Below are 41,262 nucleotides of genomic sequence, written 5' to 3'. Positions count from 1 at the left end.
CCAAACACTTCGCTTTGAATGGCAGGAAAAGGCGTTATACATTGAGATTGAAGGCAAAGCAGAACATGTCCTTGGAGATGCGAATCTTCTTTATCAAGTATGGACGAATCTGGTGACGAACGCCATCAAATTCAGTGATAATGGTGGTGACATCGTGATCACCATCCAAAGAGAAGGCCATTTAATCAACGTTGGTGTTGAAGGTAGTGGCATTGGCATGGAATCCTCAGAGGTTGAGAGAATTTTTGACCGTTTCTATAAGGGAGATCAGGCACGCACCCCTGGAAAAGGGAGTACAGGACTGGGACTCGCGATCGTGAAAAAGATTATCAACCTCCACGATGGAAAGGTCGAAGCTGAAAGCAAACCGGGAGTCGGAACAAAAGTGAACATACGCTTAAAATCCGCAAATTAAGCAATGGTCTTCTACCCGTTCAGCTTCGTTTTCTTTATTTTGAAAGAAAAATTATTCAGCGAAGGGCGCTTTAATGGAATAAGCACTTTACTATAAAGGTCGTTATTAGAAACAGCTGCATTTTTCAATGGAGGAATGCAGCTACGATTTGCATGTAAAAATACTTGATTTTCACTCAATACCCTATAACTGCTTGATGAATGGACCCTGAAATACACGGGGTGATGAGCCGATATCCCAGATTTCGAGGGGGCGACATCCAAAGCATTCATTTTGGTAGATATGGATATGCCGTTCAAAACTGAATCCCTATGAATGATAGGCTTAAGACAAATGTTGAGCCATTCTCTTATCATTCGACATCAAGCGGATAAAGGAATGCCCGATTCATCATTACTGGCTATTGATTTCCACAACTTTTGAGCTTATCGGTGTCGTATAAACGCTCCGATCCATTCCTAACAAACCGAGGATTCGGTCCAACTGTGGCTCTTGGTTGTCCGGAAACAACCGTCGGAGTTGACCGCCGATCTCCATGTGAACAATATCGACGGTATCCAGCAGTTCCAAGTCCGATAAAAATTCATGTTGTCTGCCAGTTTTAATTCCTTTTAATCTCGTTGACCGACCTAAAGAAGAAACGTCTTGAACTTTTAGCCATGGCCGATATTCAGCCCCACTCCCAGTTCCACGACCTTCTTTAATCCACTTATCGACTTCAGATGTTCTTTTTCTTTTCGACATAAAAAACACCCCTTTAGATAATCATATCTAAAGGAGCAAAACGGTGTAACTTTTTTATAAACGGTACGACTTTATTTTAAATCCACACCGATCTTTTCCCTCTTATATCCCCTACTCCACCGTCACGCTCTTCGCGAGGTTCCTCGGCTTATCAACGTCGCACCCGTGGTGCAGGGCAGCATAGTAGGAAATCAACTGCAGCGGCACCACAGATACGAGCGGTGTCAAGTACGGGTGTACACTCGGAATGACGACTTGATCGTCTTCGCGGTGGCAGCCTTCCATACTCACCACGCACGGATGGGCGCCGCGGGCGACAACTTCCTGTAAGTTCCCGCGGGTGTTCAATTCTACATTTTCCTGGGTGACCACCGCGATCACGGGCGTTCCGTCTTCGATCAGCGCGATCGTTCCGTGTTTCAGCTCTCCCCCTGCGAAGCCTTCTGCCTGGATATAGGAGATTTCCTTTAATTTCAGCGCGCCTTCCTGAACGACGTGATAGTCGAAGGAGCGACCGATGAAAAAGGCGTTGCGGGTTTCAAATAAATAATCACGGGCGATTTGTTCCATATCATCTTTTGCATCACAGAGCACTTCCATAGCGTTCGCGGCGATGCTGAGCTCATAAATCGCATCGAACTCCGTATCTCCGAAAGCGGCACGGGCACTGTCCATGGCCAGCACTGCCAACACCGCCATTTGGGCCGTATAGGCTTTCGTGGAGGCCACCGCAATTTCCGGCCCGGCATACGTGTGCAGCGTATAATCCGCTTCGCGGGAAAGCGTGGATCCCGGCACGTTTGTAATCGTAAGAGACGGGTGTCCGGCTTCCTTAACATTTACGAGCACACCACGGCAATCGGCGGTTTCGCCGCTTTGGGAGATAAAAATAAAGAGCGGGTTTCGGGACAGTAAAGGTTGGTTGTAAAGAAATTCACTGGCGATATGCACTTCCGTCGGTTTGCCGGCGGCTTTTTCCATCATTTCTTTTCCGACGAGACCGGCATGATAACTCGTTCCGGCTGCGATGATATACAGTCGGTCAGCACCGTTTAACGCTGCCCGAATATCATCGGAAAGCTTAATCTCATTGTCATCATCCTGATATTTTTGAATGATGTTGCGGATGACGAACGGCTGCTCATCGATTTCCTTGAGCATGTAATGGGCATACGTCCCTTTTTCCATATCACTTTCATCGAGTTCAGCGGTGAAGGTTTCCCGTTCAATGACATGACCTTCAAGGTCTTGAATCCAAATCCCGTTACGTGTAACGGTGACAACCTCTTCATCCATAAGTTCGACGAATGTCTTCGTAATGTGCAGCATCGCCATAGAATCAGACGCGATGACGTTGGCATCTTCTGCCATACCGACAAGGAGCGGGCTTTTATTTTTCCCGACATAAATACGGTCATCAGCTTCCCCGTCAAGTAACGCGATGGCATAGGAACCCTTTAAGAGCGATAAAACCCGCCGAAAGGCAATATCGACCTCTTCCCCCTCATCGACAAAACGCTCAATCATCTGGATAACGACTTCCGTATCTGTATCACTCTCGAGTTCGACATCGGAAAGATAATCCGCTTTGAGGCTTTCAAAATTCTCAATAACCCCATTATGAACAAGGGTGAAACGCCGATTGGTACTCTGATGGGGGTGCGCGTTTCGGGCGCTCGGGGCCCCATGCGTCGCCCAACGTGTATGGCCGATTCCGGAGGTTCCCACTGGTTTGACCTCCTCGGCTTCCGCGCGCAGTGTCGCAATCCGTCCTTTTTCCTTAACGACCTGCACATCATCGCTTTCATCCACGATGGCGAGACCCGCCGAGTCATATCCGCGATATTCCAGCTTCTCAAGACCTTTTAGCAAAATATCCTTTACGTTCTCTGTCCCAATATATCCTACAATTCCACACATAACCTGATTCCTCCGTTTTAGCGGAGCAAGGCATGCTGCGAGCCGGGGCAGGCAACGTTCCTTGCCCCGCTCTTCATGGTGATAGCGATCAATGCCGAAGCGTTTGTGCGAAAAGTCGCCTCTTCGTTTTGGGCTCCGGCTTTCGGTTGTGATCTTATTCAACCGGGAGGTATCCGCCGATACAATCGATACACCTCCACCTCGTCAACTGTTTTCTTTTTCGTCCAAAACAGTCCGGGCGCTTGCTGGATGGGCGTGCCAATCCTCCTTTCTTTTTCTAAAATAAAGATCTTCTCGAAAGCGTTCATTCGTTCATGCCAAATTGCCGCTTAATGACCGCCCCGATCTCTTCAACATAGTCCTGGCAAAGGGTTTCTGTCTCCGCCTCCACCATGACACGTACGAGAGGCTCAGTGCCTGATGGACGCACGAGCACGCGTCCATTGCCCGCCATTTCGTTTTCCACTTTGGCAATGACCGCCTGAACGGCTTCATCTTCCTCTACAGCATTTTTGTCTACGACGCGAAAGTTCTCGAGACGTTGCGGGTATTTCTCAACATTAGCCGCAAGTTCCGATAAACTTTTTCCTTTCACTTTCATAATATTCACGAGTTGCAATGCTGTTAACAGACCATCGCCCGTCGTTACATATTCATAAAAAATAATGTGGCCCGATTGTTCTCCGCCTAAACTGTATTTACCTCGGACCATTTCTTCCATAACATATTTATCGCCCACGTCGGTCTTTTTTGCCACAATATCAACATCTTTAAGAGCCTTATATAATCCGAGGTTACTCATCACCGTGGTCACGACTGTGTTATGGACCAACAATCCCTCATCTTTCAGAAACCGGGCGCAAATGTAGAGAATTTTATCACCGTCAACGATTTTGCCCTTTTCATCAACCGCGATGAGTCTGTCAGCGTCTCCATCAAAGGCCAAGCCAATATCAGCTTGTTTTTCCTTTACAAGATTCACAAGTTGATCCGGTTTGGTGGACCCAACATTCACATTGATGTTCGTACCATCAGGGCTGCTGCCGATCGTTGAAATGTCAGCTTCCAGATCGGCAAATAACCTCGGGGCAACAGAAGACGCCGATCCATGGGCACAATCAAGCGCGACATGCAAACCTGTAAAATCCTCATCCACCGTTTGTTTCAGAAATTGAATGTACTTCTGGACGCCCTCATAATAACTACCGACACGTCCAATCTCAACCCCTGTTGGACGAGGCATTTCCGTTTCCATTTCAATCAGACGTTCGATTTCTGTCTCTTGCTCACTGGACCATTTAAAACCGTCAGCGCCGAAGAATTTTATACCGTTATCCTCTACAGGGTTATGAGAAGCCGAGATCATAATACCTGCATCGGCACTGACTGCTTTTGTAAGGTAGGCGACACCGGGGGTCGTGATAATTCCCAGGCGCATGACCTCTACACCAATCGAAAGGAGTCCTGCCACAAGGGAACCTTCCAACATTTCCCCGGAAACCCGTGTATCACGGCCTATCATCACTTTCGGCGTCTTATCGTCCTGTGTCAGTACATGTCCACCTGCACGCCCGAGCTTAAAGGCAAGCTCGGGTGTAAGTTCGGTATTTGCTACACCCCTTACGCCATCTGTGCCAAAGTACTTACCCATATTGTATCTCTCCTTCTGGCTACCCCTGTCATAGAGGTTGTTCAAAAATTCCCGTCAACAATGATCACGGACGAAAACCGAGGGATGACCATAAATCCTGAATGAGGCTATTCATCCGTTTCAGGATTCGTTATTTCCACTTCCAGAGATTCATTCTCCGGTTGATACATAAATCCATCCGGCCCTTCCACATGCACGGGCAATTCATATGGAGCATCCTCTGCGTCATCAACGTTTTCTATTTCATCCGGCTCTTCGTCGGCTAGCTCTTCATCCAATTCTTCATAATCGATATACAGACGCACATCTTCTTCGTTAAAGTCATCCATTTCTTCTTCGTTTCCTTGAACGGTGACATCGAACTCTTCGTCATCAGTCACGTCCGGAACACTTACCTCAACGTCATCCGGAACATTGTCAACTTCCAGGGGCACTTCCAACGTCTGGGTCGCTTCCTCCCCATCTTCCTCATCTTCTACCTCTGCATTGACGTTAATCGTCTCAGGCTGCACCTGATCCACACCCTCGGGCATTGTAACATCCAAATCGAAAGATTCACTTTCGGTAAGCGCACTCAAATCAATAGGCTCCGTTTCAACAGCTTCGATGTTCTCAATGTTTGCCAAATCACCATAGATCGTAACATTCTCCGGATTGGAGGACAGACTAACGATTTCCAGGTCCTCATCAACTGTCCCTTCCGTAAGTACTTCCACAGGCACTTCTGCAGAGGGGGGGGTGATGGGAATAATGACATCTACGGTACCCGGTTCGGCAGCAAGATCCAACACTTCTCCATAAGGACCATATACCGACACCTCTACACTCTCTTCGATCGTTGCCTCTGCTTCGCCGACGTCAATGTAGGCTTGTAAGGCATCAATATCTTCCAATTGTGACGGGGGCCCTTGTACGTCAACCTCCGAAGGGGTGACTTCCGGTTCCCCGATCGTGTAACCCTCATCCATGGCGCCTTCGTTCATAAACTCAACTTCCACGGGCAACGATACCGTTTCCCGCTCCTCCAGGGTCACCTGCACCGACTCCGGTTCAGGTGTTATATTAATGCCGGCAGGAAAGTCGCTATATTCAACATTGACATTGTGCACACCCGGCCCCAGACCTTCAAGATCAACATACACTTCATAATTGGGGTCGGTAACCTGAAAAAGATTCAATGCGCTTTGCGTCCCGGAAAGTTGCAAATCCACCGTATCTTCCATCTCCACAATCGCGTACTGATCATCATCATAATAAACTTCAAGCTGCTCATCTTCAACCGTGAGCTGCTCTGAGTTCGCCGCCGGAAAAACCCCCGGTTGATTCCCCATATCATCCATATTGACCATCAAAAAAAGCATCGTCGCAATAACGAGAGAAACAAAACGTAAAAACCATCGGTTATTGAAGAGCTTATCCATTTTTACGCCCTCCCCACTGCCAACGCTGACTTGTTTTCACATTTTTTAACAGTTGATTTTCCAGCATTTTCCGAACGCGTTCATCTTCAATATCTCGATGAATCTCACCATTTTTCGTTACCGAAATCTCCCCTGTTTCCTCAGATACCACGATCGTCAGTGCATCGGTTACTTCACTCACACCGATGGCTGCGCGGTGGCGGGTTCCCAACTCCTTGGAGATAAATGGATTTTCGGAAAGAGGCAAGTAACAGGCCGCGGCACTCAATATATTATTATTGATAATAACAGCACCGTCATGGAGGGGTGCATTCGGAATGAAAATGTTGATGAGCAGCTCGGAAGAAATGTGTGCTCGAATCGGAATCCCCGTTTCGATGTAATCATCCATGCCTGTTTCATCCTCGATGGATATTAAGGCGCCTATTCTTCTTTTGGCCATATATCTTAGTGACGTCATCAACGCATCGATCGTATTGACAGATTTCTTTTCTTCAGGTGTAGGCCCTCTGCCAAACAGACGGCCGCGCCCCAATTGCTCAAGCGCGCGCCTCATTTCCGGTTGAAAAATGATGATAATGGCAAGGACACCGTATGTAACAACGAGGTTCATGAGAAACTGCATCGTTTGCAAGCCAAAGAAACTGCTGAGAAACCAGGCAGCCAGGATGACCGTTATTCCCTTGACCAATTGTACGGCTCTCGTCCCGCGAATAATGGTAATAACTTTATATACGACAAACGCTACCAATAAAATATCAACGATTCTCGTTAGCCACGTTATGAACTCCTCACCAAACATTTTGTTTCCTCCCAATAGGAATTGAAACCGAGAAACCTCGAGAGGTCAGCGTTCCTATTATAACACAATCAAGGGTATTAAGGACATTATACCCTTGCCCTCCGCTTCAATATCCCCTTCACATAAATTTCCACCGGGATTAACACCCTCACTATATATATCGATATCAAACGAGATTTGTTACAAGAACTTCATTTAAAAAAACCGCATAAAGTGTGAAAATATGTGAGCATAAAAAAAGCAAAACCTGCTGTTTTGCCATGTCAGTCTTGAATATGGAGCGGGTGATGGGAATCGAACCCACGTTATCAGCTTGGAAGGCTGAAGTTTTACCATTAAACTACACCCGCGAAATATGTAAATGATTGGAGCGGGAGACGGGATTCGAACCCGCGACCCCCACCTTGGCAAGGTGGTGTTCTACCACTGAACTACTCCCGCGTATATCAAGGATGGTGGAGGAGGACGGATTCGAACCGCCGAACTCAGAGAGAGCGGATTTACAGTCCGCCGCGTTTGGCCAACTTCGCTACTCCTCCCGCTTGGATGTTAGAGGTTAGAGTTCGATGAGTTTTAGTCCAACTTCCAACCTCTCACTTCTAATTTCCAGAAAGAATGGTGACCCGTGCGGGATTCGAACCCGCGTTACCGCCGTGAAAGGGCGGTGTCTTAACCCCTTGACCAACGGGCCACAAGTGCTTACCGCTGTAAGCTGACAAGTTATATTATATGAGTCTGAAAGCAAAAATGCAAGTAGATGAGCGTAACTTTTTTAGCAAAGGTCATCGGGAGGATCGACACCGTCGACGAAATAAAAAACTGTGATGCTCTCCTCATACTTTCGGAAATTGGCGATAATGAAAGGCCACATAACGTACCACGTCATTGTCATCCCTTATAAAACGCACATACTCATTTTCGCCTCTGACGTTGATCAGAAAACCATCTTCACCCGTGGGGGTAGCTTCATACGTGTCATCCTGATATTGGATCAGCAATGTCTCGCCCTCTAACCACGCTGCTAAATTCATCCCTTCAAGTGACCGATAAGTTCCTTCATAGTCTTTCAACATTTCAACCTTGACAGATAAAGCTGGAGGATGAGAAACATGCGTTTCTTCAGGATGACGGCCCTCGTGAACATTCAACCCGCCGTGCAAAATTTTGCCGGCAGGTACGCCTGCCAAATTGGTCAATACCACTCCCGCGAGTTTTCTTTCGGGAACCATCGCCATAAGGGATGAGATTGCTTTCAGGCTGCCCCCATGTTCCACTAGTTTTTGTCCGTAGTAATCGGGAGTGATCATCAACCCATAGCCATAATATTTTCCCGGTTCCATTTTCACGTGCGGTGTCATCATAGCTTTTACACTTTCAGCTGTTAAAAGACGTTTCCCCGCGCTTTCTCCGCCATTCAGATAAACTTCCGTATAGCGAAGCATATCATCGAGTGATGATTTCAACCCGCCTGTGCCCCGCATGGCCGGTGCGTCCCACCATATTGGCGCAGGATAAACCTCAGTGCGTTTTGCATACAGCATCGTCAATTCGAAAGACGGCTCCGGGAAAAAAGAAGTATGGATCATGCCCAGAGGTTGTAAAATATGTTCATCCACATAAGATTCATAGGATTGACCGCTCGCCTTTTCAATAATCGCTCCGAGCAAACTGTAACAATCATTGGAATAACTGAATACTTCTCCAGGTTTTCCTAACAATTCAGCATCTAGGGACGCGATATAATCGAGCAATTGCGCGTATGTATCAATCGGCTCCCGGTCTACATGTTCCAGTTTCACGCCGGGATAATCCTGAAAGGAGGGATCCTGATCAAAGCTTCGTTTATTCGCAGCCATGATTGAGTCGAGCGGCGGGAGGCCGGATGTGTGCGTCATGAAGTGGTGGATCGTCGCTTCTTTAATTTTAAACGCAGGTAAATATTGTTGTACCGGATCATGGATATGGAGTTTTCCTTGTTCATGCAGTTGCATGATCGCCATACACGTAAATGATTTCGTAATCGAAGCAAGGCCAAAGACGGTCGACGAAGTGACTGGGAGGTCTTCTTCCTTGTCCCGATAACCAAAACCCTTTTCATAGGCACGTCGGCCTTTATGATTAATACCAACCGCTACCCCCGGAATTTGATAGTCTGAAATGATATCTTCGGCAAATGATGCAAATAATCGCTGATCCACGAAGATCTCCCCTTTTTATTCACTTATCATACTTTCGTGAAAAATTCGAATGGATTCTTTTTATGTTACCATTTTTCAGACCACTTGCCTATAGCTCTTATGTGAGCGCCCACAAAAGAAATCATCACGGGAGACATTTCTTGCAAATATAAATAAGCTGCAAACAACCCCGGTCACGTTCCAACAGGCGCGGTTGGAGTACTTTTTCGATACGATCAACGCTTTTCACATTCCAACGCATCTTTCGTTTCAATTTTGCCGAATAACGTTTGAGAAATAGAGATGCAGGAAATAGCTAAGCAAATCTCCCGGAAAGGAACGGTGTAGATCATGATCCGAACGATCCTAATGATTATCGGTTTGATTGTAGTAATTAGTATTGTTTTAAGTTTCTTGTAAGCCGTACAAAAAACTGCCCTACCTACGCGGAGGGCAGTACTTCTTTTATCTTTTGTTCCCTTGTTTGCCGCCTTTGCTACCCCCTTGCAACGAAAAAAGGTTGGTGTCGACGGAGAATGTTAACTGTTCGCGGTTTCGTTCCCGCTTGAGGGCAAGCTGGATCATTTCATGTACGAGCGTAGTGAAATCCTTGCCGGCCGGCTCCCATAAGTAAAATGAAAGGGATCCGGGGATCGTGTTGATCTCGTTGATGTAAACCTTATCTTCATTTTGGTCGATCATTAAATCGACGCGGGCCACACCGCTGCAGCCGAGCACGCGGAAGGTGTCCTTGGCGAGGCTCCGGATTTCCGCTGCCATTGCCTCCGAGACGGGGGCCGGGATAACGCGGTCGGTATTTTCCATACCGCCGCCTCCTTTGGCCCCTGCGCTTTCACCCTTGCCGCCGGAACCTCCCTGGTATTTATCGGCGTAACTCAGGATGTCTTCCGTTTTTAATACTTCTTCCAGCTCGGACGCCTCGGCCTCTTCGGCATCCCCGAGTACCGAACAATTAACTTCGGTTAAATCCGATATCAGCGGTTCCACGACAAGTTTGGAAGCAAATGCAAAAGCTTCTTCCACGACCTCCGCAAGCGAATCCCGGTTTCGCGCGATGTCAATACCCACGCTTGAGCCGAGATTCGCCGGTTTCACGATCACCGGATAGCCGAGCTTTTCATCGATGTGATTTTGCCATTCTTCTTGCTGCCCAGCCCATTGGTGTTGATAAAACCAGACATCGTCAAGGACCGGTACGGCCTGGTCCCTGAGCATCTGTTTCATGGTGATTTTATCCATGCCCGCTGCCGAAGCGGCGACATCACAGCCGGCGTAAGGGATATTCAATACTTCAAAAAAACCCTGGAGTACGCCATCTTCACCAAACGTTCCGTGCAAGACGGGGAAGGCGACGTCAATGTGCGCGACTTCTCTTTTCCCGAACCTCGGAACTGGTTTTTTTTGTAAGTCCACGCCGCCATTTTCTGCAGCAACGGGAGTGACCGGTTGGGCTTCCTGTAACAAACGATCGAGATCCTTGTAGGCTTCTATATCCAACAATGACTCTCCCGTGTACCATGTGCGATCTTTCGCCATATAGACGGGGACCGGTTCGTAGCGCTCTTCATCCATGGCCTCTATCGCCTGTAAGCCAGAAATGACAGACACCTCATGCTCAACGGAAATTCCCCCGAAAAAAACACCTACTTTTGTTTTTATCATGCGTATCCCCCTACTATTCATTAAACGTCTATTCATTGAATGTGTCTGGCAAGTCGTTTTCCAAGAGAACGACGGAAGGTTCGGCTGCTGTGATTTCACGCATTTTCTGCAAAGCATCCTGTAAATCTGCGGCTACATAATAGCTTGACGCGGGGTACTGGGCTTCCGTTAAGCCATCCTGCAGTGGGCGGGTCTGTTTTTTGCCGACCAAAATAATAAAGTCACAGACTTCGGCGGCTTGCTGGGCGAAGGTTTTATTGCGTTCATATTCCTGTTCGCCAAGCTCGATCATGCCCGGTGTTACAAGCACTTTCTTTTCCGGCATGTCCCCGAGTACTTCAACGGCCATCTTTGCTCCGGTCGGGTTGGAGTTGAAACTGTCATCTACGATCGTCAGTTGTTCACTCGACTTTTTCAGTTCCAGGCGATGCGGGATCGGTTTTACCCCTTTGATCGCCCGGGCGATTTTCTCAAGCGGAATATGCTTTTCGGAGCCAATCGCAATGGCCGCGAGGATATTATAGATGTTATGCCGCCCCAGTAGTTTCGTCTCGATCGTGACGCTCGTTCCGTCATATTTCAAGACTGTAAACGTCGTCCCCCTGGAAGAGTACGCGATATTCGTCGCCCGATAATGAAGCTCGTCGGCGTCGATCCCGTAGTACATCGTGCGGCAATTGTTCGCTTGCGGATAAGCGCGGATGTTTTCATCATCCTTGTTGAGAAATGCTGTGCCGTCATTGGGCAATGTTTCCACGAGTTCAAACTTCGTTTTCTTGATGGTGTCCAGAGTTTTGAACGTTTCCAGGTGCTGCTCACCGATCGCGGTAATAATCCCGTACTTTTGATTCACAAGTTCGCAAATGGCCTCTATATCATGTTCCTGCTTCGCGCCCATCTCGGCAACCAACAATTCGTGATATGGTTTCAGTTGCTCACGGATCGTTCTCGTCACGCCCATTTTTGTATTGTAACTTTCCGGTGTCATCAAAACGTTATATTCGCTCGCCAGGACGTCTTTTAAAATATGCTTGGTGCTCGTTTTTCCGTAACTGCCGGTAACCCCGATCACTTCCAGATCCGGCATTGAACGTACCTTTTTCTCGGCATCATGAAAATAATGCTGATTGATCTGTGATTCAATCGGGAAATTGATGACGTTCGCCGCCATCACGATAAAATAGGAGAAAAGTGTCGCCAGAATCAGCAGCAACAACATCCAGGCAAACGCATCCACCCCGATCCACAAGGCAGCGGCCAGGACGATGGCGTAGAGCACTGCCGTCGTCGTAAATATCCGCTTCACCCTTGGCGTGATGACGAGTTTCTTTTTCTCCGCGGTCTTCGGACGAGTCAGGATGAGTAAAACATAGACAGCCGCCGCCCCCGCCGCGGCCACCCAAAACCACCCGTCCAGTAACAATAAGATAAAAGGCAGGACCGCCCATAGGTCGCGAAGATAAAACGCTCGCCCGGGCTGTTCTTTCATCCAGCGAAAATAACGTTCCGTACGATAAGCATTGAGCTGTAACATATGCACATGTTTTCTAACGCGAAAAACGTTATATACAGCCCAAGCGGCCATTATGACAAGAATGACTAGACTACTCATGAGATGCGCGGGCCTCCTTGTCTTTATCAAGAAAATGATTAACGATAATCAAAAATTCCTGAAGGTTGTCAAGGTAAGCATAGTGCCCTGCTCCTTTAAGGACGACCAGACCGGCGTCGGCAATCATCTCTTCCATCAGTCGGCCGTCAGATACCGGGGTTGCCTCGTCGTGCTCACCCCACACAAGTAATGTAGGCACGGTTATGTTCGGTAAATAATGCCGTAGATCTTCATTCACAACTTTTACAAGGGTTTGCTGCATGACGCCTGATACATTCTGGTAATCGGTGGATCCCAATTTCTTTTTCACTTTCGTGAGGATATCATCCTTGCGTGACTTCAAACCCGGTAAATTCAATGCCGCTTTGCTCGTTTTATATGTGTACACCTTAACTTGATTCTTTAATTTCCGCTTCGGTTTAATCCCGGCACTGTCCACTAGAATAACTTTATGAACGTCCCGGTCTGAGGCATAGCGAATCGACACCCGGCCTCCGAATGAATGTCCAATCAGGATCGGGCGTTCAATCCCATTTTCTTTTATAAATTGTTCCAACATATTTGTATAATCGTCCACATTCCATGAATCGTCCGGTTCAGGGCTTTTCCCAAACCCAGGGAAATCAAGGGACCATACCCGGAAGTGCTGTTCAAGATGACGGTGAACCGGCGCGAAGGTATCGATGTTTGCCCCCCAGCCATGCAGGAGGATGACATCTTTCCCCTCACCCGAACAATGGTAGTGAACCTGCCCCCCATTAATTTCTGCAAACACGTTATACGCCCCATTCTTATCTTATAAAACAATCATGTCATATCATATCATAAATCGTGGCGCGTGCAGACACAAATTTTGCAGTATATTTTCATGGATATGAACGAATACCCTGGCATATGTGATGAACAGAGGGGGATTCGTGAGGCACATCCAGAAATGGGCTCGAGTTGGCGACCTAACGACCACTCATTTCAGCCGTTCTTCCCTAGTTCGGTGTTTGTTCCTCCTGCTGCAAGTGCGTAGCCGCTTCTTCATCGGCGATCACAGTAACAGCCGGGTGCTTTTGCAAAACGGTGGCGGGAAACGAGGTCGTCATTTCCCGATAAATCATATCCCGGACGGCCTCGGCCTTATCCGTGCCTGAGACGAGAACGAGTACTTTGCGGGCGGATAAAATCGTTTGAATGCCCATCGTAATCGCTTGCCTGGGGACAGCACTTTTTTTCTCAAAATAACGCGCATTGGCCTCTCTCGTTTTTTCATCGAGGTCAACGATGTGGGTGGAGGATTCAAACGCGGTTCCCGGCTCGTTAAAACCGATATGCCCGTTGTGACCCAAGCCAAGTACCTGTAAGTCTATCCCACCTGCGTGTCGTAATCGTTCTTCGTAACGGTCGCACTCCGCTGCCAAATCCGTCGCGTTTCCGTCAGGCAAGTGTACATTTTTCTCGGATATGTCAACGTTATTAAACAAATGTTCATCCATATAGACGCGGTAACTGAGGGGATGATCCGCTGGTAACCCAATGTATTCATCCAGATTGAACGTCTTGATTTCCCGAAAAGAAAGCTGCTTATTTTTATATTGATCGACGAGGGCCGCGTACATCCCTTCAGGGGTTCCACCCGTAGCCAGTCCAAGGACACTGTCAGTCTTTTGCTTGATCTGCTCACCCACAAGTTCAGCCGCTTTTGCGCTTAATTCCCCGTAATGTTTACAAATCTGAATGTCCATTTTTTATCGCTCCTTATCCTGAAACGCCAATTGTCCGCGACACCATGTTTCTTCAACTTCAAGGGCTTCGTTGAGCAACACGATGTCCCCATCCTGATGAGGCTCGAGTGAGCCTTTTCGATCCGATATCCCTAACGCTTCCGCCTGATTCCCGGAAGTCATGGCCGCCAGTTCGGGCAACGTTGCATCCGTAAAGCTGCGCATATTGCGAAAGCAACCATCCATCGTTACGATACTGCTTGCCAGCGTCCCATCTGCGAGGGTGGCTTTTTCGCCCTGAACGGTCACTTCCTGGCCGCCTAAATCATAGGTGCCATCGTGAAGCCCTTTCGCCCTCATGCTGTCGGTAATGAGACAAAGGTTGCGATAGCCGCTGGCCCGATAAGCGGCGGCTACGGCCCCCGGAGAACTGTGCAAGCCATCAACGATAAGCTCGCTGTTAAGCTCATCTTTTGTAAAAGCCGCTCCGACGACACCCGGGTCGCGATGATGAAACCCGCGCATGCCATTATAAAGATGGGTTACGTGTTTCGCACCTGCTGCGATAGCCGCTTCCATTTCGTCATAGCTGGCATCGGAATGACCGATGGAGGGGATGACGCCTGTTTCGTTTAAATACGTCGTCAAGTCGGTGCCCCCCGCGAGTTCCGGCGCACAAGTGACAATTCTGATCCCATCGTCGGCTGCGTGCTGAAACGTTTTGTATATGTTGACATCGCCGTTTTTAATATGTTCCTCCGGCTGCGCCCCTTTTTTCTTTGCATTAATAAAAGGCCCTTCCAGATGAATGCCCAGCATTTCAGCTCCACCTGTCGCTTGCTTGGCGCGAAAGGATGCCGCTGCGTTTAGCGCCTCGTTGATGTTTTCTTCCTCCTGGGTGATCGTGGTCGCGAGATACGCTGTCGTCCCTTCCGAAGGAAGCGAGCTTTCGAGCGTTTCGAACACCTCGGGCGTGGCATCCATGACATCGACGCCGTACCCGCCATGAATATGAATATCGATAAAGCCGGGCACCGCCACTATATCTTCCCCATAACTCCGGCGCGGAATGTCCGGATAATCGGTCTCTTTTAAATCAGTCCCGACGGCGACGATCTTTTCATTTTCCAAAAAAATATAGCCATTGGCTAGCACTTTATGATTCGTTACCAGTTGCATTCCATGTAAAATAACGCTCGATTGGCTCGGCATTGTTCTCTTCCTTCCATCTTTTACTTAATCGTATCATGAGTTTTGATCGCGGGCTAGGCAATGACCTATACCGCATCCCCCGAAATGGGGATATTTTACAATCCGAGGGACGCGGCCTGACAAATTTTCATGGTTTGTTTCCGCCGCTACGTGGGAAAATATTTATGCAGGCAGAAATAAGGAGGTACACGATGATGAAAGTAGATGCTTTAAGAACGACCGATGGAAAAGTATTTAATTTCCGTTATGGTGATATCGAAGTAAAAGATAACGATGATTGGACGGCAACCTTTCAAGGTGTTGAAGAACAAAACCTGGTGTTTGACGCGGTGAGCTCAAAAACGCCCATGTATTTCGAATTTGAAGCCGAGGGCGGCCTATATGAAGGGCGCGCGATCGTCGCCGATGTGGACAGCGCTTCCAGAGAGAACATTGTGAAACTTGAAAGCGCCGGAAATCTGGAGAAAAAATAACGATCCTATTGCTTAACGTCGACAGCCTTGGCTCCGAGACGCTTACCGAACGAGCGGGCCGCGCGGGCCACTCGCTCCGCACGCGTTTTTGACCATTGCCGGGAAGGGTCTTCGTACAAGGTGATAGACAGGATTTCTTTTTTACGGTCAAAAAACGGATCGGCCCGCCCGACGAACTGATCGCCATGCAAAATCGGCAATGTATAGGGACCGTATCGCCTTTGGGATGGCGGAATATAGATCTCCCATCGATACGTGAACTCGAACAGATCTTCAACGCGCTCTCTTCGCCACAGCAAATTATCGAGGGGCGAGAGAAAAGAAACAGCGTCACGGGCGCGCTCATTTTTCTTTTCATATGCCATGAGCTCCTCGGCATCCTCTTGCAAAACCGTGTAGCGCCTGGTCACCCCCTCGATGTCCACGGGGATGAGGGCGCCATCTGCCAGCAGATCATCCACCCATGCCTTACGCTCCCTCGCTTTCATCCTTTGCCAGCCAAAGCGCGGATCCGTCTCATCGATGAGGCGATACGCGCGCAAATACTTATGCAGCAGACGACTGTTCGCTTCTTCTTCACTTATTGCTTCAGCTTCTTGCTGATATTGGGCGGGGATGACATCCCGGCTCAGTGCAAAATAACGCTCAGACCCTTGGCGGCGACAGACCTGGATGTCGCCTGCCTCGAATAACATCCGCAGCACGTGGCTTGTTTCTTTTGTCGTCGCGTTCGTCGGGTGATCCCAGGCACCGACAACTTTTTTTCCGGAGGCAAAAGCTTTGGACGGCAATGGCCCTCGGTTCGCTAATTCATTATAGATCGCATGATCGACATCTTTATACAGATGTCTTTTTTCTGCCCAGGCTTGCTTCGTTGCATTTCTTTTCGCTTTAAAAAGCGGGAAATCTTCCATGGGGATCAAACAAGCCGCGTTGGCAAAATATTCAAACGCCTGGCCCTCCGACAAATGTTGCTCCAAATCCGCCCGTGTATAGTTTTGCAGACGATTAAATAAAACGAGATGATGATTGCGCTCGATAATAGCGACCGGATCCAGCTGGATACATTCCAGCCGACGGAGGGCTGTCGTTATATCCGGACCGATATCTCCGTATTTATTCAGCCCGGCTTTTGCGAGCAAAAATTGCCGCGCACTTTTTTTGCTGACGTGTATCGCCTTCATGCCTTCTCCTTAGAGTGAATCTCCGACCAGCGGTGGCCCCAATGATTCGTCGGGCCTTGCCCTTTGCCGATGTTCAAGGGATTGGAGATGGCAGCCGTAATATATGCTTTTCCATCCTTCACCGCGTCATATAGAGTTTTTCCGTTCGCCAGTCCTGCCGTAATCACTGCCGCATACGTACAGCCGCTGCCATGGGTATGCTTCGTATCAAAGCGTTCCGCTGAAAATTTTTCAAACGTATCTCCATCATACAGGAAGTCGTCAGCCTCGCCTTCATAGTGCCCGCCCTTGATCAAGGCAGCGTTCGCCCCGTATTCTTCCACGAGCACTCGCCCGGCTTCTTTCATATCCTCGACCGTTTTGATCGTCTTGTTCGTCAAGGCCTCCGCTTCCGGCAAATTCGGGGTCACGACCGTTGCCAACGGGAGAAGCTCCTTTGCAACAGCTACTCGCGCATCTTCTGAAATGAGCGCATGCCCACTGGAAGCGATCATGACAGGATCAAGCACGTAATTGGCCACCCCGGCTTCTTTCATTTTACGGGCAGTGAGCGCCATCACTTCGGGGTTCGAAAGCATCCCCGATTTCACCGCGTCCGGCGGGATGTCTTCATAGACCGCATCGAACTGGCTTTCCACAAAATCGAGCTCGAGATCCACGAACGATTTCACCCCGAGCGTGTTCTGACTCACCACCGATGTAATCACGCTCATCCCATAGACACCGATTTCCTGGAACGTTTTCAAGTCTGCGTGGATGCCCGCACCCCCGCTTGGGTCCGTGCCTGCCACCGTTAACGCCTTTGCGATTTCTGTCATATTCATGTCCTCCTTCAGATTTATAAAAAACCACCCTCGGCGGCGGGGGTGGAGGCGAAAATGCAGACTGGTCCGTGCATTTATAAGCCACTTCCCTCCGCCGGTTTTTTCCGGATCAGGTTCAAAGGGTTAAAGCCATTCCTTTTCTCAGCGCTTTATGACCTTAAGCGCACCCCTAGTGGTATTTTCATTTTCTTTATCATATCATAATTGTGTATCGTTGTAGAATGGGAAAGCTGTGTTTTCATATGCTTTTTTACATTCGGAAAGCCCACCTCAAGCCAAAAAAATGGTAACATGAAGGGGATTTAGAAACGAAGGGGGGTTAATGATGGACCTTTTATCGATCGCCGTTGGTTTATTAATTTTCCTCAACATGATTTTTGCCGCCATTATAGTTTTTATGGAACGCCGTGATGTGCACGCGACGTGGGCATGGTTACTGATCCTCGTCTTCATTCCTTATCTCGGGTTCGTGCTCTACCTCGTTCTGGGACAAAATTTGACCCGGAAGCGTTTATTTCAATGGGAAGGCATTGAAAAAATCGGTTTAAAAGATTTGATACAAAAACAAAGGCACGATCTGGACCATAATCGTTTTGCTTTTAAAAGTGAAACATCAAAGAGCAACCGCAATTTGATTTCGATGCTCCTTAATAGCGATGGCGCGGTGTTAACCGAAGACAACGAAGTAGGGGTGTTCACAGATGGCGTTGATAAATTTTCACAACTACTGACGGATATCGCACAAGCGACCGACCATATCCATATGCAATATTACATATTTCGTAATGACACTCTCGGCAAGCGCGTGATCGATTTGCTTACCCAAAAAGCGCAAGAAGGGGTCATTGTTCGTGTACTTTATGATGACATGGGCTCTCGTAAGCTGTCCCGAAAACATTTTCAAGTCCTCACGGATGCCGGGGGTGAAGTCGGGGTATTTTTCCCCTCCCGCATTCCTTATATCAACTCGCGTCTCAATTACCGCAACCACCGAAAAATGGTGATTATTGACGGAGAAATCGCTTATACCGGCGGTTTTAACGTTGGCGATGAATATTTGGGGCGCAGTAAAAAAATGGGCTACTGGCGCGATAGCCATTTACGTTTACGGGGAGCCTCGGTGCGAGCGGTGCAGACTCGCTTTATCCTTGACTGGAACCAGGCTTCCAAGGACAAGACGATTGATTATGAACCACACTATTTTCCGGAAATGATAGATCCCCCCAAGAACGGCATCAGTACACAAATCGTCTCCAGCGGACCGGATGCCGAATGGGAAGATATTAAAAACGGCTATATTAAAATGATCGCTTCCGCGCGGGAGTCTGTATACATTCAGACCCCTTATTTTATTCCGGATGCCAGCCTGCTTGATGCCTTGCGCATCGCCGCCCTTGCCGGCAAAGATGTACGTATCATGATTCCGAATAAGCCGGATCATATTTTCGTCTATTGGGCGACCTATGCCCACATGGGTGAATTACTCAAGGCGGGGGCCCGTTTTTACATTTACGACGGCGGCTTTATCCACGCGAAGATGATTGTCGTCGATGACAGCATCAGCTCGATTGGCACCGCGAATATTGATGTGCGCAGTTTCCGCCTCAATTTCGAAATGAACGTCTTCATGTATGACCGGGCCATGGGGGAAAAATTAGCCGCTATTTTTGAAGAGGACCAGGAAATCTCTTCGGAAATGACCCAACAACGTTACCAGGAACGCGGACTGTGGATTCGTTTCAAGGAATCGATTGCGAGGTTGTTGTCGCCGATTTTATAAAAACGTTCCTAACATAACTACTCCACATCCACAATCACGGCAAACGGCAAATAATAGCGTTCATCATCGGCGGCCTGCACGTGAAATCGCCGAAGCGTATGGTCGATAAAATAGCAAACGCCACGTTTTTCGCGAATCTCCCCCGCTTCCCAATACGTAAACGTGAGTGGAGTGTTTTCTTTCATCGCTCCCCCAAGCGTCCATTCGATCTCGGCCCAACGCTGCTCGTCAAGAAGCGGTTGGGCCTCTTTTTGTTGCTGCTCACGGTATCTGAGCCACTGTTCCCGGTGCTCCGGCAAAATCATTCGGCTCGATTCCCAACGCAGATTACTCCCGGGCGTTAACTTGTTCATTGTATCTTCCCCCCTACTTATAATGGCCGCCGAGCTTCTGGGCCCGCAGCAACGCCTGCCCGCCCGCGGTCAAGGACGACGCCCGCAGCACGGCCGCGTCGCCATGCTTATTTTTTAAATGATCGACGGTATGATTGAGCTCTTCCCGCTCATGATCGGGGGCAAATAGACTCATCTGGCGCGCTTCATCGGTCGTCAATCCGTCCAGACTCACGCCGAGACTTCGTACCGGATCCCGATTCCAATGGGTTAAAAATAACTGCTCTACCGCCTCAAAGATGACATGGCCGTCATTGGTCGGGTCAGGGAGCTTGACCTGGCGGTGAAACCCCGACGGTTGATTGAAAAAGTCGTGCCCCCGCGCGCCTGCGGTCACCGTCGTCCCGAGATAACGATTGGCCCGCACACGCCGGGCGACTTCCTCGCTTAATTCCATTAACACCACCTTAATCTCCTCCCAGGACCGGTAATCGCGCGGCAGCGTCATATGATGGCCGATCGCTTTACGGCGAATATGCGTATCAATCGTCACGGGCGATTCATCCCATCCATGTGCCGTCCAATAAAGCAGCTCGCCATTAATCCCCCAGCGCTTCTGCAAGTCAGAAAGGTTCGTGCGCGCCAACTGTCCGATCGTACGAATGCCCATGTCATGAAAATGACGCTCCATCCGCGTACCCACACCGAACATATCGCCCACCGGACGGGGCCAAAGCTTCTCCTGCAAGTTGTTTTCATGAAGATGGAAAATGCCGTCGGGTTGTTTTTTGGCAAAATGATCACAGGCCATTTTTGCCATCACTTTGTTCGGACCGACACCCACGCGCGCGACCATACCCGTTTCCCGGTAAATCTTTGTGATCACGATGTCTGCGGCTTCTTCGGCGGTCACGCCCACGCCGGAGAGCACGTTCGTCATCTCCACGAAAATTTCATCGATGCTGTACGGCTCCACTTCATCCGTGAAAGACTCCAGGGAGGCCGCAATATTGACCGAGATATCAAGGTAGAGCTGCATCCGTGGTTTGATGACGACGAGATACGGACATTTATTTTCCGCCTCCCACAGGGCTTCGGCCGTCTTCACGCCCCATTTTTTCGCGAGCGGACACGCGGCCAGAATCACGCCGCTGCGAATCTCCGGATCACCGGCGACGACGACGGGATGATCCTCCAATGCCGGCTTTTCCAGCTTTTCAATATTGGCAAAAAACGACTGCATATCGACGAGAAATACCGTTCTTGAAGGTTGGGTGCTCATGATGGCGATGTCACCTTTTCATGGGAAAATGTGTTCTATTTGCAGTATAACAAACTTTTGTTCGTTTTATAACCGGAAAATAATGCATTAAAAAAACGCCGCTGTACGACGTTTGATAAAATCCCGCGCAAGAGCGGAGAGGGGGGGGCGGGGATAATCTGGCGCTTCGCGTGCTTATTCTGGCGCTTTTCGGATATAATCTGGCGCTTTTCAATGATATTCTGGCGCTTTCCCTCGATAATCTGTCACTTTCATCCCTGCACATAACTTTGGCGGACGCCTTCTGTAATCAGCGGCGGCAGCTCGCCGTTGGCGCAGAGATACAGTTCATGCATCGCGCGCGTGCAGGCGGTGTAGAGCAAATAACGATCACGCTCCAGGTGATACTCCGCCGCGGAAGCATCGCTGACAACAACCACGTCGAACTCGATCCCTTTGGCGAGGTAGACTGGCAGGACGAGCAAGTCCTCTTTGAACTCACTCGTTTGCTCATGGATGAGTTGCGCGCTCATCCCCTCTCGGTCGAGCCATTCCCATATTTGCTCGCTGCCAGCGAACGTTTTCGTAATGACCGCGACCGTTCCCGAATCACGCTTGGTCAGCTCTTGCACCAACGAACATAAATCCTTCTCATGCTCGTCGCCCGTGTGCATGATTTCCGGCTTGGGCCCCGGTCGCTCAAACGATTCAATCTGCTCCCCGTTCGGAATCAAGCGTTTGGTGAATTCAACGATCGGTTGTGTCGAGCGATAACTGCGAAGTAAAGTGATCGTTTCCTGCTTTTGCGCGGATGGATCCTCGATCAGCGGGGAATGACCCGCGTTTGTATGGGCATGCACCGCCTGATTGGCATCTCCGAGTAAAGTCATCCGGCTGGTTGGAAACAAGTTTTGCAAATAAAGAATTTGAATGCTGGCGTAATCTTGCGCTTCATCGATGAAAATATGGCGAATATCCGCGTAAGCCGGCCGCCCTTTGAGTTGGTCCTCAAGATAGAAAAAAGGCGCGGCATCTTCCCAGTGCAACTTTTTATCCTGAAAAAAATACCCGATTTCTTCGGCGATCACTTTATTGTTCGCCCACCGGTAAAACTGAATATACATTTTTTCCATATCGACGAGATCGAAGGCCTGGATCTGTTTGCGCAGCGGTTGAATCTTGCGGCGTACGACGAGTTTTCGCAATAACGTCTCTTCCATCATTTGGTCATTGCCTAATTCATCTTCGTTTTCGTTTACTTTTTCAAACACTCGCTTGTATGTCTCTTCATCCAGCAGATCCATTTCCTCGTCAACCCAGGTGTTCGGCCTTTCTTCTTTTTCGGTGATTTGCAGCATTTGCAGCAGCCACTCGACAACGAGTTCCAGGCGATTCGGAATGGACATACGTTCATCCAGTTGGTAAAAATATTGCTCCATTTGCATTTTGGTCACCCATACGTCACCGCGAAAATAAAGATCCTTAAACATAAGACCGGAATCGGAAAGTGAGGCTAAATAAGCATGGAGCTGATCGCTGAGCTCAGGACTCGTTTTCACCGCCAGCCCCTGGGAGCGAATGGGTTCCACTTGTTCAGATAAAAAATACTCAATTTGCGCGTACGGACTTTCCAGCTGCCATCCTTTCGGCAGGCGTTTTTGAAAATGATGGAAAAGGGTCGTTTGCTGGAGATTGTCTTCCCCCAATTCCGGCAGCACGTTGGAAACATAACGGGTAAAAAGCGGATTCGGTGAAAATAGCAACATATTCCCGGCATTCAGCTTTTCCCGGTGCTTGTAAAGAAGGTAAGCGACCCGTTGCAAAGCTGCTGACGTTTTCCCGCTGCCCGCGACGCCGCGAACGATAAGGATCTTGCTTCGCTCATTGCGGATGACTTGATTTTGTTCCCGCTGGATCGAGGCGACGATGCTTTTCATTTGCGGCGTGGATTGCTGGCCGAGCAAAGCCTGCAATAGCTCATCCCCGATCGTGAGGCCGGTATCGAACATCCCTTCAAGCTCTCCGCCTTTGACGATGTATTGCCGTTTAAGGGTGATTTCCCCTTCCACGTCCCCTTCGATGGTCGGATACTGCGCGCGGCCGGGCGCAAAATCATAATACATACTGGAAATCGGCGCACGCCAATCGTAAACGAGAAAATCTTCATCGTTTTCATCCATTAAGGAAGCGATGCCAATATAAATCGGTTCAGCTTCTTTTTCTCCGTCTTCAATAAAATCAATACGGCCAAAATACGGCGCTTCTTCCAAGCGCCGCAATGTTTTAGCCTGTTGATGAAGCAAGCCGTGGCTGCGCTCACGTTCGCTCAATAACTCTGCCCGCTGTTTCATGCTTGCTTGTGTCTCGAGCACATCATCCGGCTCATCGATATTAACGGTCACATCATCCCAGAACGTACGCCGAAGCTCGATGACATCTTTTTTCAGATCGGCGGACACTTCCTGCAGATCTTCTTTTTTCTTTTTGATAAGAGAGGTTACGGTTTGCAGCCGCTGTTTCTCTACTTGCCAATCGCGATGTTCCTGGCTCAACGGACGTTCTCCTTTCGTTTCGCATGCAGACGAAATATGATCGGCTATTCATTTTATCACTTAATCGTGAGGGTTTCAAAAGTGATTACTCACAGGATATTCATGTCTTCGTTGCGATGATAAGTCCCGTCGACCAGTTTAATTTCGTTATCGTTAAATCTTCCCTCGCCGCCAAATCAGAGACTAATGCTTTTATTTGTGCCCAATGGGGTTCAGGCCAATCCTCCTGATGAAGGAGATCGTCGATAATATAGAAGCCCCCTTTATTCAGTAACTGCAAGGTTTCATCCAATGCGCTCAGCTTACCCGGCCAAGTATCGGCAAAAATAAAATCAAACGTATGATCATCCGCGGACCGGATGAATGTTTCCCCATCACCTGTCACAAATTCAACACGGGAATCACTGCTTAAATACTTTTTAGCGATCTGGTGCAGTTTTTTGTCGACTTCAACAGTGATCAATGATGACTCCTCATCCATCCCCGCTAAAATCCAACTCGTGGAGTAACCGGCGCCCGTGCCTAATTCCAATAATCGCCCACGGCTTTTAGACGCAGCCAGGGTTCGTAATAAAGTGGCTGTCTCCTGGTCACATGTCATCGTGAAACCGATGTCTTCGATTTCCTTATGTATTTGTTCCGCTACATGCGGGACTTCCATGATGGATCCCTCCTGTTGTTGTTTTTTGGCTGAGACTTGCCAATCATAACTCTCTCTTTCTATGATAAACTATAGAAAACGCTGGAGGCGATACAAATGGCGACGATCGATCTCATCATTACTCGCACGACGGTCATAACGATGGAAGGGAAAGGTCTAGGCATCATTGAAGATGGAGCGGTCGGCATCGACGGAAACCGGATTGTTATTGTTGACGACAGCGATGTAGTGGAGCGGGAGTATTCGTCACATCGGACGATCGATGCCAGCCATAAAGTGGTCCTGCCCGGCCTGATCGACGCTCATATACACAGCGGTCTCGGGATTTTACGCGGCGTCGCCCAGGATACCGATAACTGGATGGAAAAAGGGCTTTGGCCTTTTATGCAGTTTTTGACCGACGACCAACGTCGGGCAGGTTCCCTCGTCAATATCATCGAAGGACTGAAGGCGGGAACGACGACGTTTGGCGATTATAACGGCGGCATGAACGATATCGTGCAGAATCATATCGCGCTGGGAACGCGCGCCCACGTTTGCGACATGATTAATGAAATGCCGGAACGTATGGGGGATGCCCGTGAAGTTGGTGAACTCTATCCGCTGGATTCGGCGGTCGGTGAAAAGAAGCTGCAGGAAAATATCGATCTGATTGAAAACTATCATGGAAGCGAGAACGGGCGCATCACATGTCTCTTCGGACCGCAAGGGCCGGATATGATGTCCAGGGAACTTTTGCTCGAAGTGCAGCAGCTTGCAAAAAAATTTGATACGTCGATACATATGCACGTCGCCCAGGGCGATCGGGAAATCGAGCAAATGATGAAGCGTTATGGCAAGCGCAGCATCCCGTATTTAGAGGAGATTGGCTATCTCGATGAGCGGTTGTTGGCTGTTCATTTAACGGAGGCAACAGCGGAAGAGGCAAAAACAGTCGCCCGTTCAGGCGCTGCGATGCTGCTTTGTTCAGGCAGCATCGGCATCATTGACGGCATCGTCCCGCCCGCGGCTGAATTTTTGGAAGCGAGTGATCGGCTCGCCCTCGGCTCCGACCAGGCACCCGGGAATAATTGCATCAATATGTTTAATGAAATGAAATTCACATCCATATTGAATAAGTGCCGACAGAGAGACCCGCGAGTGTTTCCAGCGTGGCAGATGTTAAAATCCGTAACTATCAACGCCGCGCACGCCATCGGTTTAGGCGAAGATATCGGTTCCTTGAAACCGGGTAAAAAAGCGGACATGATTATTTTAGATCTTCAATCTCCGGCTCTGTTTCCGACCATCCAGGCGCCGATCCGTAACATCGTCCCCAATCTCGTATATTCCGCCAATGGCAGCGAGGTCGAGACCGTGATCATTGACGGCCAAGTAATCGTCGATGAAAAAATCGTGCAAACCGTTGATGAAGGGAAAGCCCTCGCTGATGGGCAGAAACACGCGAATGAGTTGGCATCTCAAGTGCGAGGCGTAGATACACCGCTCGCGAAAATGATGGCAGATGGACTGCTGTAGGTTGAATGGCTTATAAATGAGGCAAATGATGGTAGGATGGTTACAAAAGGTGGTGATCATATAAACAGAAGCGCATCACCGTGAAGCAACCCTCTCCAGAGTATCCGATATATTAAGAAAAAACTTGGGCGATAAGCAAGTGACTGTATATTTATTCGGTCCCTGGGCTAAAGGAAACATTCACGCCAGCTCAGATATAGATATCGCGATCGATCACAACAATCTGCCCAACGGCTACCTATCTCACATAAGAGAAGCTTTTGAAGAGTCAACGATCCCCTACCAGGTTGATGTTATAGATTTACTCAATGTCGATGAAGATTTCAGAAATAAAGTGCTTAAGGAGGGCATCCAATGGAACGTTTGCAAGAGCGAATCGCCACAGCGGACAAAGCACTAAAAACACTGGAAGACATCCATGATATTGAAACGCCCTCCTCTATTATAAGGGATGGTTTCATCCAACGCTTTAAATATACGTATGAAAGCGCCTGGAAATTAGCGAGGGAATATTTACGTGAGATTGAGAGCCTGGATTTAGGTTCACCAAAGAGGATCATTCATGCCAGTCGCGAAATCGAACTGCTTAGCGCGGAAGAAACCGTCACAGCCCTGCAAATGGCCGATGACCGCAACCTCACCACCCACACCTATAACGAAACGCTAGCCGACCAAATCTATAAAAAGATCCCCGGCTATGCAAAATTAATGAGAACCTGGTGGGAAAAAATGATCAGCCACGTGTAATCTGGTACTTCCTGATGAATTCTGGCATTTTCTAATGACAATCTGGCACTTTTACGTTCATTTCATATATCGCTTTAATTCTTGATAAAAATCTTCTCGGCTTCCTGCTAAAATGACTACGATCACTTCACTGTTTTCATTTTCAGAAACCCTATAAGCCAGCCGATACTGGGCTCCACGGTAGTGAATCGTATAAGTATAAACACCGGCCAAATCCCCTGTTTTCAGTTCACCGACATAAGGATTTAGCCGGATGTTTTGGATGGCTTCATCAAATTCCCTTTTCAACGGTTTTTCTCTCAATTTTTTAAAATAACGTTTGGCTGGATTTAAAGGGATTCTGTTTCCTCGTCACCGGTGCCTGTATACGATTGAGCGGCTTCATCGGCTTCGGAAATCAAAGATTCAACAGCTGGTCGAATCTGGGCTTTCCGTTTATGAAATTCCGTGAGAAGTTGTTCCCCTCCATATCCTTCTTCGACCAAATCCCGCAAAATATCTTCCGAAAAATCGTCAGCTTTTGGAGCCGGACGTAATACAATTTCATCTCTCCGCAGTTCACAAATCAAGGTCTCCTCCATCCCTAGTTGTTCATAAAAACGTTTAGGAATCGTGATTTGCCGTTTGTCTGATACACGAATGTGTTTAGCCTCAGCCATTGTCGTGCCCCCCTGCCGTATATTTATGATATGCCCCTTCTTTGAAAAAAGATACAAATTTCTTTGTTCTTTGTTTTTAATAATATCAATGACACCCATTCAATGACAAATGTCACTACCAAAGCGCGATTAATCAAGGCATACTGCAATTAACAACTCAATGAAAAGGGGACTCAAAATGACGATCGCGGCAATGCAGGGAATTGTAAAACGTTACGGCAATGAACTTGCGCTGGATTATGTTGACCTCTCCATCCACGAAGGAGAGATCATCGGCTTGCTCGGGCCGAACGGCGCCGGGAAAACGACGCTCATTCATACACTGCTGGGCATGATTCCATTTGATAAAGGCAGCATTCAGTTATTCGGCCGAACAGAAAAAGTGTTCAGTCATGAAAACAAGCAAAAAATGGGCTTAGTGACGCAAGAGTTGACGGTTTTTGAAGATTTAACGGCTAAAGAAAACCTGGAATTTTTCGCGGGAGTATACGGCCTCAAAGGGGAAGAACGGAAAAAGAGAGTCGAAGAAGCGTTGGCTTTTGTCGGGCTCTCTTCGAATGCCGGGAAAACGCCGGCAAAATTCTCCGGAGGAATGAAGCGGCGACTTAACATCGCCTGTGCGCTCACGCACCATCCAAAGTTTCTGATCATGGATGAGCCGACGGTCGGCATCGACCCGCAATCGCGGAACCATATATTAGAAACCGTCGAAAAGCTGCGGGAACAAGGGACGACGATTCTTTATACGACGCATTATATGGAAGAAGTGCAGACCATTGCTTCCCGGGTCGTGATCGTCGACCAGGGGCAAATCATAACTGAGGGTACTGTAAACGAACTGATCGCGAACATCCAGCATGAAGAAAAAATAAACATTGACGTGAGTACGCCCGGTGATGTTCCGGTTGAACGTCTTAAAGGTTTAGAAGGCGTGAAGAATGTTCACGTTGACGGCAGTACAGTACAAATCATATCCACCGTCGGCTCGGGAAATCTCGATCGCGTGCTCTCCCTCGTCAAAGAAACGAGCGGGGTCGTCGGCATCCAAGCCGAAAAACCGGACTTGGAAGATGTATTTCTCACCCTCACCGGAAAACAACTGCGTGACGGGGAGGAAGAATAGATGCGTGAACTTTATACGATGCGATTTACTGCGCTTAGGCTCATTCGCGCTTGGGTTGTATTGCTGCTCCTGTTTGTCGTGCCATTTGTGCTTGTCACCCTCTTATCCATCATAATGGGGGATGCCGAGGAAGGTGGCCTGTTACTAAGAAATGAAATCAATGTGATGATGGTCCTCGCGTTTCAACTGTTTGGCGGCTCGGTCGCTATGAATTACATCCACCAGGATTTCTTCACCGAACGCCGCTATCGGATTCAATCGCTACCGATGAATACAACACTTTACGGCTTCACCACCATGCTTATCGGTACACTATACTCGATTATTTTGGGCGCTCTTTTAGCCGGTTATACAGTGCTCGTGTGGAATGTCGATTGGGGAAATATCGCTTGGTCGATTTTTATCATCGCCCTCATGGCAACACTGTCAAGCATTGTCTGCCTGATATTCACTTTTTCCGTGAAAAAATTTAATATCGCGGAGCGCCTGAGTGAAGTGTACGGGGTCGGAGCTATCTTAATCGCCGGTTTAATTTTCCCAATGCCTGATCACGCTGTGATCAACTGGGTGAATGAGTACATCAATCCAATCATGCTTGCTTATGAAGCGATTGATGCTTACAGAAACGCGAATGTCGGTGATGCTTGGATGAACGCCGGTCTTCTCGGCGGATTGATCGTTATCACCTTTGTCATCATGTTATTACTGGGACGGAGACGGATGCCATGACGATTTTTACATTTGCCCTTAAACGCATTTTCAAAGACAAAACGAATCTTATCTTTCTTACGCTGTTTCCCGTGGCAGCCATCTTCCTGCCTGAACCGGAATACTGGCCGTTGTTGCCGTACGGTTATCATTATTTCGGTGTGCTGATTCTTTTCGTCGGCATTAGACTCACGGGGCTCCTGGTTGAAGACCGGCAAAAAGGCGTCGTCAAGCGATTGGCGGCAGCTCCGGTCACCCATTTTCAATATCTATTTCAGAATTTACTTGCCTTTTCTGTCATCGTTATCGCCCAATGTATTTTCATGATTGCAGGCGGCGTCATTTACGACCATGAACTGCACGAACCTTTACTGCTGCTGATATTGTTTATCGTATTCAGTTTCACGGCTATCGCTCTTAGCCTTGCCTGGAACTCACTCTACCGCAACAAAGAAACATCGTTTCTCGTATTCATGTGCGTCATCATTATTATGGCACTGCTCGGAGGCATCATGATGCCCATCGAGATGCTGCCGGATGTGCTGGAACAGCTTGCCGTCATTTTTCCAACGTATTGGCTTGCCGAAGGGATGGAGTGGGTTGTGATGGGAGAGGATACAGCGGACTTCTTGCTGATCAATGGTGTTTTATTGCTCTATACTCTGCTTTTCCTGATTATCGGCAGTATCAGAAGAATGGGTTAAATCGTCGCCTCCAGTTCTTAAAGCTGGGGGCTTTCCATGGTATAGTTAAAAAAAGTGCAGCGGGAGGTTACGCGCGATGCGTGAGCGGTTTGTCAATATATGGCGCTTCATGAATATCCTTTTCCTTCTCAGTTTATGGACCATTCAAGATGAAAGCATCGTCAGTTTTTTATTCATCGTCGCACTCACCATCCTCGTTTGCCTGCGCTGGCGTTTTCAACTGCCTACCTGGACTGTACTTATTGATATCGTTATTTGCGCGCTGTTTATGCCTTTTTGGAGTGTCGGTGTTTTTGGATTCGCACTCCCATTATTTGAAAGTATCACGAGAGGAAAATATGCATACATCATACCGATTGTCATTTTAATTCCAATCGGGGACGTGTACTCCGTTTTACTTTTTTGGTTTCTTTTTCAAGCCGGATTTTTAGGTGTGCTCGTCCGTCTATGGAAGAAGCAGCGTGATTTGTACATTTCAGAAGCCGACAGCGAGCGGCGTGCACGTTATGAATTAGAAAATATGAGAAATGAACTGCTCAGAGCCAATCGTCAGACCGCGCAGCTTGCCGAACTATCGGAACGAAACCGCATCGCCCGGGATCTCCATGATCACGTCGGGCATGATCTCACCGGCGCAAGCCTGGCAATGGATACGTTTGAACACCTTGAAGGAAAAGAAGCTGATGCCATGCTGCAGGAAATCAAGCTCCGGATCACAAGGAGCGCGGCGAGACTACGTGACACCGTTCATGACATGATACCGGTGACAAGGATGGGCGCAGACGTGCTCGAACATATTGCAGATGAATTTAACCATACCGCTGTCAGTTTTCAAAAATCCGGCGATATGAATGAAGTGCCTGTGCACTATTGGAGCTTACTGGAGCCCTGTTTAAAAGAAGCGCTAACGAACGTGGCTCGGCACAGTGATGCGACGCGTGTTGATATTCAACTTGACATCACCGCTACGATCGTTCGCATGAGTGTTCAGGATAACGGCACGGATTCTGCCGACTCAAGCGAGGGTAGAGGACTCAGAAATCTAAAACTTCGCGCCCGGGCCGCCGGCGGTAGTCTTTCCGTAGACACTGCTTCCGGTCATCTCATCGTCTGTGTTTTGCCGCTGCAAAAAGAGGAGGAAATGCGATGAAGATCCTGATTGTCGATGATGATCCGCTCGTATGCCAAAGCCTTAAATTATTGCTTGAAAAAGAAGCGGATATTGAAGTCATCGGACTCGCCGCGGACGGCCAGGAAGCGATCGATCAATGTGAAACAGCGCTGCCGGATGTCGTACTCATGGACATCCGTATGCCGAATATGGACGGCATTGAAAGTACGAAGCAGTTGAAGGTGAAGTGGCCGGAGCTTCGTATCATGATGCTTACGACTTTTAAAGATGAACAGAACATCCGCCTCGCTATTCAGGCAGGAGCGGAAGGGTATTTACTAAAATCAACCGCGGTTGAAAACATGGCGCAACAAATACGCGCCTTAATGGCCGGCGGCTCGGTGCTTGATGCCGATGTCTTGCAGGAAATTATGAATCCGGAGGTTCACGACGAAGTCGACGGCCTTACCGAGCGGGAAAACGATATAGCCGCCGCCATTGCTCAGGGCCTCTCCAATAAAGAAATTGCCGATCAACTGTTTTTGAGTGTCGGCACCGTGCGTAATACGCTCTCGGTCATTCTCGATAAACTCGAGCTCCGAGATCGGACACAGCTTGCGATTTATTATTGGAAGCGTGGAAATCATTCCGTGGATTGAGCGTGCGGCAGAACGGTGAAATGAGTGGTTGCCTTTCGTTGTGGTACTAAAAACTGGATTAAAGCGCTAACGTGGTTTTTTGGCGACTTAACGCGCGACTGCGAAAATCATTAGGTCGTCAACTTCGGCTTTTGACTCCCTAACTCGAGTGCGCAGGGGGCATTACGTCGCCAATATCGACTTTGACGCCCTAACTCGAGTGCGCGAGAGGCATTACGTCGCCAACCTCGGCTTTTGACTCCCTAACTCAAGAGCGCGGGAGTCGTTACGTCGCCAACTTCGGCTTTTGACTCCCTAACTCGAGTGCGCAGGGGGCATTACTCGCTAATTTCGGCTTTGACGCCCTAACTCGAGTGCGCAGGGGGCATTACGTCGCCAATATCGACTTTGACGCCCTAACTCGGGTGTGCGGGAGTCATTACGTCGCCAACTTCGGCTTTTGACGCCCTAATTCGAGAGCGCAGGAGCCGTTAGGTCGCCAATTTCAGGTTTTGACGCCCTAACTCGAGAGCCGAGGAGTCGTTACGTCGCCAACTTCGGCTTTTGACTCCCCAACTCGGGTGCGCAGATGTCATTAGGTATTGCTTTCTGAGTGATACGGTGCTTATTATATAAAAAGATATGTTAGCGATAATCGAGGTGGAAAAATGTACTCCGTTGTTATAGTTGAAGATGATGATAAAATTGCCGGGATTCTCCGTGATCACTTGCAGCGCTATGGATACTCCGTCAGCATCGCTCAACAGTTAGACGCCATCAAAGCTGAATGCGTAGAAATAGATCCCGATCTCGTTCTGCTCGACATCAACTTGCCTTACTTCGACGGCTTTTACTGGTGTCGGCAGATTAGGAGCGTGTCCACTGTTCCGGTTATTTTTATCTCGGCACGAACCGACGACATGAATCAGGTGATGGCGATTGAAAACGGCGGCGATGATTATATCACCAAACCATTTCATCTCGATGTTGTCACAGCGAAAATCAAAAGCGTTTTGCGCAGAGCTTACGGGGAGTATGCCCTGAACAATGCCCATAGCCAAACGGCGGAACTGGCCGGCCTCTTTATTCATCCGGAAAAAAATGAACTGGTGTATGGTTCCGGACGCATCGAGCTTTCAAAAAAAGAGTTCACTTTATTCCGGAAATTAAGCGATGCTCATGACCGTATCGTCAGTCGGGATGACTTGCTCGAAGCACTTTGGGATGAGGTTGATTTCGTCGACGACAACACGTTGTCCGTGAACGTGAACCGTTTGCGAAAACGCCTGCAGGAATTAGCCATTTACGACGCGATCCAAACGATCCGCGGGCAAGGATATCGATTAAACGTGAACTGGAGGGAAGATATACGATGATCCAGCATTACCTGGCCGACCGTGTCCTTTTTATTCTATTTTATGTCATCAATACCGCCGTAATCGTGCTCGTCGCCTATCTGTCTCTCCTGTTTGCCGGTTTGCAACAGCCATGGAGCGCATTCGCATATATGGTGGTCCTTGCCATATTTTTTTTGCTTTTAGGACTTGCCATTGATTACGCAAGAAAACGTCCTCTATTGAAAAAATTAACCGATATGGAAAAAAGACACCCATTGCCGCTGGAAAGCGCGCATGAATTGGATGCGATGCAGGTGCCGTCTCGCGAGGCATCTCAATTCATCCATATGCTCCGTCGCTATCAGGAGCGCTACCGCGAAGAATTGGATCATTACAAATCGATGCAAGAGCAGCATCAAGTTTTCGTCAACCAGTGGGTGCACCACATGAAAACACCGGTATCGGTCATCTCGCTTTTAACACAACAGGGAAAACAACAGCTTGAAAGCCAGGAAGCGAAAACGTTCCTCGATGATATCAGCGACGAAAACGACCGCTTCCGCCACGGCCTTGAACTCATGCTTCACTTGGCGCGACTCGACCATTTCGCCGTTGATTTTGTTGCCGATGAAGTCGATGTCGTTGCATTATTGCGCGACCTCGTCAACGAAGAAAAACGCCAGTTTATTCGCCGAAACCTCTTTCCGGAAATCCGGGTCGAAACGGATGATCCACACGTTTACAGTGATCAAAAATGGTTACGCGTCGTGTTTCACCAACTTTTGCTGAACGCCCTTCGCTACTCCCGGCAAGGAAAGGGCGATCGCATCACCATTGCCGTACATAAAGAAGGGGACGCCACCCTTGTCGAGATTAAAGACCAAGGTATCGGTATTCCCGCCCATGACTTGCCGAACATTTTCTCGCCTTTTTTCACCGGAGATAATGGTCGGGAAAAAACAGAATCAACCGGCATGGGGCTGTATTTAAGCCGCATGATCACCGACCGACTCGGCCACGCCTTGTATGCGGACTCGCGAGTCGGCGAAGGCACAACAATGACTGTTCGCTTTACTTCGCGAACCTTACATGACAGATGACAAGATTGTAAGATTGCACGGACGATTTGAAAGCTAAATCGATGGGAGCTGACAGCCTTCTTTTTTTAAAATAAGGACAGACATCAGGAAAAGGAGTGATCGACATGCCGATACTCGAAGTCGATGCCCTCGGCAAAACTTATTATCCAAAAAAAGAAGGACTATCGTACAAAGCTTTGACCAACTTTCATCTGCAGATGGACAAAGGAGAATTCATCGGGGTGATGGGACCGTCAGGAAGCGGGAAAACGACGCTGCTCAACTTACTCGCGACGATCGATGCGCCAACATATGGAAAAATGGCTATCAACGGAACCGACCCTACGATATTGAACGACAATGAGCTGGCGATTTTCAGGCGTCGGCAACTGGGCTTTGTGTTTCAGGATTTCAACTTGCTGGATACGTTAACCGTCCGGGAAAATATCTTGTTGCCGCTCGCGCTCGATAAGTATCCACACAGGAAAATGAACACACGTCTGGACGAAATCGCCGAACAACTGGGCATTACGGATATCCTTGAAAAACGCATCACCGAGATTTCCGGCGGGCAGCAACAGCGTACCGCTTGCGCCCGCGCTATTATTCACGATCCGACGATGATTCTCGCCGATGAGCCGACGGGGAACCTTGATTCCAAATCAGCCCGGCAAGTGATGGATACCCTCACAACGATAAACGACGAACAAGGCGCGACCATTCTTACCGTCACCCATGATCCGACGGTTGCGAGCTATTGTGATCGCATCGTATTCATCAAAGACGGCCGCTTTTTCTCGGAAATTCGCAAAGGGGATCGTCAGCAAACGTTCTATCAAAACATCCTCGATACACTCTCGGTCCTCGGAGGTGACTTTAATGAACATTCGTCGCCTCGCACGTAGGAATTTAACCGGGAATGCCCAGCAATACGCCGCTTATTTTCTTAGTTGCGTGTTCGCGGTAAGTATTTTCTTCATTTATGCGCAATTCATTTTGCATCCAGATGTTATGAGCAGGGACATCCGGGGCGGAGATACCGTTCGCAGCGGGATGATTTCGGCTCAAGTGATTATCGTCATTTTCTCGGTCTTTTTTATCGCTTATTCGAACAGTACTTTCCTGCAAACCCGATCACAAGAATTTGGGTTATTGTCCCTGTTTGGGATGAGTAAGCGGCAGTTACGAAAACTGATTTACCTCGAGCAGACGATCACCTCGTTGCTCGCGATTATCATTGGCCTTGGACTTGGAACATTGTTTTCGAAACTGTTTCTCATGCTGATGAGTGCGATGCTCGATACGGAAGCGCCGATCGCTTTTGAATTCGTGCCGATGGCATACGTCATCACCGTGGTTGGTTTCATCGTTCTCTTTCAAGCGTTAACGCTGCTGTCTTTTTGGAAAATGCGCGGGCAGACCGTTCAAGATTTTTTACAGGACGCACGCAAACCGAAAGTAATGCCGCGTTCTTCAATGACGATAACAGTGATCGCGCTTTTATTTCTCGGTTTCGGTTACTTTATAGCCGCCACGGCGAGCCTGGAACTGTCTTTTTTGTTAATCTTTCCGATTCTCTTCTTCGTTCTGATCGGGTCTTATTTTTTGTTCACACAAGGAACGGTAGCCGCCTACAAGCGTTTATATAAAAGAAATTCATTGCTGCAGGGCACGCGGTTGGTGACGCGTACAAATATTCTTTTTCGTTTAAAAGATTACGCGCGTATGCTTTTTCTCACATCGACGATCACCGCGGTTGTGCTCACTGCGGCGGGTACGGTGTATCTCGCGAATGAATATATAGTCGATCTGGTCACGGATCAGACGCCAGCATCAGTTGCCTGGCTGGAAGAAAGCGCGGCCGAAAATGCTATTCTCGAACCGGAACGGGCGGAAGAAATTATTGCAGAGTATGATACGGAGATTGAATACTCATTCGACGTGGAAATGCTCCCTGCGGATGTCTCCATTTCCGGTGATGAAGGCGTCGTTGCCGTCTTTCCGGAAACCAATTACAACAACATTGCTTCGCATCGGGACCTGGATCCATTGGCGTTGGAAGAAGATGAAATATTTATCACATCCCCCATGCTCGGTTTTGGCCCTTGGACGGATATTGAAGACGTGAATCAGTTGGGAATGGACATGAATGGAGAACAAACGACCATGGATATCGCCGGCACAGCGGAAGATGCGATCGTTGGGGCGACGAATCAGGGGCAAATACAAGTCGTCATGAATGATGTGAGTTATCTCCACTATGCCTCTCAATACGCCGATGATGAAAAACTACGCTCGTTAGGCTATCACTTCGTCGATTGGGAAAATGAAGTAGAAGTCTCGAACGCGTTGGAGGAAGAAGCCGAAGACTCTACTTATTCATTTCAAACGATGGCCCCGCCATTTCAGGCGTTACAACAAGGATTTTCCTTAACGCTGTTTATCGGCCTCTTCGTCAGCTTGCTCTTCTTCATCGTCCAGGGAAGCATGCTCTATTTGAAACTGTTCACGGAACTCGAAGACACGAAAAAGCAACTGTTGTCCCTGAACCGCATCGGGATTACCCGGAAAGAAGCCGGAAAAATCCTCGGGCATAAAATTAAATTCCTGTTCTTTGTACCTTTGGCTGTCGGTGCACTGCATGCCAGTTTTGCTTACGCGATGCTCGCGAGCATCCTTGATGTCAATCTATTCTGGAGCGCTGTCATGGTCATCTCTATCTACGCCATTTTGCAATATCTCTATTATTTGATCACGCGTCATTTTTATTTAAAAGCGGCTTTTCGCTAGCAGGAAATTTGGCGTTTCATAACGAATGATACAGGGTAGGCGTTCATGTACTAATGAGGAGGGCCAATCATGGCAAATTTACTGGAAGTAACCACCGGACAACTGTTGGAAAATATCGCCGCACGCGAGGGGGAAAGAGAAGCCCTCGTCTATCCCGATCGCGACCTGCGCCTATCCTACCGAGCATTTAACGACTTATGTCGTCAAGCCGCCCGTGGAATGATGGCGCTCGGCATCGAAAAAGGAGATCATGTAGCGGTGTGGACGGCGAATAAACCGGAGTGGCTCGTGTCACAATTCGCAACCGGGAAAGCAGGGGCAGTGCTCGTCACCGTAAACACCAGTTATCAGGAAGAAGAGCTCGCCTACCTGCTCTCGCAATCGGAGTCGTCGACCTTAATTTTACAACCGCAATTCAAGACGACGTCTTACATTGACATTTTGTACAGGCTTGTTCCCGAGCTAAAAACCTCAGAGCCTGGAAAATTACAGTCGGAACGCTTCCCGCACTTGAAACGCGTAATCATCGTGGATGGAGGTGAAGAAGACTACCCCGGCATCTATTCGTGGGAGTCGCTCCTGGAAGCGGGAGATAAAGTATCCGAACATGCCCTTGATGAACGCATGGCGAGTCTCGATAAGGATGAAGTCATCAATATGCAATATACGTCCGGCACGACCGGATTTCCGAAAGGTGTCATGTTAACCCATTCCAATATTGTCAACAACGGCTTGAATATTGCCGAATGTATGAATCTCACCCATGAGGATCGTCTCTGTATTCCCGTGCCATTTTTTCACTGTTTTGGCTGTGTCCTTGGCATACTCGCTTGTGTCAACAAAGGAACGACGATGGTTATCGTCGAGGAATTTGATCCCAAAATGGTCATGGAAGCGGTGCATCAGGAAAAATGTACCGGCCTTCACGGGGTGCCGACAATGTTCATTGCCGAGCTCAATCATCCCGATTTTAACGAATACGATTTTTCCGCGCTGCGCACCGGAATTATGGCAGGCTCAAACTGCCCGGTTGAAGTCATGAAAGCCGTTATTGACAAAATGGGTGCCCACGAAGTAACCATTGCCTACGGACAGACGGAATCATCACCGGTCATTACGCAAACGCGGACCGATGATTCACTTGAACGAAAAACGGAAACCGTCGGGCGCGCGCTGCCGAATGTAGAAGTCAAAATCGTTACTCCCGGAACGGATGAAGAAGTGCCCGCCGGGACACAGGGTGAGCTTTGCACACGTGGATACCACGTCATGAAGGGCTATTATAATGATCCGGAGGCGACCGCTGAAGTATTAACCGCCGATGGATGGCTTCATACCGGCGATCTCGCTGTGATAAATGAACACGGTTATGTCGCGGTCACCGGCCGGATGAAAGATATGATCATCCGCGGCGGGGAAAATATTTATCCGCGTGAAATCGAAGAATTTTTATATCGCCACCCCGCGGTTTTAGACGCACAAATCGTAGGCGTCGCCGATGAAAAATACGGGAAGAAATCGGAGCTTATGTACGATTAAAAGAAGACCAACAAGCCACCGCGGAAGATATTAAAGACTTCTGCCGCGGCTCGATTTCCCATCATAAAATTCCTAAGCATATCACTTTCGTTGACAGCTATCCGATGACCGCATCGGGCAAAATCCAGAAATTCAAATTGCGGGAACAGGCGAAGGAAATCTTTGCCGAATCCTCCGAAACCTGATATTTAAGGGGGGTTGCCAAAAATGTATAACAACATTTTACTCGCCGCTGACGGCTCCGAACACTCGGAAAGAGCAGCTGATCATGCCATTCAGTTTGCTTCTTTGGACGAAACATCCGTCATCGATCTCCTGCTCGTCATCGATATGTCCGAGTCGAAAACCGAAGTCCTGGAAACCTCCCATATGGATGACTTGGATAAAGAAAGACGACAAAGGCTGGCAACGATCGAAGAAAAATTAAACGACGCCAACGTGAACTATCATCTGAAAATCATCCATGGCGACCCCGGGCCATCGATCGTTTCTTACGCCAATCAACGATTTTACGACATCCTCATCATCGGAAGCCGCGGACTGAATCCGTGGCAGGAAATGGTCCTCGGTAGCGTCAGCCACAAAGTTGCCAAACGCGTGAAGTGCCCGGTACTCATCGTGAAATAAACACGCTTCCTTCCGTATAACCGCGCAAGCGGTTGGGCATAATTGGAACACAAATTCTAATTATGCGTGAAGGAAGTGAAACACATGGATTACAGCCACCATGACGAACATATTTTAGTATGTGTGAACCACGGCCAAAACGGCATTCGCCTTATCCGTCGCGGGCTTAAACTTGCCTTAAAACTGGAAGCTCCGCTGACCATATTGGTCTTTGGTTCCTTACCCGAAGACGATGAACATGACAAAATCGTCGGCATGCCGCTGTTTCAAAGAATCTCCAGGCACTATGGTGCCGAACTGATCCTGGAAAAGTGCGACTCGTATAATGTCAAGAAATTAATTGCTGAACGGGCGAAAGCCATGGGTGCTACCCAAATCATCATTAGTCAAATGGTCGAGAGTATTTGGCGAAGATTTTTAGGAAACACCACGATCGACAACCTACTGCAAGAGCTCCCGCATGCTGATGTACGTGTTGTACCAAGGTCCCATCACCTTGACAGTGAGTTGAACTACGAACATGGCGTAAACGCCTATCTGCACGGCAAAGAAGATGGCACGTACGACCTGGCCTTCCATCATGACTCGAACGCAACGCATGAAGGGGTCTTTTATAAGCATATTCAAACGAATTTTAACAACGGCAGATTTGTATATTATGAAGAAAATGACATCTTTGAAGTACGCGTGTTAAAAGGACATGTGCCCCATTTAGAAAATATTGCAGATGTGTTATCTTAAGGTTTATGTGACAAAGGAGGGGGTAACATGGGAAAAGAGCGGATTCTCGTATGTGTTAACTATGGTCTGCATGGCGAGCGCCTGATTAACCGCGGAGCGTCGATTGCCAATCAATTAAATGGTCCGCTATTCATTCTTGTTTTCGATTCTCTGCCGGAAGAGGATTACAAGGAAGATAAAAGCGTGGACATGTCTATTTTCCGGGAACTTGCCGAAGATAATGGCGCAGAGCTCATTATCGAAAAAAGCCACCCGCACAACATCACCAAGGTGATTACAAAGGTAGCCAATGATGTTGACGCTACCCAAATCATCATCGGACAAACGACGGAAAGCCTTTGGACAACCCTGATCGGCGGATCCATTATCGACGTCCTGCTGGCAGACGTTCCCGACGCTGACCTGCACGTCGTACCGAAACCACGAGCTGACGAAACGGAGGATTGGGACTTCGAACGCGGCGTGCCAGCGTATCTGCAAAAACAGTCCGATGGCACTTACAAATTAAGTTTCGACAACAAAAAGAACGCGGATTATGAAGGCATTTTCTTCAAACATTTAAACACGGATTTTAACAACGGGATTTTTGCGTTAAGTATCGACAATAGAATCTATGAAGTAAGGGTGAAAGACGACATCGTTTATAAGATTGTTGATGTTGATGAGGAGTGAGGAGAAAAACAGAAGCTGACTGAGGTCAGCTTTTTGTTTTTGGGAGAATCAAATCTAGAGCTCTATAAAGTATCCAATAGTTGAGGGGGCTCTTATTCTTCCCCTGTATTCATTATTTCCGTATTATGACTATGTTTATTGATTCTTGCCTGCTTCAATCATCAAGAAAATGGCAGCTAAAATGTGTAGGATCATGCCTACCCCGGGAATCCATCCGAGAGCAGACGCAAGTATGCCTAGAATATGCCCTGACTTATTCCGATCTTCTTTTGCGGCAAATACAATCCCAATGATGTGTAGGACGAGCATAACAATCAATGGAATCCATACCATGCCTATAATCATGGATCCCCCTAAAATGGGTATTCCCCATACAGCTTCAAGCCCTCCTGTCACCCATTTAATTATTCTGCTTGGCAATACTTCTGTTTCGGTTTTTACTCCTGTTTCTGTCATTTTTCATTTCTCCTTTCCCATTTCTTTGTTATTTTCCCTGCCCCTTCAGTGAAATTATGATTTTACACGCCTTTTTCCCCTTTCTTTTCATTATATTCCTATAAATAATTCCAAACGCCTAATACCTAATCTTTATTTTAATCATATTATTTACGTGTTTCAATTCTTCAAAGAAACGATCTAAAAAAGAAATATGTGCGAAAAGTTCAGTTCGAATCACTAATGACAGTATATCACCCACCCCTGACAAGTTCCGTCAGCGAATAAACGTTTCTTTCAATAAAATATAACGGGGTTTATCCCCACCCACGCACCCGCATGGGGGGCGACCCGTCCGCGGCTCTTTTGTTTTGGTCGGGCCGAATTTCAATCCACGCACCCGCGTGGGGTGCGACCA

36 protein-coding genes, 4 tRNA genes, 4 pseudogenes and 1 riboswitch are annotated in these 41,262 nt (G+C 48.2%); of the genes and pseudogenes, 19 read left to right on the top strand and 25 right to left on the bottom strand.

What is annotated here, in order from left to right:
* Positions 1-415, top strand: a 415-nt coding sequence (locus BLS58_RS15675; RefSeq protein ID WP_143018939.1) for a sensor histidine kinase, incomplete at its 5' end; no start/stop codon positions are given.
* Positions 416-808: 393 nt separating this feature from the next.
* On the opposite strand, the pseudogene BLS58_RS18450 reads toward BLS58_RS15675, so the two are convergent.
* From BLS58_RS18450 to nagA, 16 genes and pseudogenes are all read right to left on the bottom strand, one after another.
* Positions 809-985 (bottom strand): annotated as a pseudogene (locus tag BLS58_RS18450) (IS1634 family transposase); the annotation flags it as partial.
* A pseudogene (locus BLS58_RS18285) lies at positions 980-1,159 on the bottom strand (heteromeric transposase endonuclease subunit TnsA); the annotation flags it as partial. The pseudogenes BLS58_RS18285 and BLS58_RS18450, both read right to left, overlap by 6 nt.
* Before the next feature lie 111 nt (positions 1,160-1,270).
* Positions 1,271-3,079: a glutamine--fructose-6-phosphate transaminase (isomerizing) gene (gene glmS, locus BLS58_RS15665; RefSeq protein WP_090399876.1), complete on the bottom strand. Its 1,809-nt coding sequence runs from the start codon at positions 3,077-3,079 to the stop codon at positions 1,271-1,273.
* A gap of 304 nt (positions 3,080-3,383) precedes the next feature.
* A complete protein-coding gene (gene glmM / locus BLS58_RS15660) occupies positions 3,384-4,730 on the bottom strand; it encodes a phosphoglucosamine mutase (RefSeq protein ID WP_090399874.1) in 1,347 nt (448 codons plus the stop codon).
* 107 nt (positions 4,731-4,837) lie between these two features.
* A complete protein-coding gene (locus BLS58_RS15655; RefSeq protein WP_090399873.1) occupies positions 4,838-6,151 on the bottom strand; it encodes a CdaR family protein in 1,314 nt (437 codons plus the stop codon).
* The gene (gene cdaA, locus BLS58_RS15650; protein ID WP_090399871.1) at positions 6,144-6,953 is read right to left on the bottom strand and encodes a diadenylate cyclase CdaA; all 810 of its coding nucleotides are present in this window, start codon (positions 6,951-6,953) and stop codon (positions 6,144-6,146) included. The genes BLS58_RS15655 and cdaA overlap by 8 nt, the downstream gene beginning before the upstream one ends.
* Positions 6,954-7,229: 276 nt before the next feature.
* Positions 7,230-7,303, bottom strand: a tRNA-Gly gene (locus tag BLS58_RS15645).
* Positions 7,304-7,319: 16 nt separating this feature from the next.
* Positions 7,320-7,394: transfer RNA gene (locus BLS58_RS15640), tRNA-Gly, on the bottom strand.
* A 12-nt stretch (positions 7,395-7,406) separates the two neighbouring features.
* Positions 7,407-7,492 (bottom strand) — tRNA-Tyr (locus tag BLS58_RS15635).
* Between the two features lie 77 nt (positions 7,493-7,569).
* Positions 7,570-7,644 (bottom strand) — tRNA-Glu (locus BLS58_RS15630).
* A 142-nt stretch (positions 7,645-7,786) separates the two neighbouring features.
* Entirely contained in the window at positions 7,787-9,151 is a 1,365-nt protein-coding gene (locus BLS58_RS15625; protein WP_090399868.1) for a serine hydrolase domain-containing protein, read from the bottom strand.
* A gap of 444 nt (positions 9,152-9,595) precedes the next feature.
* Positions 9,596-10,810 (bottom strand): D-alanine--D-alanine ligase family protein, encoded by a 1,215-nt coding sequence (locus tag BLS58_RS15620; RefSeq protein ID WP_090399878.1) that lies wholly within the window; start codon positions 10,808-10,810, stop codon positions 9,596-9,598.
* 31 nt (positions 10,811-10,841) lie between these two features.
* Positions 10,842-12,425, bottom strand: coding sequence for a Mur ligase family protein (locus tag BLS58_RS15615; RefSeq protein ID WP_090399867.1), 1,584 nt, complete (start codon positions 12,423-12,425; stop codon positions 10,842-10,844).
* Complete coding sequence (locus BLS58_RS15610; RefSeq protein ID WP_090399865.1) at positions 12,418-13,200, bottom strand: alpha/beta fold hydrolase; 783 nt, start codon at positions 13,198-13,200, stop codon at positions 12,418-12,420. Before BLS58_RS15610 ends, BLS58_RS15615 begins: the two co-directional genes overlap by 8 nt.
* Positions 13,201-13,408: 208 nt before the next feature.
* Entirely contained in the window at positions 13,409-14,158 is a 750-nt protein-coding gene (nagB, locus tag BLS58_RS15605; protein ID WP_090399864.1) for a glucosamine-6-phosphate deaminase, read from the bottom strand.
* Between the two features lie 3 nt (positions 14,159-14,161).
* The gene (nagA, locus tag BLS58_RS15600; RefSeq protein WP_090399862.1) at positions 14,162-15,349 is read right to left on the bottom strand and encodes an N-acetylglucosamine-6-phosphate deacetylase; all 1,188 of its coding nucleotides are present in this window, start codon (positions 15,347-15,349) and stop codon (positions 14,162-14,164) included.
* A 191-nt stretch (positions 15,350-15,540) separates the two neighbouring features.
* Here nagA and BLS58_RS15595 point away from each other — a divergent pair, with 191 nt between their 5' ends.
* Positions 15,541-15,822: a hypothetical protein gene (locus BLS58_RS15595; protein WP_090399860.1), complete on the top strand. Its 282-nt coding sequence runs from the start codon at positions 15,541-15,543 to the stop codon at positions 15,820-15,822.
* 5 nt (positions 15,823-15,827) lie between these two features.
* Here the strand turns inward: BLS58_RS15595 and BLS58_RS15590 are convergent, their stop codons facing one another.
* Together BLS58_RS15590 and thiD are read right to left on the bottom strand one after the other, a co-directional pair.
* Positions 15,828-17,006, bottom strand: a complete 1,179-nt coding sequence (locus tag BLS58_RS15590) for a DNA glycosylase AlkZ-like family protein (RefSeq protein WP_090399858.1) — start codon at positions 17,004-17,006, stop codon at positions 15,828-15,830.
* A complete protein-coding gene (thiD, locus tag BLS58_RS15585; RefSeq protein ID WP_090399857.1) occupies positions 17,003-17,824 on the bottom strand; it encodes a bifunctional hydroxymethylpyrimidine kinase/phosphomethylpyrimidine kinase in 822 nt (273 codons plus the stop codon). The genes BLS58_RS15590 and thiD overlap by 4 nt, the downstream gene beginning before the upstream one ends.
* 75 nt (positions 17,825-17,899) lie before the next feature.
* Positions 17,900-18,011, bottom strand: a riboswitch (TPP riboswitch).
* A 144-nt stretch (positions 18,012-18,155) separates the two neighbouring features.
* Here thiD and cls point away from each other — a divergent pair.
* Positions 18,156-19,610, top strand: a complete 1,455-nt coding sequence (gene cls, locus BLS58_RS15580) for a cardiolipin synthase (RefSeq protein ID WP_090399855.1) — start codon at positions 18,156-18,158, stop codon at positions 19,608-19,610.
* Between the two features lie 17 nt (positions 19,611-19,627).
* On the opposite strand, the gene BLS58_RS15575 is transcribed toward cls, so the two are convergent.
* The 4 genes from BLS58_RS15575 to BLS58_RS15560 all read right to left on the bottom strand — a co-directional run bounded on the left by BLS58_RS15575 (position 19,628) and on the right by BLS58_RS15560 (position 24,416).
* Positions 19,628-19,963, bottom strand: a complete 336-nt coding sequence (locus tag BLS58_RS15575) for a YolD-like family protein (protein WP_090399854.1) — start codon at positions 19,961-19,963, stop codon at positions 19,628-19,630.
* 13 nt (positions 19,964-19,976) lie between these two features.
* Positions 19,977-21,224 (bottom strand): DNA polymerase IV, encoded by a 1,248-nt coding sequence (locus tag BLS58_RS15570; protein WP_090399853.1) that lies wholly within the window; start codon positions 21,222-21,224, stop codon positions 19,977-19,979.
* 251 nt (positions 21,225-21,475) lie between these two features.
* On the bottom strand, positions 21,476-23,755 hold the full coding sequence (gene helD / locus BLS58_RS15565) for an RNA polymerase recycling motor HelD (RefSeq protein WP_090399851.1): 2,280 nt from the start codon (positions 23,753-23,755) through the stop codon (positions 21,476-21,478).
* 100 nt (positions 23,756-23,855) lie between these two features.
* A complete protein-coding gene (locus BLS58_RS15560) occupies positions 23,856-24,416 on the bottom strand; it encodes an O-methyltransferase (RefSeq protein WP_090399849.1) in 561 nt (186 codons plus the stop codon).
* Between the two features lie 96 nt (positions 24,417-24,512).
* On the opposite strand from BLS58_RS15560, the gene BLS58_RS15555 reads away from it, so the two are divergent.
* From BLS58_RS15555 to BLS58_RS15545, 3 genes and pseudogenes are all read left to right on the top strand, one after another.
* On the top strand, positions 24,513-25,934 hold the full coding sequence (locus BLS58_RS15555) for an amidohydrolase family protein (protein WP_090399848.1): 1,422 nt from the start codon (positions 24,513-24,515) through the stop codon (positions 25,932-25,934).
* A gap of 106 nt (positions 25,935-26,040) precedes the next feature.
* A pseudogene (locus BLS58_RS15550) lies at positions 26,041-26,334 on the top strand (nucleotidyltransferase family protein); the annotation flags it as partial.
* Positions 26,289-26,681 (top strand): HI0074 family nucleotidyltransferase substrate-binding subunit, encoded by a 393-nt coding sequence (locus BLS58_RS15545; RefSeq protein WP_090399844.1) that lies wholly within the window; start codon positions 26,289-26,291, stop codon positions 26,679-26,681. The pseudogene BLS58_RS15550 and the gene BLS58_RS15545, both read left to right, overlap by 46 nt.
* Before the next feature lie 57 nt (positions 26,682-26,738).
* Here BLS58_RS15545 and BLS58_RS15540 read toward each other — a convergent pair whose 3' ends face one another.
* Complete coding sequence (locus BLS58_RS15540) at positions 26,739-27,020, bottom strand: type II toxin-antitoxin system RelE/ParE family toxin (protein WP_090399842.1); 282 nt, start codon at positions 27,018-27,020, stop codon at positions 26,739-26,741.
* On the bottom strand, positions 27,011-27,340 hold the full coding sequence (locus tag BLS58_RS15535) for an AbrB/MazE/SpoVT family DNA-binding domain-containing protein (RefSeq protein ID WP_090399840.1): 330 nt from the start codon (positions 27,338-27,340) through the stop codon (positions 27,011-27,013). The genes BLS58_RS15540 and BLS58_RS15535 overlap by 10 nt, the downstream gene beginning before the upstream one ends.
* Before the next feature lie 178 nt (positions 27,341-27,518).
* On the opposite strand from BLS58_RS15535, the gene BLS58_RS15530 reads away from it, so the two are divergent.
* The 13 genes and pseudogenes from BLS58_RS15530 to BLS58_RS15470 all read left to right on the top strand — a co-directional run bounded on the left by BLS58_RS15530 (position 27,519) and on the right by BLS58_RS15470 (position 40,409).
* Positions 27,519-28,463, top strand: a complete 945-nt coding sequence (locus BLS58_RS15530) for an ABC transporter ATP-binding protein (RefSeq protein WP_090399839.1) — start codon at positions 27,519-27,521, stop codon at positions 28,461-28,463.
* Positions 28,464-29,192, top strand: a complete 729-nt coding sequence (locus BLS58_RS15525; protein ID WP_090399837.1) for an ABC transporter permease — start codon at positions 28,464-28,466, stop codon at positions 29,190-29,192.
* Positions 29,189-29,875 carry an ABC transporter permease gene (locus tag BLS58_RS15520; protein ID WP_090399836.1) on the top strand — a complete coding sequence of 229 codons (687 nt, stop codon included), beginning with the start codon at positions 29,189-29,191 and terminating at the stop codon, positions 29,873-29,875. Before BLS58_RS15525 ends, BLS58_RS15520 begins: the two co-directional genes overlap by 4 nt.
* Before the next feature lie 76 nt (positions 29,876-29,951).
* Positions 29,952-31,025, top strand: coding sequence for a sensor histidine kinase (locus tag BLS58_RS15515; protein WP_090399834.1), 1,074 nt, complete (start codon positions 29,952-29,954; stop codon positions 31,023-31,025).
* The gene (locus tag BLS58_RS15510) at positions 31,022-31,645 is read left to right on the top strand and encodes a response regulator transcription factor (RefSeq protein ID WP_090399832.1); all 624 of its coding nucleotides are present in this window, start codon (positions 31,022-31,024) and stop codon (positions 31,643-31,645) included. Before BLS58_RS15515 ends, BLS58_RS15510 begins: the two co-directional genes overlap by 4 nt.
* 647 nt (positions 31,646-32,292) lie before the next feature.
* Positions 32,293-33,000, top strand: coding sequence for a response regulator transcription factor (locus BLS58_RS15505; RefSeq protein WP_090399831.1), 708 nt, complete (start codon positions 32,293-32,295; stop codon positions 32,998-33,000).
* Positions 32,997-34,061 carry a sensor histidine kinase gene (locus BLS58_RS15500; RefSeq protein WP_090399829.1) on the top strand — a complete coding sequence of 355 codons (1,065 nt, stop codon included), beginning with the start codon at positions 32,997-32,999 and terminating at the stop codon, positions 34,059-34,061. Before BLS58_RS15505 ends, BLS58_RS15500 begins: the two co-directional genes overlap by 4 nt.
* 104 nt (positions 34,062-34,165) lie before the next feature.
* Entirely contained in the window at positions 34,166-34,945 is a 780-nt protein-coding gene (locus tag BLS58_RS15495) for an ABC transporter ATP-binding protein (protein ID WP_090399827.1), read from the top strand.
* Positions 34,920-36,830 carry an ABC transporter permease gene (locus BLS58_RS15490; protein WP_090399825.1) on the top strand — a complete coding sequence of 637 codons (1,911 nt, stop codon included), beginning with the start codon at positions 34,920-34,922 and terminating at the stop codon, positions 36,828-36,830. Before BLS58_RS15495 ends, BLS58_RS15490 begins: the two co-directional genes overlap by 26 nt.
* A 69-nt stretch (positions 36,831-36,899) precedes the next feature.
* Positions 36,900-38,554: pseudogene (locus BLS58_RS15485) on the top strand (AMP-binding protein).
* A 22-nt stretch (positions 38,555-38,576) separates the two neighbouring features.
* The gene (locus BLS58_RS15480; protein ID WP_090399823.1) at positions 38,577-38,996 is read left to right on the top strand and encodes a universal stress protein; all 420 of its coding nucleotides are present in this window, start codon (positions 38,577-38,579) and stop codon (positions 38,994-38,996) included.
* A gap of 84 nt (positions 38,997-39,080) precedes the next feature.
* Positions 39,081-39,737, top strand: a complete 657-nt coding sequence (locus tag BLS58_RS15475; protein WP_090399821.1) for an adenine nucleotide alpha hydrolase family protein — start codon at positions 39,081-39,083, stop codon at positions 39,735-39,737.
* 27 nt (positions 39,738-39,764) lie between these two features.
* Positions 39,765-40,409, top strand: coding sequence for an adenine nucleotide alpha hydrolase family protein (locus BLS58_RS15470; protein ID WP_090399820.1), 645 nt, complete (start codon positions 39,765-39,767; stop codon positions 40,407-40,409).
* Positions 40,410-40,544: 135 nt separating this feature from the next.
* On the opposite strand, the gene BLS58_RS15465 is transcribed toward BLS58_RS15470, so the two are convergent.
* Complete coding sequence (locus tag BLS58_RS15465) at positions 40,545-40,865, bottom strand: hypothetical protein (RefSeq protein WP_090399818.1); 321 nt, start codon at positions 40,863-40,865, stop codon at positions 40,545-40,547.
* Positions 40,866-41,262: the final 397 nt, after the last annotated feature.

It is taken from the genome of Natribacillus halophilus (assembly GCF_900100185.1).
Classification (GTDB): Bacteria; Bacillota; Bacilli; order Bacillales; family Marinococcaceae; genus Natribacillus; species Natribacillus halophilus.
The sequence above is the reverse complement of the archived record's forward strand: the minus strand, read 5'-3'. Positions and strand labels throughout refer to the sequence as shown.

Bases quoted from the DNA above. Each gene is read 5' to 3' on its own strand.
- glmS (WP_090399876.1), bottom strand. From the start codon at position 3,079: ATGTGTGGAATTGTAGGATATATTGGGACAGAGAACGTAAAGGATATT.
- glmM (WP_090399874.1), bottom strand. From the start codon at position 4,730: ATGGGTAAGTACTTTGGCACAGATGGCGTAAGGGGTGTAGCAAATACC.
- BLS58_RS15655 (WP_090399873.1), bottom strand. From the start codon at position 6,151: ATGGATAAGCTCTTCAATAACCGATGGTTTTTACGTTTTGTTTCTCTC.
- cdaA (WP_090399871.1), bottom strand. From the start codon at position 6,953: ATGTTTGGTGAGGAGTTCATAACGTGGCTAACGAGAATCGTTGATATT.
- BLS58_RS15615 (WP_090399867.1), bottom strand. From the start codon at position 12,425: ATGAGTAGTCTAGTCATTCTTGTCATAATGGCCGCTTGGGCTGTATAT.
- nagB (WP_090399864.1), bottom strand. From the start codon at position 14,158: ATGGACATTCAGATTTGTAAACATTACGGGGAATTAAGCGCAAAAGCG.
- nagA (WP_090399862.1), bottom strand. From the start codon at position 15,349: ATGCCGAGCCAATCGAGCGTTATTTTACATGGAATGCAACTGGTAACG.
- BLS58_RS15595 (WP_090399860.1), top strand. From the start codon at position 15,541: ATGATGAAAGTAGATGCTTTAAGAACGACCGATGGAAAAGTATTTAAT.
- BLS58_RS15590 (WP_090399858.1), bottom strand. From the start codon at position 17,006: ATGAAGGCGATACACGTCAGCAAAAAAAGTGCGCGGCAATTTTTGCTC.
- thiD (WP_090399857.1), bottom strand. From the start codon at position 17,824: ATGACAGAAATCGCAAAGGCGTTAACGGTGGCAGGCACGGACCCAAGC.
- cls (WP_090399855.1), top strand. From the start codon at position 18,156: ATGGACCTTTTATCGATCGCCGTTGGTTTATTAATTTTCCTCAACATG.
- BLS58_RS15575 (WP_090399854.1), bottom strand. From the start codon at position 19,963: ATGAACAAGTTAACGCCCGGGAGTAATCTGCGTTGGGAATCGAGCCGA.
- BLS58_RS15570 (WP_090399853.1), bottom strand. From the start codon at position 21,224: ATGAGCACCCAACCTTCAAGAACGGTATTTCTCGTCGATATGCAGTCG.
- BLS58_RS15560 (WP_090399849.1), bottom strand. From the start codon at position 24,416: ATGGAAGTCCCGCATGTAGCGGAACAAATACATAAGGAAATCGAAGAC.
- BLS58_RS15555 (WP_090399848.1), top strand. From the start codon at position 24,513: ATGGCGACGATCGATCTCATCATTACTCGCACGACGGTCATAACGATG.
- BLS58_RS15545 (WP_090399844.1), top strand. From the start codon at position 26,289: ATGGAACGTTTGCAAGAGCGAATCGCCACAGCGGACAAAGCACTAAAA.
- BLS58_RS15535 (WP_090399840.1), bottom strand. From the start codon at position 27,340: ATGGCTGAGGCTAAACACATTCGTGTATCAGACAAACGGCAAATCACG.
- BLS58_RS15530 (WP_090399839.1), top strand. From the start codon at position 27,519: ATGACGATCGCGGCAATGCAGGGAATTGTAAAACGTTACGGCAATGAA.
- BLS58_RS15525 (WP_090399837.1), top strand. From the start codon at position 28,464: ATGCGTGAACTTTATACGATGCGATTTACTGCGCTTAGGCTCATTCGC.
- BLS58_RS15520 (WP_090399836.1), top strand. From the start codon at position 29,189: ATGACGATTTTTACATTTGCCCTTAAACGCATTTTCAAAGACAAAACG.
- BLS58_RS15515 (WP_090399834.1), top strand. From the start codon at position 29,952: ATGCGTGAGCGGTTTGTCAATATATGGCGCTTCATGAATATCCTTTTC.
- BLS58_RS15510 (WP_090399832.1), top strand. From the start codon at position 31,022: ATGAAGATCCTGATTGTCGATGATGATCCGCTCGTATGCCAAAGCCTT.
- BLS58_RS15505 (WP_090399831.1), top strand. From the start codon at position 32,293: ATGTACTCCGTTGTTATAGTTGAAGATGATGATAAAATTGCCGGGATT.
- BLS58_RS15500 (WP_090399829.1), top strand. From the start codon at position 32,997: ATGATCCAGCATTACCTGGCCGACCGTGTCCTTTTTATTCTATTTTAT.
- BLS58_RS15495 (WP_090399827.1), top strand. From the start codon at position 34,166: ATGCCGATACTCGAAGTCGATGCCCTCGGCAAAACTTATTATCCAAAA.
- BLS58_RS15490 (WP_090399825.1), top strand. From the start codon at position 34,920: ATGAACATTCGTCGCCTCGCACGTAGGAATTTAACCGGGAATGCCCAG.
- BLS58_RS15480 (WP_090399823.1), top strand. From the start codon at position 38,577: ATGTATAACAACATTTTACTCGCCGCTGACGGCTCCGAACACTCGGAA.
- BLS58_RS15475 (WP_090399821.1), top strand. From the start codon at position 39,081: ATGGATTACAGCCACCATGACGAACATATTTTAGTATGTGTGAACCAC.
- BLS58_RS15470 (WP_090399820.1), top strand. From the start codon at position 39,765: ATGGGAAAAGAGCGGATTCTCGTATGTGTTAACTATGGTCTGCATGGC.
- BLS58_RS15465 (WP_090399818.1), bottom strand. From the start codon at position 40,865: ATGACAGAAACAGGAGTAAAAACCGAAACAGAAGTATTGCCAAGCAGA.